The 56,895-nt window shown below is 66.8% G+C and carries 51 protein-coding genes, 2 tRNA genes and 1 pseudogene (1 of these 54 only partly in view); 29 read left to right on the top strand and 25 right to left on the bottom strand.

What is annotated here, in order from left to right; all coding sequences use genetic code 11:
* The 3 genes from ACV22Z_RS08550 to ACV22Z_RS08540 all read right to left on the bottom strand — a co-directional run.
* Positions 1–364, bottom strand: partial view of an SDR family oxidoreductase gene (locus tag ACV22Z_RS08550; protein ID WP_448075891.1) — the 5' end (the start) only. Its footprint begins 428 nt before the window's first position; 364 of the gene's 792 nt are visible here — the first part of the coding sequence; it begins with the start codon at positions 362–364; its stop codon lies beyond the left edge, outside the window.
* Positions 365–401: 37 nt separating this feature from the next.
* Positions 402–1,595 (bottom strand): sulfotransferase family protein, encoded by a 1,194-nt coding sequence (locus ACV22Z_RS08545; protein ID WP_448075890.1) that lies wholly within the window; start codon positions 1,593–1,595, stop codon positions 402–404.
* 151 nt (positions 1,596–1,746) lie between these two features.
* On the bottom strand, positions 1,747–2,868 hold the full coding sequence (locus tag ACV22Z_RS08540) for a DUF1214 domain-containing protein (RefSeq protein ID WP_448075889.1): 1,122 nt from the start codon (positions 2,866–2,868) through the stop codon (positions 1,747–1,749).
* Positions 2,869–2,998: 130 nt separating this feature from the next.
* Here ACV22Z_RS08540 and cysD point away from each other — a divergent pair, with 130 nt between their 5' ends.
* The 7 genes and pseudogenes from cysD (at position 2,999) to ACV22Z_RS08505 (ending at position 11,723) form a co-directional block, all read left to right on the top strand.
* On the top strand, positions 2,999–3,979 hold the full coding sequence (cysD, locus tag ACV22Z_RS08535) for a sulfate adenylyltransferase subunit CysD (RefSeq protein WP_448075888.1): 981 nt from the start codon (positions 2,999–3,001) through the stop codon (positions 3,977–3,979).
* Positions 3,979–5,895, top strand: a complete 1,917-nt coding sequence (gene cysN, locus ACV22Z_RS08530) for a sulfate adenylyltransferase subunit CysN (protein WP_448075887.1) — start codon at positions 3,979–3,981, stop codon at positions 5,893–5,895. The genes cysD and cysN overlap by 1 nt, the downstream gene beginning before the upstream one ends.
* A 133-nt stretch (positions 5,896–6,028) precedes the next feature.
* Positions 6,029–7,219, top strand: coding sequence for a helix-turn-helix transcriptional regulator (locus tag ACV22Z_RS08525; protein WP_448075886.1), 1,191 nt, complete (start codon positions 6,029–6,031; stop codon positions 7,217–7,219).
* Between the two features lie 232 nt (positions 7,220–7,451).
* Positions 7,452–8,819: an MFS transporter gene (locus ACV22Z_RS08520; RefSeq protein ID WP_448075885.1), complete on the top strand. Its 1,368-nt coding sequence runs from the start codon at positions 7,452–7,454 to the stop codon at positions 8,817–8,819.
* Positions 8,806–9,858, top strand: a complete 1,053-nt coding sequence (locus tag ACV22Z_RS08515) for a lactonase family protein (RefSeq protein ID WP_448075884.1) — start codon at positions 8,806–8,808, stop codon at positions 9,856–9,858. Before ACV22Z_RS08520 ends, ACV22Z_RS08515 begins: the two co-directional genes overlap by 14 nt.
* Before the next feature lie 88 nt (positions 9,859–9,946).
* A pseudogene (locus ACV22Z_RS08510) lies at positions 9,947–10,129 on the top strand (fatty acid desaturase); the annotation flags it as partial.
* Positions 10,130–10,634: 505 nt separating this feature from the next.
* Positions 10,635–11,723 carry an endo alpha-1,4 polygalactosaminidase gene (locus ACV22Z_RS08505; protein WP_448075883.1) on the top strand — a complete coding sequence of 363 codons (1,089 nt, stop codon included), beginning with the start codon at positions 10,635–10,637 and terminating at the stop codon, positions 11,721–11,723.
* Between the two features lie 115 nt (positions 11,724–11,838).
* Here ACV22Z_RS08505 and ACV22Z_RS08500 read toward each other — a convergent pair whose 3' ends face one another.
* The 3 genes from ACV22Z_RS08500 to ACV22Z_RS08490 are packed head-to-tail and all read right to left on the bottom strand — an operon-like array spanning position 11,839 to position 17,453.
* Positions 11,839–12,465 carry a hypothetical protein gene (locus ACV22Z_RS08500; RefSeq protein WP_448075882.1) on the bottom strand — a complete coding sequence of 209 codons (627 nt, stop codon included), beginning with the start codon at positions 12,463–12,465 and terminating at the stop codon, positions 11,839–11,841.
* Positions 12,466–12,487: 22 nt separating this feature from the next.
* A complete protein-coding gene (locus tag ACV22Z_RS08495) occupies positions 12,488–16,399 on the bottom strand; it encodes a tetratricopeptide repeat protein (RefSeq protein WP_448075881.1) in 3,912 nt (1,303 codons plus the stop codon).
* Positions 16,389–17,453: an endo alpha-1,4 polygalactosaminidase gene (locus ACV22Z_RS08490; RefSeq protein WP_448076374.1), complete on the bottom strand. Its 1,065-nt coding sequence runs from the start codon at positions 17,451–17,453 to the stop codon at positions 16,389–16,391. The genes ACV22Z_RS08495 and ACV22Z_RS08490 overlap by 11 nt, the downstream gene beginning before the upstream one ends.
* 633 nt (positions 17,454–18,086) lie before the next feature.
* On the opposite strand from ACV22Z_RS08490, the gene ACV22Z_RS08485 reads away from it, so the two are divergent.
* The 6 genes from ACV22Z_RS08485 to pelG all read left to right on the top strand — a co-directional run bounded on the left by ACV22Z_RS08485 (position 18,087) and on the right by pelG (position 24,305).
* Entirely contained in the window at positions 18,087–18,329 is a 243-nt protein-coding gene (locus tag ACV22Z_RS08485; RefSeq protein WP_448075880.1) for a hypothetical protein, read from the top strand.
* 6 nt (positions 18,330–18,335) lie between these two features.
* On the top strand, positions 18,336–18,728 hold the full coding sequence (locus ACV22Z_RS08480; protein ID WP_448075879.1) for a hypothetical protein: 393 nt from the start codon (positions 18,336–18,338) through the stop codon (positions 18,726–18,728).
* Between the two features lie 84 nt (positions 18,729–18,812).
* Positions 18,813–20,267 carry a PelD GGDEF domain-containing protein gene (locus ACV22Z_RS08475; protein ID WP_448075878.1) on the top strand — a complete coding sequence of 485 codons (1,455 nt, stop codon included), beginning with the start codon at positions 18,813–18,815 and terminating at the stop codon, positions 20,265–20,267.
* A complete protein-coding gene (locus tag ACV22Z_RS08470) occupies positions 20,254–21,165 on the top strand; it encodes a tetratricopeptide repeat protein (protein ID WP_448075877.1) in 912 nt (303 codons plus the stop codon). The genes ACV22Z_RS08475 and ACV22Z_RS08470 overlap by 14 nt, the downstream gene beginning before the upstream one ends.
* Before the next feature lie 18 nt (positions 21,166–21,183).
* Positions 21,184–22,842 carry a GT4 family glycosyltransferase PelF gene (gene pelF / locus ACV22Z_RS08465; protein ID WP_448076373.1) on the top strand — a complete coding sequence of 553 codons (1,659 nt, stop codon included), beginning with the start codon at positions 21,184–21,186 and terminating at the stop codon, positions 22,840–22,842.
* A gap of 92 nt (positions 22,843–22,934) precedes the next feature.
* The gene (gene pelG / locus ACV22Z_RS08460) at positions 22,935–24,305 is read left to right on the top strand and encodes an exopolysaccharide Pel transporter PelG (protein ID WP_448075876.1); all 1,371 of its coding nucleotides are present in this window, start codon (positions 22,935–22,937) and stop codon (positions 24,303–24,305) included.
* Positions 24,306–24,421: 116 nt separating this feature from the next.
* Here pelG and ACV22Z_RS08455 read toward each other — a convergent pair whose 3' ends face one another.
* The 8 genes from ACV22Z_RS08455 to ACV22Z_RS08420 form a co-directional block, all read right to left on the bottom strand.
* Complete coding sequence (locus tag ACV22Z_RS08455) at positions 24,422–25,042, bottom strand: HAD family hydrolase (protein WP_448075875.1); 621 nt, start codon at positions 25,040–25,042, stop codon at positions 24,422–24,424.
* A 66-nt stretch (positions 25,043–25,108) separates the two neighbouring features.
* Positions 25,109–25,966, bottom strand: coding sequence for a hypothetical protein (locus ACV22Z_RS08450; protein WP_448075874.1), 858 nt, complete (start codon positions 25,964–25,966; stop codon positions 25,109–25,111).
* 51 nt (positions 25,967–26,017) lie between these two features.
* Positions 26,018–26,674 carry a TerD family protein gene (locus tag ACV22Z_RS08445; RefSeq protein ID WP_448075873.1) on the bottom strand — a complete coding sequence of 219 codons (657 nt, stop codon included), beginning with the start codon at positions 26,672–26,674 and terminating at the stop codon, positions 26,018–26,020.
* A gap of 123 nt (positions 26,675–26,797) precedes the next feature.
* Positions 26,798–27,814 (bottom strand): DUF475 domain-containing protein, encoded by a 1,017-nt coding sequence (locus ACV22Z_RS08440; protein ID WP_448075872.1) that lies wholly within the window; start codon positions 27,812–27,814, stop codon positions 26,798–26,800.
* A gap of 45 nt (positions 27,815–27,859) precedes the next feature.
* Positions 27,860–28,609: a VWA domain-containing protein gene (locus ACV22Z_RS08435; RefSeq protein ID WP_448075871.1), complete on the bottom strand. Its 750-nt coding sequence runs from the start codon at positions 28,607–28,609 to the stop codon at positions 27,860–27,862.
* 10 nt (positions 28,610–28,619) lie between these two features.
* Entirely contained in the window at positions 28,620–29,702 is a 1,083-nt protein-coding gene (locus tag ACV22Z_RS08430; RefSeq protein ID WP_448075870.1) for a toxic anion resistance protein, read from the bottom strand.
* A gap of 560 nt (positions 29,703–30,262) precedes the next feature.
* Positions 30,263–30,712: a LysE family translocator gene (locus ACV22Z_RS08425; protein ID WP_448075869.1), complete on the bottom strand. Its 450-nt coding sequence runs from the start codon at positions 30,710–30,712 to the stop codon at positions 30,263–30,265.
* A complete protein-coding gene (locus ACV22Z_RS08420; protein WP_448075868.1) occupies positions 30,636–31,271 on the bottom strand; it encodes a hypothetical protein in 636 nt (211 codons plus the stop codon). Before ACV22Z_RS08420 ends, ACV22Z_RS08425 begins: the two co-directional genes overlap by 77 nt.
* A 425-nt stretch (positions 31,272–31,696) precedes the next feature.
* On the opposite strand from ACV22Z_RS08420, the gene ACV22Z_RS08415 reads away from it, so the two are divergent.
* Together ACV22Z_RS08415 and ACV22Z_RS08410 are read left to right on the top strand one after the other, a co-directional pair.
* Positions 31,697–31,915 (top strand): hypothetical protein, encoded by a 219-nt coding sequence (locus ACV22Z_RS08415; RefSeq protein WP_448075867.1) that lies wholly within the window; start codon positions 31,697–31,699, stop codon positions 31,913–31,915.
* A gap of 31 nt (positions 31,916–31,946) precedes the next feature.
* Complete coding sequence (locus ACV22Z_RS08410) at positions 31,947–32,759, top strand: alpha/beta fold hydrolase (RefSeq protein ID WP_448075866.1); 813 nt, start codon at positions 31,947–31,949, stop codon at positions 32,757–32,759.
* A gap of 295 nt (positions 32,760–33,054) precedes the next feature.
* On the opposite strand, the gene ACV22Z_RS08405 is transcribed toward ACV22Z_RS08410, so the two are convergent.
* Positions 33,055–33,402: a DUF4148 domain-containing protein gene (locus tag ACV22Z_RS08405; protein WP_448076372.1), complete on the bottom strand. Its 348-nt coding sequence runs from the start codon at positions 33,400–33,402 to the stop codon at positions 33,055–33,057.
* 472 nt (positions 33,403–33,874) lie between these two features.
* Here ACV22Z_RS08405 and ACV22Z_RS08400 point away from each other — a divergent pair.
* A tRNA-Sec gene (locus tag ACV22Z_RS08400) sits at positions 33,875–33,969 on the top strand.
* Between the two features lie 236 nt (positions 33,970–34,205).
* Positions 34,206–34,367 carry a hypothetical protein gene (locus ACV22Z_RS08395; protein ID WP_448075865.1) on the top strand — a complete coding sequence of 54 codons (162 nt, stop codon included), beginning with the start codon at positions 34,206–34,208 and terminating at the stop codon, positions 34,365–34,367.
* 90 nt (positions 34,368–34,457) lie between these two features.
* Here ACV22Z_RS08395 and ACV22Z_RS08390 read toward each other — a convergent pair.
* The 4 genes from ACV22Z_RS08390 to acs form a co-directional block, all read right to left on the bottom strand.
* Positions 34,458–34,547: transfer RNA gene (locus ACV22Z_RS08390), tRNA-Ser, on the bottom strand.
* 60 nt (positions 34,548–34,607) lie between these two features.
* On the bottom strand, positions 34,608–36,623 hold the full coding sequence (locus ACV22Z_RS08385; protein ID WP_448075864.1) for a sodium:solute symporter family protein: 2,016 nt from the start codon (positions 36,621–36,623) through the stop codon (positions 34,608–34,610).
* 3 nt (positions 36,624–36,626) lie between these two features.
* Positions 36,627–36,965 (bottom strand): DUF4212 domain-containing protein, encoded by a 339-nt coding sequence (locus ACV22Z_RS08380; RefSeq protein WP_448075863.1) that lies wholly within the window; start codon positions 36,963–36,965, stop codon positions 36,627–36,629.
* A 75-nt stretch (positions 36,966–37,040) separates the two neighbouring features.
* The gene (acs, locus tag ACV22Z_RS08375) at positions 37,041–39,023 is read right to left on the bottom strand and encodes an acetate--CoA ligase (RefSeq protein ID WP_448075862.1); all 1,983 of its coding nucleotides are present in this window, start codon (positions 39,021–39,023) and stop codon (positions 37,041–37,043) included.
* 301 nt (positions 39,024–39,324) lie between these two features.
* On the opposite strand from acs, the gene ACV22Z_RS08370 reads away from it, so the two are divergent.
* The 8 genes from ACV22Z_RS08370 to ACV22Z_RS08335 all read left to right on the top strand — a co-directional run bounded on the left by ACV22Z_RS08370 (position 39,325) and on the right by ACV22Z_RS08335 (position 46,093).
* Positions 39,325–40,224, top strand: a complete 900-nt coding sequence (locus ACV22Z_RS08370) for a DMT family transporter (protein WP_448075861.1) — start codon at positions 39,325–39,327, stop codon at positions 40,222–40,224.
* Positions 40,225–40,489: 265 nt separating this feature from the next.
* Positions 40,490–42,013 (top strand): fumarate hydratase, encoded by a 1,524-nt coding sequence (locus ACV22Z_RS08365; RefSeq protein WP_448075860.1) that lies wholly within the window; start codon positions 40,490–40,492, stop codon positions 42,011–42,013.
* A 157-nt stretch (positions 42,014–42,170) separates the two neighbouring features.
* On the top strand, positions 42,171–42,647 hold the full coding sequence (gene bfr / locus ACV22Z_RS08360; protein ID WP_448075859.1) for a bacterioferritin: 477 nt from the start codon (positions 42,171–42,173) through the stop codon (positions 42,645–42,647).
* A 40-nt stretch (positions 42,648–42,687) separates the two neighbouring features.
* Positions 42,688–43,548 carry a glutamate racemase gene (gene murI / locus ACV22Z_RS08355; protein WP_448075858.1) on the top strand — a complete coding sequence of 287 codons (861 nt, stop codon included), beginning with the start codon at positions 42,688–42,690 and terminating at the stop codon, positions 43,546–43,548.
* Between the two features lie 137 nt (positions 43,549–43,685).
* The gene (locus ACV22Z_RS08350; RefSeq protein ID WP_124603783.1) at positions 43,686–43,922 is read left to right on the top strand and encodes a (2Fe-2S)-binding protein; all 237 of its coding nucleotides are present in this window, start codon (positions 43,686–43,688) and stop codon (positions 43,920–43,922) included.
* Between the two features lie 218 nt (positions 43,923–44,140).
* Positions 44,141–44,878 (top strand): energy transducer TonB, encoded by a 738-nt coding sequence (locus ACV22Z_RS08345; protein ID WP_448075857.1) that lies wholly within the window; start codon positions 44,141–44,143, stop codon positions 44,876–44,878.
* Between the two features lie 35 nt (positions 44,879–44,913).
* Complete coding sequence (locus ACV22Z_RS08340; RefSeq protein ID WP_448075856.1) at positions 44,914–45,645, top strand: MotA/TolQ/ExbB proton channel family protein; 732 nt, start codon at positions 44,914–44,916, stop codon at positions 45,643–45,645.
* A gap of 13 nt (positions 45,646–45,658) precedes the next feature.
* Complete coding sequence (locus ACV22Z_RS08335) at positions 45,659–46,093, top strand: ExbD/TolR family protein (protein WP_448075855.1); 435 nt, start codon at positions 45,659–45,661, stop codon at positions 46,091–46,093.
* A 420-nt stretch (positions 46,094–46,513) separates the two neighbouring features.
* Here the strand turns inward: ACV22Z_RS08335 and ACV22Z_RS08330 are convergent, their stop codons facing one another.
* Positions 46,514–47,488 carry a LysR family transcriptional regulator gene (locus ACV22Z_RS08330; protein ID WP_448075854.1) on the bottom strand — a complete coding sequence of 325 codons (975 nt, stop codon included), beginning with the start codon at positions 47,486–47,488 and terminating at the stop codon, positions 46,514–46,516.
* A gap of 122 nt (positions 47,489–47,610) precedes the next feature.
* On the opposite strand from ACV22Z_RS08330, the gene ACV22Z_RS08325 reads away from it, so the two are divergent.
* The 3 genes from ACV22Z_RS08325 to hemP all read left to right on the top strand — a co-directional run bounded on the left by ACV22Z_RS08325 (position 47,611) and on the right by hemP (position 49,465).
* A complete protein-coding gene (locus tag ACV22Z_RS08325; protein ID WP_448075853.1) occupies positions 47,611–48,483 on the top strand; it encodes a pirin family protein in 873 nt (290 codons plus the stop codon).
* 101 nt (positions 48,484–48,584) lie between these two features.
* Complete coding sequence (locus tag ACV22Z_RS08320) at positions 48,585–49,067, top strand: SRPBCC family protein (RefSeq protein WP_448075852.1); 483 nt, start codon at positions 48,585–48,587, stop codon at positions 49,065–49,067.
* Between the two features lie 149 nt (positions 49,068–49,216).
* A complete protein-coding gene (hemP, locus tag ACV22Z_RS08315; RefSeq protein ID WP_448075851.1) occupies positions 49,217–49,465 on the top strand; it encodes a hemin uptake protein HemP in 249 nt (82 codons plus the stop codon).
* Between the two features lie 234 nt (positions 49,466–49,699).
* Here hemP and ACV22Z_RS08310 read toward each other — a convergent pair whose 3' ends face one another.
* From ACV22Z_RS08310 to uvrB, 5 genes are all read right to left on the bottom strand, one after another.
* Positions 49,700–51,115: a 4Fe-4S binding protein gene (locus ACV22Z_RS08310; protein ID WP_448075850.1), complete on the bottom strand. Its 1,416-nt coding sequence runs from the start codon at positions 51,113–51,115 to the stop codon at positions 49,700–49,702.
* A complete protein-coding gene (locus ACV22Z_RS08305; protein ID WP_448075849.1) occupies positions 51,112–51,954 on the bottom strand; it encodes an FTR1 family iron permease in 843 nt (280 codons plus the stop codon). Before ACV22Z_RS08305 ends, ACV22Z_RS08310 begins: the two co-directional genes overlap by 4 nt.
* Positions 51,955–52,009: 55 nt before the next feature.
* Entirely contained in the window at positions 52,010–52,342 is a 333-nt protein-coding gene (locus ACV22Z_RS08300) for a cupredoxin domain-containing protein (protein WP_448075848.1), read from the bottom strand.
* A 54-nt stretch (positions 52,343–52,396) separates the two neighbouring features.
* The gene (locus ACV22Z_RS08295; protein WP_448075847.1) at positions 52,397–52,948 is read right to left on the bottom strand and encodes an iron transporter; all 552 of its coding nucleotides are present in this window, start codon (positions 52,946–52,948) and stop codon (positions 52,397–52,399) included.
* 219 nt (positions 52,949–53,167) lie between these two features.
* Positions 53,168–55,258, bottom strand: a complete 2,091-nt coding sequence (gene uvrB / locus ACV22Z_RS08290; protein WP_448075846.1) for an excinuclease ABC subunit UvrB — start codon at positions 55,256–55,258, stop codon at positions 53,168–53,170.
* Between the two features lie 249 nt (positions 55,259–55,507).
* Between uvrB and ACV22Z_RS08285 the strand changes: the two genes are divergently transcribed.
* Positions 55,508–56,707 carry an amino acid aminotransferase gene (locus ACV22Z_RS08285; RefSeq protein WP_448075845.1) on the top strand — a complete coding sequence of 400 codons (1,200 nt, stop codon included), beginning with the start codon at positions 55,508–55,510 and terminating at the stop codon, positions 56,705–56,707.
* Positions 56,708–56,895: the final 188 nt, after the last annotated feature.

Raw genomic sequence — 56,895 nt, 5'->3', positions numbered from 1 at the left:
TGCCGAACACGTTGGTGTCGAACACCGCGCGCCAGCCATCGAGGTCCGCGGCATCGACCGGCTCCGGAAACGCGCCGTGCACGAACGCGCTGTTCACGAGCGCGTCGATCCGGCCGAACTGCGCGACGGCCGCGTCCGCGAGCTGCCGGCACTGCGTGCGATCGGTGATGTCGGTCACCTGCTTCAGCACGTCGCAATCGACGCCGAGTTCGCGAATGCGTTGCTCCGCGTCATCGAGCTTCGCGGCGGTGCGTGCTGCAACGACGACGCCCCGCGCGCCCTCGCGCGCAGCCTCGACCGCGAGCTTCACGCCGAGTCCGGGCCCGATGCCGGAAATCACGACGATCTTGTCCTTCAGCAACATGGCTTGTCTCCTGGTGGGTATGGCAAGCGCGGCGCGATCAGCCGCCCGCCTGCAGGTGGCGCGCGCGATACGCGGCGAAATCGTGCGCGAGCTGCGCATCGGTAAAGCCGAAGCGCGCGATCGAATAGTCGTGCGCGGCACGCTTGTCGCGGCCGTTGCGCGCGAGCCAGTCCTGCATCGTCGCGCGCGTGTCCGCGCCGAACGGCATCCCCGCGAAGCGGTAGACGGCCTCGGCGACGCCGAGCGGGTTCGCGACGGTGTCCTCGAAGCGCACGTCGAGAAACCGTTGCGCGGGCAGCGCGTCGCGCGCGGCCATCGCGGCGGTGATCGCGCGCGCCATGCCGGCACACCATTGCGCACCGACGACACGCGGGTCCGGATCGTCCGCGTACATCTGCCACAGCGTATGCGTCATGCTCGCGATCGACGGAATCGTCTGCGCCGGATCGCGATGCGTGAGCACGACCTGCGCGCGCGGGAACACGCGGCACAGCACGTCGAGCGCGTGCAGGTGCTGCGGCGTCTTCAGCAGCCAGCGCGCGGCCGGCGCGACGCCGCGCTGCGCCTTCTGCCACTGCAGGAACTGCAGCATCCGTTTCAGGTACGTATAGACCGGCGTGAGATCCTGCTGCGCGAGCCACGCCGTATAGCGCGGCACGTTCGCGTACGAATCCATCGCGCAGACGAACGCGTGCTCCATCAGCATGAACTCCTCGTCCGCGAGCATCGCATCGAGCGGATGGATCGACAGGATCTGCGGAATGCAGTCGATCATCTGCGCGACCTCGGCCTGCGCGCGCGCGATGCGCACGGTCGGCGCGTCGAGCGTCTCGCCGGCGAGCGGCGCCGGGTAGCGGGTTTCCCACCACGCGGCCGAATGAAAGCGCGGGTCGACCGCCAGCATCCGCTGCAGCAGCGTGGTGCCCGTGCGCGGCAGGCCGACGATCACGAGCGGATCGTCGATCGCGATGCCCTCGATCTCCGGATGGCGCCGGCAGTATTCCTCGACGATGAGCCGGTTGACGAGCTGGCCGACGAGCTTCTCGCGCATCATGGCCGCGCCGCGCACGGACAGGTTCGCTTCATCGATCAGCGACGCGCACATCACGTCGAGCGCTTCGCGATACGGTCCGTCGCCGAACGCGGTCAGGCCGCCCGCGCGCGACACAGCCTCCGCGATCAGGCCGTCGACCGCGAGTTGCACGTGCACGGGGTCGAGCAGCGCACTCATGCTGCCTCCCGCCGGGCCGCCCCAAGGGGCGTAGCAGGGAATTCGCGGAGCACCGCTCCGCGCCTGCGCAGCCGGCCGGCTTTGCAAAGCCGGCCGTGGACGGCAGCCGCCCCCTTGGGGGGCAGCGAACGAATGTGAGCGTGGGGGCTGTTCATACCGCCTCCTTCAACGTCGCGAGCTTGACTACGCGGGTGCGCGGATGCACGGGTTCGGCCGCGCCGACCCAGCGCCAGCAGATCGTGCCGGTGCGATGCCCGGCCGTGTCGAGCCAGTTCGCGCCGCCCGGCTCCGCTGCGGCGACGACCACCGTCACGCCGCCGTCGGCGTTCAGCCTCGCGCTGTGCTTGTTCACGCACACGTCGAAATGGCGGTAGTCGAGCGATTCCATCCAGTAGTTGTTGAGCTGCACGTTCCAGAAGTCGCAGTCGGGCACGCGCTCGACGTCGATCACGAGCGCTTCGTCGTCCGCGAGCGACCAGCACGAGTGGTAGTAGTAGATGTTCGGATCGCCGCCGACCGACTGGCACAGCGCCTGGTCCGCGGGCGGCAGCGCGTTCGCGTGCGGCCGGTAGCTCGCGGCCCAGTCGGCGAACAGCCGCGCCGTCTGCTCGACGAACTGCGCGGCGCGCGTGAGGCCGCCGTGCAGCGCGACGGGATCGAGCGGCGCGGGACGGTCCTGCGCGTCGATGCGTTCGATCTTCAGATGCGCAGGCGTCTCGCTGCGCCGGTCGAGAAAGGTCTGCCGCACGAGCAGCGCGTTCGTGCCGGGCTCCGTGCGCAGCCAGTTGCCCGCGCGCGGCGTCTGGCTCAGCACGATCTCGAAGCTGCCGTCCGGTGCGGTCGCGAGCTGCTTCGCGTCGAGAAAGCCGGTCTGCAGCATCTTGCCGTCGGTCTCGTAGCCGCCCTTCTGCGTGCCGAAGCTCAGGTACGCGACCGTGCCGCGCCGCCCCGTCACGCGATAGTCGAAGCGGCCGTCGAGGCGCGCGTATTGGTACAGGTTGTCGGGGTTGTCCGCGCCGATCTTCGCGGTCTCGTGCGACGGCGAGAAGAAGCCCGGCCACGCGCCGTCCGCGAACTCGACGTGCATCTCGAGCGCGATGCGCATCAGCCGGCTCAGGTACCGGAACCCTTCCGCGCGCGTGAGCGGATCGTCCGGCGCTTCGGCGCGCAGGATCTGCTGGCCGCTGCGTTTCAGGGTGTCGCAGAAATCGGCCCAGGTCTGGCCCGAAAGCAGTTGCGTGGCCAGTTGCGTGGCACGTGTGTCGTCCGTCATGTGTCGTCTCCGCCGATGGTCGAGCGTCCACGTTAAACGTCCGCACGGCGCGCCACTTCGTCCGGGTGGACTAAGGAAAGATCCGCTGCACCGCCGCGCCGAGTTTTAGTCCACCCGGACGAAGTGCGACATGCCCTGCGCTCGCTACCTTTGGCGTCATGCACGATTCGCCGCACACGTCGCGCGGCGCCGGCATGAATCAAGGAGACGAACGATGTTGACCCACTTGGAGCGGCTGGAGGCCGAAAGCATCCACATCATGCGCGAGGTGGTGGCGGAGAGCGACAACCCGGTGATGCTGTATTCGATCGGCAAGGACAGCTCGGTCCTGCTGCATCTCGCGATGAAGGCGTTCTACCCCGCGAAGCCGCCCTTCCCGCTGCTGCACGTCGATACCACCTGGAAATTCCGCGAGATGATCGCGTTTCGCGACGAGACGGCCGAGCGCCTCGGCCTCGACTTGCGCGTGCACATCAACCCCGAAGGCATCGCGCAAGACATCAACCCGTTCACGCACGGCTCGGCGCTGCACACCGACGTCTGGAAGACCCAGGGGCTGAAGCAAGCGCTCGATCAGTACGGCTTCGACGCGGCGTTCGGCGGCGCACGCCGCGACGAGGAAAAATCGCGCGCGAAGGAACGCATCGTGTCGCTGCGCTCCGAACAGCACCGCTGGGACCCGAAGCGGCAGCGCCCGGAACTCTGGTCGCTGTACAACGCGCGCAAGCGCAAAGGCGAAAGCCTGCGCGTGTTCCCGATCTCGAACTGGACCGAGCTCGACATCTGGCAGTACATCCAGCTTCATGACATCCCGATCGTGCCGCTCTACTTCGCGAAGGAGCGGCCAGTCGTCGAACGCGACGGCACGCTGATCATGGTCGACGACGCGCGCCTGCCGCTCGCCGAAGGCGAAGTGCCGCAGATGCGCAAGGTGCGGTTCCGCACGCTCGGCTGCTATCCGTTGACGGGCGCGATTGAAAGCGATGCGACGTCGCTCGACGACATCCTTCAGGAGATGCGGGAAACGCGCACGTCCGAACGCCAGGGACGCCTGATCGACAGCGATTCGGCCGGTTCGATGGAGAAGAAGAAACAGGAGGGCTATTTCTGATGGCACACGTTCTCACCACGCGCGGCGGGCCCGCGCACCCTGCTCGAAATGCGCACGTCGAGGACGACGCGCAAACGAAGGACCTGCTGCGCTTCATCACGTGCGGCAGCGTCGACGACGGCAAGAGTACGCTGATCGGCCGCCTGCTCTATGAATCCAACATGCTGTTCGACGATCAGCTGAGCCAGCTCGAAGCCGATTCGAAGAAGCACGGCACGCAGGGCGGCGACCTCGACTTCGCACTGCTCGTCGACGGCCTGTCGGCGGAACGCGAGCAAGGCATCACGATCGACGTCGCGTACCGCTTCTTCGCGACCGCGCGGCGCAAGTTCATCGTCGCCGACACGCCCGGCCACGAGCAGTACACGCGCAACATGATCACCGGCGCGTCGACCGCCGATCTCGCGGTGATCCTGGTCGACGCGCGCAAGGGCCTGCTCACGCAGACGCGCCGCCACAGCCATCTCGCTGCGCTGATCGGCATCCGGCGCGTCGTGCTCGCGATCAACAAGATGGATCTCGTCGATTACGACTGCGCGGTGTTCGAGCGCATCGACGCAGACTACCGTGCGTTCGCCGCGGCGCTCGGCCTGCGGGAAATCGTCAGCATTCCTCTGTCTGCGCTGCGCGGCGACAACGTGATCGTCCCGAGCATGCAGATGCCGTGGTACGGCGGCCCGACACTGATGCAGCACCTCGAGACGGCGCCGCTCGACACGCGCGTCACGCAGGACGAGCCGTTCCGGCTGCCCGTCCAGTGGGTCAACCGTCCGCACCTGAATTTCCGCGGCTACGCGGGCAGCGTCGCGTCGGGCGAGATCCGCGTCGGCGAGCGCGTGCGCGTGCTGCCGTCCGGCAGGGAGAGCCGCATCGCGTCCGTCATCACGCCGGCGGGCGTAGCTGACGTCGCGCGCGCCGGCGAAGCAGTCACGCTCACGCTCGCGGACGACATCGACATCAGCCGCGGCGACATGATCGCGCACGCCGACGCGCCGCCCGAGGTCGCCGACCAGTTCGAGGCGACGCTCGTGTGGATGCACGACGAGCCGCTGCTGCCAGGTCGGCCGTATCTCGTGAAGATCGGCACGCAGACGGTCGGCGCGACGTGCGCGACGCCAAAGCACAAGATCGACGTGAACACGCGCGAGCCGCTCGCCGCGCGCACGCTCGCGCTGAACGAGATCGGCGTGTGCAACCTGAGCTTCGACCGGCCGGTCGCGTTCGATCCGTACACGCAGAACCGCCATACGGGCGGCTTCATCGTGATCGACCGCTACACGAACGACACGGTCGGTGCGGGAATGCTGCACTTCGCGCTGCGCCGCGCGCACAACGTGCACTGGCAGGCGATCGACGTCGACCGGCACGCGCGCGCCGCGCAGAATCGCCAGACGCCGCGCATCGTGTGGCTGACGGGGCTGTCCGGCGCCGGCAAGTCGACGATCGCGAACCTCGTCGAGAAGCAGCTCCACGCGCTCGGCAAGCACACGTACCTGCTCGACGGCGACAACGTGCGGCACGGGCTGAACCGCGATCTCGGCTTTACCGAAGCCGATCGCGTCGAGAACATCCGGCGCGTCGCCGAGGTCGCGCGGCTGATGGTCGACGCTGGCCTGATCGCGCTCGTGTCGTTCATCTCGCCGTTCCGCGCCGAACGCGACATGGCGCGCGCGCTCGTCGGGCCCGGCGAGTTCGTCGAGGTGTTCGTCGACACGCCGCTCGCGGTCGCGGAAGAACGCGATCCGAAGGGGCTGTACAAGAAGGCCCGGCGCGGCGAGCTGAAGCACTTCACCGGCATCGATTCGCCATACGAAGCGCCGGCGCATCCGGAGCTGCGCGTCGACACGGTGGCCGAATCGCCGGAGGACGCCGCCGCGCGCATCGTCGCGTACCTGCTGCATGAGCGTACGACCTGAGCGCACGGTGTGAACGGGGCCTGAACCGGCCTGAGCGCTGCCCGCGCCGTCTACTCCGTTCGGATGACGCGGGCCGCCGCCGGATCCGTATGCTCGAACGGCCCCCCTGATTCCGTTCAAGGAGATTGCGAGCATGCGGATCGCTGTTCCGTCCTGCGGCGGCGACGCCACCCACGACTGCTTCGACGATGCCGCGTGGACCGCGCGCGACCTGGATGCATGGCTCGCGCTCGTCTATCGCGGCGCGACCGAGGCGACGCCGTGGGCCGGCTTTCTCGAAGCGATCCGTGCGCAGCTCGACGCGAGCTTCACGACGCTCGTGCTGCGCAGCCCGGGCGGCACGCGGCGCGGCCTCATCATCAACGCGTCGGCGCACGGCCCGCTGCTGCCCGGCGAGCCGTCGTACAGCGAGCAGTTCTATGCGCTGTGCCCGTTTCTCGACGAGCCCGCCGGCCACGTGTTCACCGCCGACGCGCTGTTCGGCGAAGCGGCGTGGTGCGCGCACGACTTCTACCGGCAATACCTGCAGCCGCTCGACCTGCGCTACATCCTCGGCGCGAACCTGCGCGGCGAGCGCGGCGTCGAATGCGCGTTCTTCGTGAGCCGCGCGCACGGCTGCCGCGATTTCGACGCGGCCGAGCGCGCGCGGGTCGCGGTGCTGCTGCCGCACCTGCAGCGCGCGGTCGAGCTGCACGCGACGCTCGACGTGGTCGACGCCGAGCGCGCGCTGTACGCGGGCACGATCGACCGCCTCGACGTCGGCACCGCGATCCTCGACGACGAAGGCCGCGTGATGAAGCGCAACCGCATCGCGGAGCGCCTGCTCGACCGGCAGGACGGCCTGTGCGTGCGCCAGGACCGCCTGCACGCGTCGTGCCCGCTCGACGAGCGCCGGCTGCAGAAGGCGATCCAGGCGGCGCTCGACCACTTCCGCGCCGGCGCGCTCGGCCGCATCGAGGCGACCACGCTGTCGCGCCCCGGCGGCGCAATGCCGCTCAACGTGCTGCTGCGGCCGCTCGCGCCCTATCGCGGCGCGGAGGACCGGCGGCACCGGCCGGCGATTGCCGTGTTCGTCCGCGATCCGGCGTCGTCGCCGCAGACGTCGCGCGACATGCTGCACAAGCTGTTCCGCCTGACGCCGATGGAGACCGAGATCGCGCTGCTGCTCGTCGACGGCCTCACGCTCGACGAGGCCGCCGCTGCCGCCGGGATCACGAAGAACACCGCGCGCGCGCACCTGCGCGGAATCTTCGCGAAGACCGGCGCGACGCGACAGGCCGTGCTCGTGAAGACGCTGCTCAACAGCGTGGTGTCGATGGCGTGACGCGGGCGGCGGGCGACGTGCTCCGCCAGCCAGCCAACATCATCCGTCATCAGACATCAAAACATTGAATTTCCACAGCCACTCTCACCCCACCCTCCGGTAAACCGCCGATTTCGGGTAAACCCGTGGCGTCATGTGCGTCAGCAAAGCGTAACATGTTGTACGACGACATACTACTTAGCCTAACCACACCGGCACCGAACCGCCTGCCGCACCCCGCCCGGAGACACCCTTGACCACGCCCTCGCCCGCCCTGGCCGGCCGCGACCCGCTCGCGTCCGCCGTCTCGAAAGTGAAATGGCACGTGCTGCCGCTCGTGCTGATCATGTTCATCGCCAACTACATCGACCGCGTGAACGTCGGCTTCGTCGACCGCCATCTCGAGGCGTCGATCGGGATCGGTGCAGCCGCCTACGGGCTCGGCGCCGGGCTGTTCTTCGTCGGCTACGCGCTGTTCGAGGTGCCGTCGAACCTGCTGATGCAGCGCTACGGCGCGCGCGTCTGGCTCGCGCGGATCATGGCGACGTGGGGCATCGTCGCGGCCGCGATGGCGTTCGTGTGGAACGACACGTCGTTCTATGTGCTGCGCTTCCTGCTCGGCGCGGCCGAGGCCGGCTTCTTCCCCGGCGTCGTGCTGTACCTGACGCAATGGCTGCCGCCGCAGGAACGCGGCAAGGCCATGGCGATCTTCCTCGGCGGTTCGGCGTTCGCGTCGGTACTGTCCGGGCCCGTCACGGGCGCGCTGCTGTCGATCCACGGGCTCGGGCTGCAGGGCTGGCAGTGGATGTTCGTGATCGAAGGCATGTTCTCGGTCGTGCTGTGCGGCGCGAGCTGGCTGCTGCTGAAATCGCACATCCGCGACGCGACCTGGCTCACGCCGGACGAGCGCACCGCGCTCGAAACCGCGCTCGACGAAGAGCGGACGAAACGCGACGTACGATCGCACGTGCACGTGCCGAGCATCGCGCTGCTGAAGGATCCGCAGATCGTGCTGTTCTGCTTCCTGTACTTCTCGATCCAGCTGACGATCTATGCGGCGACCTTCTGGCTGCCGACGATCATCCGCAAGATGGGCGGCCTCACCGACTTCCAGGTCGGGCTCTACAACACGATTCCGTGGATGATCGCGATCGGCGCGATGTACGGCTTCGCGGTGCTGTCCGCGAAATGGAAGCACCCGCAGCGCTGGCTCGCGTTCGCGCTCGTGCTCGCCGCCTGCGGGCTGTTCGCGTCGACGTCGCACGACCCGGTGTGGTCGTTCGCATCGATCTGCTTCGCGGCGCTCGGCTTCAAGGCCGCGTCGTCGCTGTTCTGGCCGATCCCGCAGGGCTATCTCGACACGCGCGTCGCCGCGGCCGTGATCGCGCTGATCAACTCGATCGGCAACCTCGGCGGCTTCGTCGCGCCGACGGCATTCGGCTATCTGAAGCAACATACGGGTTCGATCACGGGCGGCCTGTATGCGCTCGCGGTCGCGTCCCTCGTCGCCGCGGTCGCCGCGCTGTTCGCCCGCACGCACCGGCGCGGTGATCCGCCGCGCGGCCTGCCGGCCGACGAGTCCTTCACGCGTGCCCCGATGCTCCGCCATGCCGAACACTGATCGCCTCACCGTCATCGTCTCGAATGCGACCGACGGCCATCTCGCGACCTTCTCCGTCAATGCCGGCAGCGGCACGCTGGCGCCGCTCGGCTTCCATCCGGCAGGCGACGTCGTGATGCCGCTCGCGCGCTCCGCCGACCGCACGCGGCTCTTTGCGGCCACGCGCGGTGAGCGGCCCGCGATCGTCGCGTTCGACGTCGAACCGGGCACCGGCGCGCTCGCGCGCGTCGCCTCCGCCGCGATCGACGCGAGCCTCGCGTACCTGACGCTCGACGGCAGCGGCCGGTGGCTGCTCGGCGCGTCGTACGGCGGGCATTCGCTGAGCCTCTACGACGCCGCACGCGTGCGCGCCGGCGACGGCGTGCCGCTGCAGGTGATCGGCGGCATCCCCAATGCGCACGCGGTGATCGTGTCGCCGGACGACCGATTCGCGTACGTGAGCTCGCTCGGCTCGGACCGGATTTTCTGCTTCGAACTCGTCAACGACATGCGCGGCATCCGCGTGATCGAGCACGGCGAGGCGCGCGTCGCACGCGGCTTCGGGCCGCGCCACCTGCGGCTGACACGCGACGGCCGCACGCTCGTCGCCGTCAGCGAGTTCGAAGCCACGCTCGCCGTATTCGCGCGCGACCCGGACAGCGGCCGGCTCGGCGACGCGCGCATCTCGGCGCGCCCCGCCACGCTCGCGCAACTCGCGTCCGGCCATGCGCGGCCGCCGGCGCCGGCCGAACCGGCGGTCTGGGCCGCCGACCTGCACCTGAGCCCGGACGAACGCTTCGCGTATGTGTCCGAGCGCACGACGAGCCAGCTCATCTGCTTTCTCCGCAACGCGGACGGCACGTTCGCCCCCGTGCACGCGACGGCGACCGAAACGCAGCCGCGCGGCTTCGCGATCGATCCGTCGGGGCGGTATCTCGTCGCGTGCGGCGAACAGTCGGAACACGTGTCGGTCTATGCGATCGCACCCGACAACGGCACGCTGTCGCTCGTTGCGCGCGCGAACGGCGGGCGCGGCGCGAACTGGGTCGAGTTCGTGTGACGCAGGGCGGCTGGCGGGTCTGCGCGATTGCGCTTGCCATCTCCCGTCACCGCCGTTCGCTTGACGTGACGCCAACCCGACGCCCCAAAGCACGCATGAGATCCATCACTTCGTGGTGCGCGACCCCTTCTATATCCGCCAGCTCACCGCGAAGACCGCGCATGCGGCGCTGCGCGAAGTCGGTGTGCGCTTCAACGACGTCGGCACCTTCGCGCGCGCGAATCGCTGGGGGTCGTATCGTTCCATGCAAGGCCGCCAGGCCGACTTGTAACAGAAACCGTAACCAGCGGTAATCGCTTCGCGTTCACGCGATACCTGAAGCTCGCCGCGCGGGACACCGGCACCGCGTGGCGTCACGCATTTGCATGCCGATTCGTCTGTCCTTACGCGTTGTTACGCGACACACATCTCGTTACCTTTGCAAAAACCCTGCTCGGTTAAAGTCGGTTTCCAATTAATTTAAATCATCAGATTTAAAGGTCAATTGGTCTAATCAATAACAACCTCGATCTCTCCATCAAGCCGGCGCGCGCGAAACGTACGCGATACGCATGCGGCGGCGGAGAGTTGGCGGCGTCCAAAACCGCCCCACGTTCGGCCTCGCCGGTGCCACGGCAGACCGGCCGGACGTCGTTTGCAGATCCCCTCGATTACGGTTCCGGACACACATGCGGGCGCTGCCTCTGCGCGCCCCGGTGCGTCGCGGCGTGGCGTGGGGGGTGTCCCGGGTTGCCATGCAACCGCCCAATCGAACTGAACTGAACAGGAATAATCCGATGCGAAGAATTGCCCCGTTGGTCCTATCCCTCATCGTCCCCGTGATGCTCGCCGCCTGCGGCGGCGACGACGGCGGCACCCAATCCGCGAGCGCCCTGAGCTGGAACGGCGGCTGGGGCAGCCGTAGCGGCTCGACCTCCACGTCGTCGACGGGCTCGGGCACGTCGACGAGTTCGTCGAGCACGACCTCCAGCACCGGCACGACCAATACGACCACGACGACGACCGCGTCGAGCGGCCCCGGCTTCGCGGTCCAGTCGCCGTGGATGTCATACTACGGCGACGACACGACCATCGACCTGAACCGCTCGGCCAGCACGTTCCGGATCATGGACGTCGACCTCGATCCGGGCGTCGGCAACTTCGTGCCGAGCGACATCGTGACGCTGAAGAACAACGGCCAGAACAAGGTGCTGAGCTACCTGAACCTCGGCTCGTGCGAGCACTGGCGTGACTACTGGAACAGCGTGCCGAGCGGCTTCGTGTCGTGCGGCGCGAACAAGGCCGCGCAGCTCGGTTCGTACCAGGGCTACTCCGACGAGACGTGGATGAACGTCGGCAACGCGGACTACCAGAACCTGATCCTGAACTTCGTCGCGCCGCGCCTCGTCGCGCAGGGCGCCGACGGCTTCTACCTCGACAACCTCGAGATCGTCGAGCACGGCACGTCGACCACCAACGGCCCGTGCGACGCCGCGTGCAGCCAGGGCGGCCTCGACCTCGTGCGCAAGCTGCGCCAGAAGTATCCGAAGCTGCTGATCGTGATGCAGAACGCGACCAGCGACGTCACGCGTCTCGGCACCACCGGCGGCGTGAAGTTCGCGAGCCTGCTCGACGGCATCGCGCACGAGGAAGTCTACAAGCCGACCTTCGACAGCCAGGCGCAGCAGGAACTGCTGAACTGGAAGGGCATGAACCTGACTCCGGGCGGCCACCCGTTCTGGATCGCGACGCTCGACTACGTCGGTTCGTGCACGGATACGACCGATGCGTCGAGTGCGTACACGTCGAGCCGCTCGCATGGCTTCACGCCGTATGTGTCGGATGCGAGCTCCGGCCAGAACGAGGTCTGCTACTGGGGCCTGTAATACCCCCGCTGTCCGCCCGACGTCGCGCGCCTGTTGCGCGTGACGGCCGGAGGCCGGGCGCATCGCCCGCCTCCGGTTCCACTCTGTGCGGCGCCCCGCAGGCGCCGCGTACGCGCTACGAACTCGCGTGCCGGTTGCCGGATCCGACGACGGGTGCCAGCAGCTGACGCACCAGCCCCTGCGCGACACTCGTTGCCGCATCGCGGCTCCAGCCCGTGCGGCTCGCGGTGCCGCTCCACACCACCGCGCCGGTCTGCAGGTCGATGATCTGCAGCGCGATGCCGATCGCCGGCTCGCCGTCAACCCCGACCTTGTAACGCCACTCGTTCACCGCGCCCGTCAGCCCGTAGCGCAGGTGATTGTCGGTCGCCCACTTCTTCGCCTTGCCGAGGTCGGTGCCGGTCCAGTCCGTGAACATGCCGTCATCGCCCGGCGCGCGGTACTCGCGCACGTCGGCATAGCCCTGCGCGCGCAGGAAGCCGGCGACGATCGACGCGGCCCGCTGCCCGGCGTTCGCGGTCTCGGTGTTGTTCTCGATCGGCAGGATCGCCCAGCCGGTGTTCGCCATCCGCAAGTCGCTGTTGCCGCCGGTCGCCTCGAACGGCGACACGGGGCCGCTGTCCACCTGCGCACAGCCGGCGAGCAGCGCGCCCGCCGCCGCCAGCGCCATGCACCAGCGGCGGGCCGTCCATCCATGCCGTGCCGGCTTGTCCGCCGCATGCGGCGTTGCGCTCTCGTTCATTTCGCTCTCCTTGGTTTCCGGGTCAATACATCCAGCGATAGCGGATCCCGACTTCGGTGAAGGGCGTCGAATGGTTCGCCGACGCGCTGGCATGGGTGATATAGAGGCCGGCCTGATCGTTGCCGATCACGCTGCCGACGACGCCCGCCGTCACGCGCTCGCCCCACTTCGCGTGCGAGTCGTACAACGGGCCGACCTCGAGAAAGGGCCGCCAGCGGCGTGAATAGCCGTCGATCAGCCCGTTGCCGAAGCCGGCGAGCAACGCGACCTGCGTGAACGTGCTCGACACGAACTGCGACGCCGTCAACGGCTCGCCATTCGGCACCAGCTGCTGCAGCAGCGCACCAGGGGAACCATTGGCGGTGTACTCGCCGTGCGTGACGGCGACGCGCACCGTGAAGTCCGGATAGGCGATGCGCAGCTTGTAGCCGCCGTCCGCGGTGATCAGCGTGCCGTGCCCGAGATACGAGCGGTCCTGACCAAGGAAACGCGCGTATTCGACGCGCGCCCGCGTGAAGATGTGCGGGTCCGGCTGGAACGCGACCGCGGCGGCGACGTTGTCCTTCACGCCGCCGACCTGCAGCTGCGCGGATTCCGTCGCCTCCTGGTTGCGACCGATCGAATAGGTGAAGCTCAGCGGCCGGCCGTCGAACAGCGAGCCTTCGATGCGCACCGTCGTGAAGTCGCGCAGCGCATCGCGGCGGCCGATCACGAGCGCTTCGCGGTCGATCGTGCCGTAGCGGCGCAGCACGCCCTCGAAGTTCCGGTCCTTGCCGGGCACGCCGGGCAGCGAGGTGTCGCCGTGCTGCGCGCGGTCGACGTAGCGGAACGCGAACGCGAGCGTCGGCGTGATGCGCACACCCGCGCCGATGCTGGTCTCGTAGAACAGCAGCGGCCCCGTATGCAGATACCGGAAGCCCGGCGCGATCGCCTGCGCGGTCGGCAGCACCGAGTCGACGTACGTCGCGTGCATCGCGTCGTTGTCCGGCAGCAGGTTCTGCGCCTGCGCGGCGTCCTGCTGCGCGGCTTCGACGCGGCCCGCGCCTTGCTCGGCAGCGATCTTTTCCGACGTCGGCAGCGGGTCGGCAGGGTCGTCGAGCATCTGCGACAGCTTCGCGGTGTTGTCGTCCGCGAGCGCAAGGGCCGCGTTCGCATAGTACGGCTGCGACAGGCGCTCGGTGTAGTGCCACGCGAGCCAGTCGCGCTCGAAGTCGTACGCGTCGTGCGACTGGCTCCACGCGAGCATCGCCTCGCGCGCGGCCGCCGAATAGTGCGCGTTGCGGCGGGCCAGCGACGCCGCGGTCGCGGGCGGCAGCATCGACAGGTCGCCGAGGTCCGTCTCGACCTTCGACGCCGGTGCGGCATTCGCCTGCTCGTCCTTGCGCAGCAGCTCGATCAACAGCCGCTTCGATGCGTCGCCGCCGGCGAAGCGGTCGGTCAGCGCGATGAAGCGCACGCGCGCCATGTCGTATTCGTCGGGCGTCATTCGTGACGGCCGGCGCACGTCGATCCGTTCGCGGTGCAGCATCTTCCACGCGGTGCGCCGGATCTGCCACGCCTCGTCGGTCTGCCCGGACAGCTCGAGTGCGTCCGCCACCGTCAGCCGCCACAGCACGTCGTCGCGATGCGACGGCAGGTTCTGGCGCAGGAAATGCAACGCCGCGCGCGCGTCGCCGAGCCGCAGGTACGCGGCCGCATACGCCGCGGTCAGCGGCGTGTCGCCCGTCGCGTGCGACCGGTAGGTGCGCAGCGCAGCGCGCAGCTCGGTATCGCTGCCCGAGTCGTTCAGCAGCCAGATCAGTGCGACCTGCGCGTTCGCGTTGTCCGGCTGGATCCGCAGCACCGCGCGCACGTCGTCGAGCGCGCGTGCCGGTTCGCCGACGAGCCGCCAGTACTGCGAGCGCGCCATCAGGTAGTCGGGATCGCGCTCCGCCACCGCGGCCTGCGCGGGCGTCAGCGAGTCGAGCAGCGTCCTGATCCGCTCGTACGCCCGCGCGCGGGTGTAGTAGTACACCGCGCGCCGCAGGTCGCGCAGCTCGCCCGTGCGGCGGTACGCGTATTCGGCGACGCGGCCCGCGTCGAGCGGCTGCGTGTCGAGCGCGTCGATCATCTGCTCGAGATCGGTCGGTGTTTCGCGGCCGCTCTTCAGCAGGTGCCGCGACCCTTCGACGACGACGTCCGGCTTGCCCGCAAGCTTGCCCAACGTCGCATAGAGCCGCCAGTACTGGACGGTGTCCGCGCCGCCCTCCGTCGCTGGCTTCGCCTTCTCGAGCGCAGCCAGCGCGTCCGCATAGCGATGCTGGCCATAGAGCGCCACCGCGATCTTCGTCGCATACGCGGAATTCGGCCCGTAATCGTGTTCGAGCGTCTGCCACGTGCGCAATGCGAGCGCGTCGTCGCCGGTGCGCTCCGCGAGCGCCGCCGTGCGTTCCAGCACCGGCTGCCGCAGCGCGCCGTGCGCCTGCATCGCGAGGAAGCGGATCGCAGCGCCCGGATCGGCGCGCCCCTCTTCGATCGCGACGTACGCGTCGATCCATTCGAGCTGCTTGCGGCGGTCGACCTTCCCGCCGCTCCGGTCGAGTTCGTGCTGCATCGCGGCCAGCAGTGCGCGATCGTCGCGCAGCGCAGGCGCGAGCCGCAGCACCTGCTGCCACGACGCCTCGTCGTTGCGCGTCTTCGCGAGCCACAGGTATGCGTCGAGCGCGACGCGCGGCCGGTTGTTCCAGGTCGCGACCTGCGCGAGCCGCTCATGCCACGGCACCGAGCCCGGATCGCGCGCGAGCGCGTTGCGCGCCACCTCCTCCGCTTCGCGCAGCTTGCTGTTCTGCAGGTACACCTTGTACGCAAGTTCGTCGTCCGACGGCGCGGCCTCGTCGCCGGCCTTCCCGGCCGCATTCCCCGCTGCCTTGCCCGGTGCCGGCGCAGCTGTGTCGTCCTCCTCGTCGGACGGTTGCACCGATTGCACGTTGGCTGCCTGCGCGACGCGCACGATGCGCGCCCGGTCGCTCCCGCGCCACACCGCGAACATGATGTGCGGTGCGTCGGCTGCGTGATGCTCGGCCGATGGCGCCGCCTCCGCATGTTTCGACGCGCCATGCAGCTTCACGAGCTGGTTCGTGTAGTCGGAGGCGAGATCGGGACGGCCCGCCGCAAGCGACAGCGAGATCAGGAACCGCAGCGTGCGCGCGTCGTTCGCGAGTTCGCCGATGTGCTCGCGCGCGGCCAGCATCGCATCGCCGAGCAGGTTGCCGCCCTGCAGCGCGCGCAGGCCCGCGAAGAAGAACGCGCGCTGTTCGCCTTTCGACGCTGCGCGCGCGCTCGCGGCGAACGACGCGTCCGCCGCCTCGCGGTAGTGCCCGCTCGCGAGCTGCGCGGCCGACTCCTTGCCGAGCCAGTATGTCGCCCGCATGGGCTCGCGCGACGCGAGCCGGTGGTAATAGCGCGCGGCGAGCCCGCCGTCGTTCAGCGCGAGCGCCTTGACCGCCAGCAGCTGAAGCTGCAGCGCTGGCCACGGCACGTCGACCGCGCCGCTCAGCAGCGCGTCGAGCTTCGCGATGCGGCCGATGCGCTCGGGCGCGCCTTCGGGCAGCGAATACAGGCGCCGCTCGGCAATGCCGATGTCGGCCAGGATCGCGCGCTGCTTCACGTCGGCGTCGGACGACGCCCGCAGTTGCGCGACGAGCCGCTCCGCATCGTCGTAGCGTCCTTCGTCGATGTATTCGCGCGCGAGATGCTCGACCGCGCCCGCGTTGTTCGGATCGGCGCGCAGCCACGCGCGCAGGTAGGCGACAGTCAAGGTATCGGCCTCGCGGCTTTCGAGCAGCGCGCGTTCGAGCGTGCCGCGCGGGAACACGGCGGCGAGCGACAGCGTGACCGCTGCGCCGAAGCCAGCGATCCCGAGCGGCGATACGAGTCTTTTTCGGTCAGCTTGCACGGTCGGCTTCCATGTGGACGTGTTGCACAGGACCGGCCGCATGCGCGCCCGACCACCCCACCGCCTCGCGCACCACGGGTGCGGCGTCGCGCCACCCGAACGCCGGCGCGCGCAGGCGCCTTGCGAATGCGCCGATGCCGACGACGTCGAGCGCCGGCCCCGTCACGTACGGAATCACGCCGGCCGCACGGATGCGCGCCGCGGTATCGTGCGCGCAGGCGGCATCGGCAGGCGGACAGTAGTCGATCGACACGACCGGCAAGCCGTACGCCTTCGCCGTCTCCACCTGCTGCATCAGCCACGCGCGATCGGCCGGCGACACTTCCGTGTAGCGCTGCCGTGCCTGGCTCCAGCCGCGATACAGCGACTCGAATGCGACCGCGTACACGAGCGCGTTCACGCGCGACAGCAGCTCGAAGCCGCGGTTCAGCATCAGGCGCGCCGACGGATAGCGCGCCTTGATCGCCTCGATCACCGCCACGACGCCGGCCTGCTGGCGCGCGCGCTCGTCATCGGTCTTCGCGACGATCTGGTAGGAGTCCAGCGTATCGAGGAAGAAGCCGCGAAAGCCGCGCTCCCACAGTGGCGCGATCACGTGATCGACATAGAACGCCGGCCATTGCGGAGCCGCCTGGTCGACGACCAGCGAGCCCCATGCGCGGTTCTCGCCGTTCAGCCAGGCCTTCGGAATCTCGTTGAAGTACGCGCGCGTCGTGCTCACCTCGCCGACGCTCACGTACGCAAGCCACGCAGTGTGCGGCGTATCGGCCGCATGCGGATCGAAATCGCTGTCGGGTTCGACGACCACGCTGCCGAACGACGACAGCGCGGCAACGGGCACGTGCGCGCCGTAGAAGAACGCGAAGGTTGGCAGCGGCGCGTTCGCTGCGGCGGCCACGACGGTGGTGTCGCCCGTGCGCGCTTGCGCCGCGTCGGCCGCGACAAGCGGCGCCGCGAACGCGGTGGCGGATTCGGCTGGAAGCGGCGCCGTGTCGGGAGTCGCTGCATGCGCAGACGCCGACAGCGGCGCGAGGCACGCGACGAGCGCGCGCACGCCGGCCAAATGACGTCTGATCCTCCCCAACATGACCATGCCCCCCGGGCCTGGCGATAGGCTCTGCACGGCAAACCCCTGAGTTGTCTTTTGCGTCGCGACGCCTCATCCCTGTTCCGGCGATCGACTGCCACTTCCACACGGAACGCGTCGCGCGATCGAATCGGTCGCGCATCAAAGCGCAACGCCTTGGATGAAGAAATAGACCAAGAATTTTCGAAGTTCAAGGCGACAAACCGTGCAGGATCGCGAAACATCGGGGCGTACTTTCCCGTAGTGCGCATGCACGCATCCTGCCCTGTTGCACAACTGTTACGTGCCGCCGCGATCAGGTCGCGCGTGCGTCTTCGGCTCCGATTTCCGGCATTCGCGCGAAGCCGTTGCACGTGCATGCGGTGGATGCCGCCCCACATGCAGGCCGAACTGCACGCCGGCGCGCAGCGGGCAGAGACCGGTTCCGGCGTATCAACCATGAAACAAAACCCGTGCGATTCGTTGCGCGCATCGCTGCCGCGCGCCGTCCGGCGCGCGTTGCGCAAGGAGGCCCGATCACTGGTACGTTACTTGCGTCGACGCGAGGGGTAGCATCGACGGCGCACGTCCCCGGCGCCGCCTCTACGCGGAGCATCGATCATGATTTCGGGAACCTCTTGCAAGCCCGGTCGAAAAACCGTTGCTGCGTGCGGCATCGTGCTTGCGCTCGCCGCCGGCCTGGCCAGTCCGCTCGCACAGTCCACCCCGCAGTCCACCCAGACCCCGTCCGGCAGCACGTCGTCGCTGCTCGCCGTCAAGATCAAGCACCAGGTCGAGCGCGGGCCGGTCCAGCCGCCGGCGTATCCGACGCAGCCGCAGCAGGCCGTCCGCAAGCTGTGGTAACGACACATGCTGAAGTACGACATCGACCCGATCATGTTCCACCAGACGAACATGGCGCAGTACGCGCTGCTCAGCACGTCGACGCTGCTCGGCGACCTGATCACGGCGACGCTCGCCAAGTACAACGCGCTGTTCGCGTTGCCGGTCGTGAGTGTCGCCGAACACGGCATCGGTGTCGCGATGGCAGCGCGCATGGCGTACAACGCGTCCGGCGCCGCCGGCACGCTGCTGCTCGGCGCGTCCGGCAACAGCATCCGGCTCGCGACGACGAAAGCCGCCACCGTGCCCGTGACGGGCATCAGCGACGGCACGAGCATCGAGACGTACGGCGGCCAGCCGATTTCCAGCATCGCACTGCCGGCAGGCGGCACGGTCACCGTGCCCGGCCCGGCCTGGTGAGACGCCGCATGGCAGCAGGGGCGCGGTCGCCGCCCGCGTGGCGACCGCGCAGATCGACATAACAACGACAGCGCGAGGTTATCGATGGCCATTGACACCAAAACGACGCGATTCGACGCGGAGATCGACGCGCGTCCTCGCGTGCAGCCGGCGAGCCGGCGCTCGCGCTTCCCGCGTCTCACTTCGGTGGCGCGCTTCGCGTCGCTGCTGCCCCGCGAGCATTCGGCGTCGTACGTCGCGCTCGAGACGCTCGTGCTGTCCGTTGCCGTGTTCGCGCTGTGCCGCGTGCTGTCGCCCGCCGATCCGCTGCTGATCGGCAAGGCGTTTCCGTGGCTGTGGCTGCTGCCGCTGTTCGTCGCGCTGCGCTACGGCACCGTCGGCGGCCTCGGCGGCGGCGCGCTGCTGTTCGCCGCGTGGGTCGTGTTCTATGCGCGACTGCCGCTCGCCGATGTGTTCCCGCGCGATTTCTTCGTCGGCGGCTTCATCACGATGCTCGTCGCCGGCCAGTTCAGCGACACGTGGGCGACGCGGCTGTCGCAGGCCCGCGTGTCGAACACATACCTCAGCGAGCGGCTGTCCGTGCTGACCAACAACCAGTTCCTGCTGCGGCTGTCGCACGACCAGCTCGAACAGGATCTGCTCGTCAGGCCGGCGACGCTGCGCGACGCACTGGCGCGCCTGCGCGACATCACGCTGCGCGGCACGTCCTGGAGCGGCACGACCGGCAGCGACACGACCGCGCCGCTGCCCGGCGCGCAGGCGTTCCTTGAAGCCGTCACGCAGGCATGCCAGATCGAAGCCGCGCAGATCCACGCGTGGCACGACGGCACGCTGGCCGCCACGCCGATCGCGGGCATCGGCCGCGCGTTCGAGTTGGACGCCGGCGACCCGCTCGTCACCACCGCGCTCGACGAACTCGCGCTCGCACACCTGCAGTCGATCGACGTACGCGACCGCGCCCGCACCCGCTATGTCGCGTGCGCGCCGCTGATCGGCGCGGACGACGCGGTCGTCGGGGCGCTCGTCGTGTCCGAACTGCCGTTCCTCGCGCTGACCGCGGACAATCTGCAACTGATGTTCGTGATGTGCAGCTACTACGCGAACGGCGTGCGGCACGCGGCCATCACCCGCGACGTGCTGCAGGCGTATCCCGACTGCCCGTACGACTTCGCGCTCGAATACGCGCGCCTCGCCGATCTGCAGCGCACAAGCGGCGTCGCGTCGTCGGTCGTGATGCTGCTGTTCGACGCGAGCAGGCAGGCCCAGGCGATGTTCGACTACGTCGAGCGCACGAATCTCGACTTTCATGTGCAGTGGATCGTGAACATCGGCGGCAAGCAAGGGCTGATCTTCATCATGCCGCTCAGCTGCGACGCCGCCGTGGAAGCGCAGCTGCAGCGGATCGAAACCGATGTCCGCAACCAGTTCGGCATCGGCTTCACGGAGGCGCGCGTCGTCACGCGCCGGGTTTCCCTCGCCGGCACGCCGTCCGACGGCGCGCTGCGCCAACTGCTGGCCGACTGCGATGATCCCGCCTAAATCCGCCCGCGCGTCGCGCGATGCGCATGCGCACCTGAACCACGCCGCGTCGTCGGCGGCGCCGGCACCGTCCCGACGGCAGGCGTCATGGCCCGGCCTGCGCACGCTGCGCGCGACACGCGATGCCGGCCGCTCGGCCGCCGACGCGATCGCGCGCCTCGCGACGCGCGTGCGCGAATTCGCGTTCCCGCGCCTCGACGAAGGCGCGCTGATCGAGCTCGTGCGCGAGCCGCAGTTCGCGCCGCACCTGCTCGCGACGCTGTCGTATGCGCACGAGCACGAGGTCAGGGAAGGCCTGATGAATCGCCGGATCGCCGTGCGTCATCGCGTGACGGCGCTCGTCGCGATGCAGACGATGCCGGTGCGCGCGGCGAGCCCGATCCTGCACGCGCTGCTGAACGATCCTGCGGACGACGTGCGCCTGCTCGCATACGGGATGCTCGACAAGAGCGAGAAGCGCGTGACGCAGCAGATCGGCATCGAACGCGCGAAGCTCGCGCGCCGCCTGTCCGACGACGAACGCTGCCGTGTCGACAAGACGCTCGCCGAGCTTTACAGCGAGCTCGTCTACGCGCGTCTCGTCGACGGCGACGTCTACCGCAACGCGCTCGAGCAGGCCGATGCGCACGCGGCGCGCGCGCTGCATCACCAGCCGGGCGACGGCGCGCTCTGGCGGCTGCGCGGCCGCCTCGCGTTCCAGACCGACCGCCTCGACGACGCCGAGGCGATGCTGACGAAGGCGATTGCCTGCGGCTTTCCGCGCATGCGCGTGCTGCCGTATCTCGCCGAGATCGCGTACCGGCGGCACGATTACGCGGCCGTGCGACGCCATCTCGACAACATGCCGCCGGTGCCGCCGCACCTGCTCGCGCCGATCGCCGACTACTGGAACACGTGACGAGGAACGTCCATCATGATGCGCGAAACTGGTCTTGATACGCGCGCCGGCAAGCAGCGCCCGGACACCGTCACCGACGCGCTCGGCAACGTGCTGCCGCGCGCCGCGTTCGCGGATATCGGGCTGCTGCTCGAAGGCACGTATCCGTATGTGAGCGGCGGCGTGTCGTCGTGGGTGCATGACATCATCCGCGCGTTTCCGGAATACACGTTCGGCCTGTGCTTTCTCGGCAGCAAGCCGGACGACTATCCGAAGATGGCGTATTCGCTGCCCGCCAATGTCGTCCACCTCGAGAACCATTACCTGTACGAGGGCGCGCCGCCGCCCGAACATGCGCGCGCGACGCACATCGACCGCGAAGCATTCGAACGGGTCGCGCTGCTGCACGAACAGCTGCGCCGGCCCAACGACATGCAGCTCGACAACAAGCTCGTGCGGCGCGTCGTCGACGACCTGACCGACGAGCACCGGCTCGACGAGGCGCAATTCCTGTACAGCCAGGAAGCGTGGACATTCCTGACCGAGCAGTATCGCGTGCACTGCAGCGATCCGTCGTTCTCCGACTACTTCTGGTCGGTGCGCCTGATGCACCGGCCGCTGTGGCAGCTCGCGCGTATCGCCGAGCAGTTGATCCCGATGCGCCTGTATCACGCGGTGTCGACCGGCTACGCGGGGTTTCTCGGCGCGCTGCTGCGGCACCGGCAGGGACGGCCGCTGCTGATCTCCGAGCACGGGATCTACACGAAGGAACGCAAGATCGAGCTGTTCCAGAGCCAGTGGATCCACGACAACCGCAACCTGATCGAATACGACGCATCGCACATCGGCTACTTCCACGAGATGTGGGCGCGCTTCTTCGAATCGATCGGCCGGATGACCTACGCGGCCGCCGACGACATCGTCGCGCTGTACGAAGGCAACCGGCGCCGCCAGCTGCTCGACGGTGCGCCTGCGCCGAAGACCCGCACGATCCCGAACGGCGTCGATCTGCGCCAGCTTGCGCCGCTGCGCGCGCAACGGCCTGCGGACGTGCCGAAGGTGCTGTGCCTGATCGGCCGCGTCGTGCCGATCAAGGATGTGAAGACCTTCATCCGCGCGATGCTGACCGTCGTGCGGGAAATGCCGGACGCCGAAGCATGGATCGCCGGGCCCGAAAGCGAGGATCCGTCATACGTGGCCGAGTGCCGGGACCTGATCGAGCGCCTCGGTCTCGCGCGCAAGGTGACGCTGCTCGGGATGCAACGGATCGACGATCTGCTGCCGAAGATCGGCGTGCTCGTGCTGAGCTCGATCTCGGAGGCACTGCCGCTCGCGGTGCTCGAGGCATTCGCCGCCGGCGTGCCGGTCGTCACGACCGATGTCGGCGCCTGCCGCGAGCTGATACACGGCGCGGATGCCGACGATGCCGCGCTCGGCTCGGCCGGCCGGGTCGTGCCGATCGCGGACCCGGTCGCGCTCGCGCGCGAGGCGCTCGGCCTGCTCGCCGACGCGAACGCGTGGCACGCCGCGCAGCGCGCCGGCATCGCGCGCGTCGAGCGGTATTACTCGCAGGAACGGATGGTCGGCGCTTATCGTGCGCTCTACTCGACGCTCGCCGGCTCGCCGGATCGGCTTCTGCCCGACGTCGGCCACGTGCACGGCGGCGCCGCGACGTGCCCGTACGCGTCGCGCGGCTAGCGCATGTTCGGGCCAGTAACGGGCTTGCGCTGGCCGCCAGTAAGAATTTTTCAGTTACGGGAACAGGCCCGACCCTGACCAAGGAGCGAACGATGGCCGCCATCGGAATCAAGCTGCGCCGGCTTGCGCGGCACAACTCGCTGCTCGGCATCATGCGCGCGTACGCGTATGCGGGGCTCGTCGGCGCCGGGCCGTGGATCTGGTCGATCGTCGGCATGCTGCTCGTCGGGCTGCTCGGCGCATCGCCGTTGTTGCCGAACGCGATCGTGTCGGATTTCCAGGTCTCCGCGACCTACCTGATCGCCGCGAGCCTGATCGTCACCGGGCCGATGCAGCTCGCGCTCACCCGCTTCACGAGCGACCGCCTGTTCGACAAGCAGCTCGACGCGATCCTGCCGAACTTCTCCGGCGCGCTGGTCGTCATGACGGCAGGCGCGGCCGCACTCGGCGCGCTTGTGACGGCGTTCGCGTTCGACGCGCAAAGCAGCCTGTATCGCGCGCTGATGACCACCGGCTTCGTGCTGTTGTGCGACATCTGGATCGCGAGCGTCTTCCTCGCGGGGCTCAAGCAGTACAGCGGCATCCTGCGCGGGTTCTTCGTCGGCTACGGGGTGACGACGCTCGCGGCGGTCGGCCTGAAGCGCTTCGGCCTCGAGGGGCTGCTCTACGGTTTCGTGGTCGGCCAGACGCTGCTGCTGCTGATACTGCTGAGCCGCATCTATGGCGGCTTCAGCGCGACGCGCGTGATCTCGTTCGACCTGTTCCGGCGCGCGCACCGCTATCCGGCGCTGATGGCGATCGGGCTGCTGTACAACGTCGGCATCTGGATCGACAAGCTGATGTTCTGGTATTCGCCGAGTTCCGGGCAGGCGGTGCTCGGGCCGCTGCATGCATCGGTCATCTACGACATCCCGATTTTTCTCGCGTATCTGGCGATCACGCCGGGGATGGCGGTGTTCCTGCTGCGTGTCGAGACCGAGTTCGCACGGCACTACCGCGCGTTCAACACCGCGATCCGCGAAGGCGGCTCGCTGCAGCAGATCGAGCATGCGCACGACGCGATGGCGCAGGCGCTGCGCAGCGCGCTGTTCGACATCGTGAAGGTGCAGACGCTGACCGTGCTCGTCGTGCTCGCGACGGGGCCACTGCTGCTCGACGCGATCGGCATCTCGCGGCTCTACATGCCGCTGCTGTCGGTGCAGGTGATCGCGACGAGCCTGCAGATGGTGTTCCTCGCGATCATGAACAGCTTCATCTATCTCGACCGGCGACAGCCGGCCCTCGTGCTGATCGGGGCGTTCTGCTTGCTGAACGGAATCCTGACGGCCGCGACACTGATCGCGGGGCCGCTGTTCTACGGCTACGGGTTCGCGGTCGCACTGCTCGTCGTCGTGCTCGCGGGGATGGCGTGGCTCGACCGGAAGCTCGACACGCTCGAGTACGAAATCTTCATGCTGCAGTGAGCGGCGCACGCGCAGCGCGCCGCAGGTTCGCGCGCGGGCATGCTCCGCCCCGCCCGCGCGTCGGAAGACCCGCGTCGGGTGAGCAACGTCAGATGGCCGACGTCAGATGGCCAACGTCAGCCGCCGATCGGCGGCAGCGCGCCCTGCCCGCGAATCCATGCGCGGTTCGCGAGTTCCGCCATTTCCTTGTCGCCGCGGCTGTCGCCATACGCGTACAGCGTCGTCGGCGGCCGGTCGCCCCACCACGCGCGCAGCCGCACGACTTTCTGCGGCCCCCAGCAGTTTTCGCCGTCGAGCCGGCCCGCGAACGTGCCGCGCTCGAATGCGAGCCGCGTCGCGAGCACCGCATCGAAGCCGGCCGACTTCGCCCACTTGTCGAGGTACAGCGACGGCGACGCGCTCACCAGCACCACTTCGTGACCGCGCGCGCGATGTTCGCGAACCCGCTCGAGCATCTCGGGACGCACGAGGCGCGGCAGGTAGCCGTCGACGAAACGACGTGCGGCGTCGTCGAGCGCGTCTGCGCGCATCGGCCCGAGCGCGAACCAGGCGAACTTCGCCTTCGCGTCGCCGCGCGACAGTCGCCCCGCCTTCATCGCAACGATCCACGGCAGTGCGCGCAGCCCCGCCCATGCGAAGCGCGGCGTGCCGATCGCATACCGGACGAAATGGCGAAAGCTGTCTGACGTGGTGATGGTGCCGTCGAAATCGAAGGCGGCGACGATGCGGTCGGTCATGGTGAATCGATCGTAAAACGCAGGAATGCCCGGGAAGATAGCAGACTCGCGGCAAGCCGCGCGAAACTAGCCCCTCGGCCGCGCCGCGACCACGGCAGGCAGCACGACATTCATCAGGTGATCGGCGCGCGACAGCAGGTCGGTCACGCGCTCGTCGAGCCCGCGCAGTTGCGCCGGCTGCATGCGAATCTGCTGCACGGCCTGCCCGACGATCTGGCGGCGGTCGAACAGCGTGCGTTCGAGCCCTGTGTCGTCGGGCACGCGCACGACGTCGGCGATCGCGCTCAGTGCCGCGAGCACGATCACGAGGCGTTCCTCCGCGTGACGGACGCTCGCCGCGAGTTCCTCGGTCCGGCGCGGGAAGAAGCCGAGCGACTGCTTGAGTGCGCCGAGCGCGGCGCGATAGTCGACGTGGCCCGGCGACGGCCGGAACCAGCGTTCGAGCACGCCGGCCTTGCGCGTGACCTGCGCGAGCATGCCCGCCATCAGGTCCGCCGCGCCGAGTTCGTTGAACTCGCGCGTCGCCGCCGCGACCGCTTCGACGAGATTGCCGGCGGTTTCGAGCGCGCCGTCGCCGATCGTCGCCACCGTCGCCAGCTTGAGCGGCACGAGCTGCCGGATGTGCCGCTCGATACGCGGCGCGTAATCCGGATAGAGGTTCGGAAAGCCGGCCTGCGCGGCGCGGAAGCACTGCTCGAGCAACGGATGGTTCGATTCGCCGAACAGCGCGCGGCCGAGCGCGTCGGCGGGGGCCGCGCGCGTGTCCTTCACGGGTGCGGGGCCAAGATCGAGCGCTTTCGGCACTGGCCGCTCGACAGGCTGCGCTGCGCCCGCCGGCGGCACGTCGAACGCAAGACGGCCCGGCGTGCGCGCGGGTGCGCCGTCGAAGTCGAGCGCCTTCGGCTCGTCAGGCGTGCGGGTCATCGGTGCATCCTGCCGGTTGCGCCGGTTGCCCGCGCGCCGGTCCGCCGCCAGTCAGACGACGCCGCCATAGGCCCGGACGAAATCGCCGAGGCCGCGGTTGTAGCCCGCGCCGACCGCCTTGAACATGAAGTGGCCGTCGCGCCGGTAGAAGCTGCCGACCTGCACCGACGTCTCCATCGAGAAATCCTCTTCGAGCGCGTACTTCGCGATCACCGCGCCCGACACCTCGTCGGCGATCTGGATGTAGCTGTGGCGGACCTGCCCGAAATTCTGGCGGCGTGCTTCCGCCTGGTCGATCGTGACGACCACCGAGATCTCCTCGACGTCCGTCGCGAGCTTCGTGACGTCGATGAAGATCACCTCGTCGTCGCCGTCGCCGCTGCCCGTGCGGTTGTCGCCGCTATGGACGACGCCGAGGCATTTCGACGCCGGCATGCCGCGCTTCGGGAAATCGTCGCCGGGCTGGATGAAGGTGTCCTTGCGGTCCATCGTTCGCACTTCGCTGTTGTAGAACACGAAGTGCTGGTCCGAGATCAGCTTCGGATTGCTCTGCGCATCGTACTTGCACAGGAACACCGACACGTCGAGATCGAAATCCGCGCCCGTGTCCGTCGCGTTCGCATCCCAGCCGAGACCGATACGGAATTTCTGCGTGCCGGGCGCCTCTTTCGACAGGTTGACGCGACCGCCCTTCGACAAATTGATCATCTGAACCTCGCTTGCAGGAAGCCGCCGGCCAACCGGCGGCAAAGCGGACCGCCGGCGGCAGCCCGTCATGATGAAACCGGCACGGCGGCGTTGTTCGCCTGCTGCCTGCGTGCCGCTTGCCTGTTACTTGCCTGCCGCTGCGACACGTTCTTCCCTGCGCTGCGCGACGATCGACGACCAGACGGCCGCGCCGATCATCGCCGCGCCGATCAGGCCCGTCACCACCTCGGGCACCTCGAGCTTCACGCCGACGAACATGATCGCCGCGAGCGCACCGATCGCCCAGAACGCGCCGTGCTCGAGATAGCGGTACTGCGCGAGCGTGCCCTTCTTCAGCAGCACGAGCGTCATCTCCCGGATGTAGGCCGCGCCGACGCCGAGGCCGAGCGCGATCAGGAAAATGTTGTTCGACAGCGCGAACGCGCCGATCACGCCGTCGAAGCTGAACGACGAATCGAGCACTTCGAGATACATGAAGCCCGCGACGCCTTCGCGCACGACACGCGAGCCCGTGTCGTCGCCGCCGATCAGGTCGCCGATCCCGTGCGCGATCACGAAGCTGATCACGCCGAACGCGCCCGCGAGCAGGAAGCCGACCTGCTCGTCCGACGGCACGTACAGCGACGCGATGATGATGATCGCGAGCGTCAGCGCGACTTCGAGCGCGGTGATCCGGCCGAGATGCCGCATCGGGCCTTCGAGGAAGCCGATCCAGTGCTCGTCCTTCTCGGTGTCGAGCATGAACTTGAAGAACACCATCAGCAGGAACGCGCCGCCGAATGCCGACACCTGGTGATGCGCGGAGGTCAGGATCGCCGCGTACTTGTCCGGCGACTCGATCGCGAGCGTCAGCGCATCCCACATGCCGATGTGGCCGATCACCGCGACGATCAGCAGCGGAAACACGAGACGCATGCCGAACACCGCGACCGGCAGGCCGAACACCATGAAGCGGTTGCGCCACTTCTCCGACCAGTTCTTGAGCACGGACGCGTTGACGACCGCGTTGTCGAGCGACAGCGAAATCTCGAGCACGCACAGGACGGCAACGATCAGCATGTCCTTCACGCCGCCGAGCAGATACGCGGCGAGCAGCGCCAGCACCGTGAGCGATAACGGAATCTTGAAGTCTTTCAACATGATGGGGTGACTATGGGTTCGAATGAATGCAGTGCGGGCCCGCGCTTACTTCGCGCGCACCCAGTCGCAGAATTCCTGCGTGATCAGCCGGTCGTAGATCTGCTCGTCGCTCATGTCGAGCGACTCGAGATGCAGGAAGCCGACGTTCGGCATCTCGTCGGCGACTTCCGACAGGAAGTCGAATTCGCTCGGATCGCCGACGCCGACGAGCGACCAGTACAGCGGGTAGTGCTGCGATTCGGTCAGCAGCTGGCGCACGCGCTTGCGGTCGTTCTTCGGGTTCTGACCGTCGGTCACGAACAGCACCCAGGCCGGCAGGTATCCGTTGGCCGAAACGGGCGCCGGCGCCGGTGCGGGCGAATCGTCGGTGCCGCCGAACAGCCGGCTCAGGAAGCCGCGCCTCGCTTCGCGCCTGGGCTCCGGCTCCGGCGCACGGAAGAAGAAGTCGACGATGTCGTTCATCACCGGCGCGTATTGCGTGCCGCCCCATTTGCCGATGTCGCCGTTCAGCACGTAGTCGGTGATGTACGCGCCGTAGTTCTCGGGCGTCGCGGTCGGCAGGCGGTCGAAGCCTTCGGTGAAGGTCCACGTGTCCACTTCGCCGTTGTCGTCGAACTTCAGTGCGATGCCGAGAATACGGTCATGCGTGTCCTGGATCACGCCCGACTGGTAGAGCGGCTTCGCGGAGCCGGAGATGTCGAGCGCCGCGCCGACGCGCACGACCGGCGGCTTCAGGATCTGGCGTTTTTCGAGGACGATCGCGACCTTCGCCGCGCGTTTCTCAAGCGTAATCATGCGGAGTACCTCAGTTGTGCTTCGGAGCGAAACGGGTGATCAGGTCCTGTTCGAGCTGGCGCAGCCGCGGCGCGTCCTGCTCGCGCTGGCGCTTGCCATCGGCAATGATCTGCGTGACGTCGTCGAACGCGCCGAACAGTTGCTGCTGTGCGTATTCGAACGTGTCCGTCGAGATCACCGGGCGCTGGCCGAGCTTCGCGACCTCCTGCGCGTTCGCGCGGTTGAGGTCCGCCTGTGCGCGGATCGCCTCGTCGGCCGCGTCGTATGTCGCGTTTGCGAGCGCCGCCGCGCGCCTGGTGCTGAGCTGCTCGAGGTAGAGCGCGAACGCGTTGGTCCACGCGGGGATCAGCACGGTCTTGATCGTCATGAACTTCGAGGTCAGCGTGCGCTTCTGGTCCTGCTCCATCCGGATCTGCGGCGCGAGCTGCTTCGACATCAGCATCGCGCGGTCGAGATCGTCGAGCTTGCTCTCGAGCGCGTCGACCTTGCGCTTCACGTCGAGCAGCCGCTGCGCGCCGAACGCGTCGTCGGCGTGCTGCTGGCCGGCCGCAAGACTCGCGCGCAGCGCCGCGAGCGCGGCTTCGCCGTGTACCTTCGCCTGCGCGAGCTCCTGGTGCAGCGCGTAGTTGTCGCTGTACATCCGCTCGAGCTCGTCGATGCCGGCCTTCTGCCGCTGCGCGTGGCTCTCGAGTTCGACGACGAGCGTGTCCATCCGCTTGCTGACCGTTTCGTATTGCGCGAGCAGCTTCTCCTTCGTCGAGCGGAACAGGCGAGTCACCTGCGTGAGGAAGCCGCCTTTGTCCGCGCCGCGTGGGTCGAGCCCCTTCGCGGTCGCGATCAGTTCGTTGAGCTTGTCGCCGAACCGGTCGGCATCCGACGCGCGGACGCTCGCGAGAATCTGCTGCGAGAAAGCGGCGATCCGGCTGCCCTGCGCCGCGCCGAGCTGGTCGATCTCGTCGACCGTGATCAGGCGCGCGGTGTCCGCCGCCGCCCGCTTGACGGCTGCCGGAGACGCGACGACGGGGGATGAAGACGAGGTGGAAGGACGACTGCTGACCGCATCGGATTGCTTGTCATCGAATAGCGGCTTCATGTGGCTACCACGTTTCCTTTTATGCTTCTGCTACGTGTTGTCTTGCGCAAATGACGGACATTCGCGTTTTCCGGCCATGCTCTCTCACGGTCGCGGCAGACGGACGATAAATGCGCCGGGCCGGTGGCGTCAAGGAAATGCTTTCATATTGCATTCATTTCCAAACGGAAATGTCAACAATGGTGAGGGAGCGGAAAATTCTTCCGATGTGATGGATGGCTGGCGGGCTTGTGACGCGGGCGTGACGGCGTGAGGCAGCCCGAAACACAGAAAGATATATGAAAGCAACGGACCGGCACACGCTGAACGCGTCTTACGAATTTATTAACACAGTGGCGAATGGATTGCCGTCTCGATCAACTCGCTTCCGAAGTCACGACGGAACGTTGCTTGCCATTACTGACGCCATGCGTCGCGGCGCGGCGCGACGTAGGACATGTGCAACCTCGGCAGGATGAAAGGCATTGACCCGTCGCGTATCGTGAAGTCCCAGCGCCCTTCGGCATCGATGAACGTCGCCGTGAAGTTCCGTGTCAGCACCGAAGCGCGTGGCGACCGGCTCAGGCCGTGCCTTTCCGATAGAGCGCGATGTACCCCGCCAGCATCAGCAACAGCGTGCCGCTGACGCGGTTCAGCCACTTCTCCCCGGCCGCTTTCCAGACCCGCACCGAATGCATGCCGAGCAACGCATAGCCGACCATCACGACCGTGTCGATCACGGCGATCGTCGCCGCGAGGATCGCGTATTGCGGCGCGACGGGGAGCGACTGATCGACGAACTGCGGCAGCAGCGCGGTCATCAGCAGGTAGTACTTCGGGTTGCTCATCGCGACGAAGAAACTCTTCTGAAAATCAGCGCCGATGACTGAGGTGACAGCAACCGACGTCAAGCCAGCCGACGAGCACGCGTCACGGCATCGTCCAAGCGCGCGATCAGGGCGCCGCGCCCAACTGCGCGCATGCGCCCGCGGCCAGATCAGGGCCCTGAACCGCAAGGATTTGCCACACACCCATGCTCACACGCGCACGCGCCGACGCCGACGTATCGGCCAGCAGCGCCTCGACGCGCGGCGCCTCGTCCGGAGCCTGTGCCGCCACTGCCGCGTGATGCCGCTTGCGGGCAGCGGGCTCCGGCTCGTACACGTCGCACAAGCGAACCATGCCGGCAACGCCGGCGATGTCGTCGTCCCTGAAGTCGGCGCTCGTCGGCGCCGATGCCAGCGGCGGTCGTTCGCCGGCTGGCAGCTTGTCGCGCGCCGCCGCCTCGATGGCGGATGCGGCCTTCGGCGGCAGACCGGACATCGTCGCGACCACGCGGCTGCCTGCCGCGATCATGTCGCCCTGGCATGCCGCGCGCGCGGACGCCGCGACGTTCGAGCAAAACGACACGGATGTCTGCAACACGTTGTCGCTCAGGCGGGACACGTCGTCTGTTGCCGCGTATGCGCCGCCGGCCAGCAGCGTGATCAGGGCAATGGGCGTCAGCGTATGGATGAACGATTTATTTTTCATGACTGTTCCAGAATATGTTTCAGCGATTTCTGTTGCCGAAATCTGCCGACTACACATATTCCCACACTACCGGCCGGATTCGGGGTGAATCACCGTTGTCCACCTCGAATATCGCCGCGTTGACCCATCGGTTTTCTATGCTCAACCCGCTTTCGACCGTAATCGACTGATTTAAAAGCGCCGAAACGCACGTTCGCTGGCCGATAAGTGAATCGTTGACGTCTCGATCATTCCTTTGACAGATGCATCGCTTGCAGGCGCATCCGGCATGGAACGGCGGCGTCGCGGTGCTATGCTCTCACGGCCCGCATGGCAGGATCAGCCAATGGATTTCGAAAGCAGAACCAAACAGGAGATGTCCAGGGGAATCATCAAGGCCATCCTTGAAGATGCGCAATGCCGCGTCATCGACTCGGGTATCGAATAGGTCGTGCGCGAGCTTTCCCATATGGTTCCGGCCGAATATGGTTCCGGACGATTATGTGAAGCTGGATAATCCGGAAGCGATGCGGCGCATGCCGGATTTCACGGTGAGGAATCCAGACCAGATGGAGAAATTCCTCGTCGAGGTCAAGTATCGGGCGCAGTGGAACCGGTCGCTCTTCGAAGCGATCGTCGAGCAGGTCAAAATCTTCGGCGAACGGGTATCGGCGTCGCCGGTCCGGTCAATGCGACTTCACCGGGACCGGATCGCAGCCTGATCATGCACGTCGCCGCATGGAGGGAAGGACGGTGACTGAGGAGTTTGAACACGACGATCTCGGCGCGTTCGCTGCAGATGGAGCCGCGCCCCTGCCGAAGGCCGACCTCGAAGGATGGCTGGACCACGACGGCGCCCGCATCTGGCATGCCGCTTACGGCGACGGTCCGCCGGTGGTCATGCTGCACGGCGGCCTCGGCCATGCGGGCAATTGGGGCTATCAGGTGCCGGCCGTCGTTTCGGCCGGCTATCGTGCAATCCTGATCGACAGCCGCGGCCACGGCCGCAGCACCCGCGACGGCCGGCCCTATTCCTACGAGCTGATGGCATCGGACGTGCTCGCGGTGCTGGATACGCTCGGCGTCGACCGCGCCCGCTTCGTCGGCTGGAGCGACGGCGCCTGCATCGCGCTCGTGCTGGCGGCCCGAGCCCCGGCCCGTGCGGCGGGCGTATTTTTCCTTGCGTGCAACATGGATCCGGGCGGCACGAAGGTGATGGAGCCGAGCGTGGTGATCGACCGCTGCTTCGCACGGCACCGGGAGGATTACGCGCAGCTCTCGGCCACGCCGGAGGGCTTCGAGCCGTTCGTGGCGGCCGTCAGCGAGATGATGCGGACGCAGCCCGATTACTCCGAGCGCGATCTCGGTGCGATCGAGGTGCCCGTCGCGATCGTGCTGGGCGAGCATGACGAGTTCATTCGTCAGGAGCACGCGGCATATCTCGCCCGGTCCATTCCGGGCGCAACGTTGACGATCCTGCCGGGTGTGAGCCATTTCGCGCCGCTGCAGCGCCCTGCCCGATTCAATGCGGCGATGCTGGCGTTTCTCGGCGGAGTGCCGGATTAGCGACGAACGGTTTATCCGTACCTTCCCTTGAGCGCTTGTCCTGTCGAACCGGCGTAAAGGAAAAGGATCGCAAGGCTACCCAGCCATGTGTTCGTTTCCGCGGGTCTCAGCCAGTCGTCAGCGCAGAAAAAGCGCCCGACCCACGCGGGTCGAGCGAAGTCGCCCGTTGCCCGACGACGGAGGTATTCGGTAGTAACTGGCGCGCTGCCGGAGGTCATCACGGTAGCGGGCCGGTTTTCACGCGGAAGCGGCCGGCCCGACGTTGCGCCGGAATGCCGGGCCGATCAGGTGCGGCTTAATGCCCGCGATACAGCGACTTCATTTCGTCGTTCGCGCGCGGCGCCACGACCTTCGCGGCCTTGCCTGCTGCTGACGCGCCTTGCGCCGCGCTGCCGACACCGCTGTTGTCGACACCTTGCGCCTGTGCCAGTGCATGTTGCTGGGCAACGCGGGCCTCGGCAGCCTGAAGGTCTTGCGGGTAGTTCGGATCTTCGCCGCGTGCCGGGTTATAGCCGGCCTTCTCCAGTTCGACCAGCTCGGCGCGCACTTGCGCGCGGGTCAGCGGCGCGTTGTTCTGCGCGAAAACAGCAACCGGGGCAGCAAGGGCAGCGGCAACGACGACGGCTTGAATCAGGTTTTTCATGGTGCTTACCTCCAACTTTGGTTGTCCGGCTTCGAACACCTTGTTCGTAACCGATGACCGTAGTCTAGGTAAGCGACGACTTAAGAGTTATAGGGCAGCGGGGAAGACAATGTTCCTGGCTTTTCGCTGAATCATGGGACGGGCGTCGGCTATCTGATAACTGCCTGGCTCGCCGGGGCCGCACCGAAAGCCTTATGCAGCGGGCGTCTCGCGGCTTCTGCGTGCATCCGGCGCGGTCGGCACGGCGCTGCGCTCAGGCTCATGCGGGAATTTCCGCATTTGAACCTGCTTGCATGGGCTCAGCCAGTCTTGCCGGTCCGAGTCCGGCCTCAGGCACAAGCGCCCCGCTCACTGAACATGACGGGTGCATGGTAGGTTGTGCAAAGTTATCGGACCGAAAGCCTTAACGTTTCGGTAACGCCCGAGTAACGATGCGCCCGCTAGTCCCGAGTTGGGACACCTGTCCCGATTCGGGACGCCTCGTCACGTGGCGTCATACCGGACTTCAAATCCGGTTGGGGGTGTCAGACACTCCCGGGTAGGCTCGACTGCTGCTGCCTTCCGCCAGTTGCGGTTTCACGCAATGCATGCACGACAACGCAATGCAACGAGGATGCTTGGAGGAATGCTTGTGGGATGCTACAAGCAAAGTTTCAACACCATGCGAGCCTAGTGCCAGCACGATGCAAGCGTCCGCTAGCCAACGCTCACCGATGCCGGCACCGCAGCCCGCATCCAGGATGGGCATTGGTGTGAGCCGCCACCTAAAATGTAAGTGCGGCCACGACATCATGGAGGCTGCCATGAAAGAATCGTTGATGGCGTACTTGATGGGGCCGGTCGTGATGGTGATCGTCGGCGCTGCGCTATGGATCGCCGCGCATTACCGCGGCAAAGGCAGCAAAGGACAAAAAGCCCGCTGGCTCGATACCCATTATGGCGACCTGATGCACCACCGACATTGACAGCCCGGCCATAGACGCTTTTGCGTTTGGCGGGTTCTTTGGCGGGTAGAAATGAAAAACGGGCCGAGAGGCCCGTTTTTACTAGTGTCCTGGCGGAGAGAGGGGGATTCGAACCCCCGATAGGCTTTCACCTATACACGCTTTCCAGGCGTGCGACTTAAACCACTCATCCATCTCTCCGGGAAGAGCGAGAGTATAGCAAACTCTGGCGACCCTGCGCCACTCCCCCCGAACGCGACGTCACGGATGGCGGATATAGTCGACGAGCGCGCGCGTGTAATCGTCCGGCCGGCGGTCGAGCAGGCTGACGACGATCGCAACCGCGAACCCTGCCGGCACGCCGAACACGCCCGAGCTGATCGGCTCGATCCCGAACCACGTCCGCCCGGCGAAGCCGGTGAGCTGCGAGAAATACGGATACGTCGACAAGATGTAGTACACGCAGACCGCGAGCCCCGTCACCATCCCCGCGATCGCGCCGCGCGTCGTCGTGCGCTTCCAGAACACGCCGAGCACGAGCACCGGGAAGAAACTCGACGCCGCGAGCGAAAACGCCGCGCCGACGAGGAACAGGATCTTTCCGGTATTGAGCGACGCGACGTACGACGCAAACAGCGCGACGCCGAGCAGCAGCACCTTCGAGATCGTCACCCGCCGCTGGCTCGTCGCGTCGGGCGCGACCATGTGGTAGTAGACGTCGTGCGACAGCGCGTTCGCGATCGTCAGCAGCAGCCCGTCCGCGGTCGACAGCGCCGCCGCGAGCGCGCCGGCCGCGATCAGCCCCGACATCACGTACGGCAGCCCGGCGATCTCCGGTGCGGCCAGCACGACCATGTCCGGCTGCATCTGGATCTCGGACCAGTGGATGATGCCGTCGCGGATCTCGTCGACGACGCTGATCAGGTCCGGCTCGAAGTGATGCCACTGCGTGACCCACGCGGGCAGCTCCGCGAACGGCCGCCCGACCAGGTTCGCGAGGATCTCGTACTTGATCATCACCGCGAGCACCGGCACGCTCAGGTAGAACAGCGCGATGAAGAACAGCGTCCAGCCGACCGAGCGACGCGCGGACGCAACCGACGTCGTCGTGTTGTAGCGCGTCAGGATGTGCGGCAGGCTCGCGGTGCCGAGCGACAGGCACAGCAGCAGCGCGAGGAAATTGCGTTCGCGCGGCCGCCGTTCGTCGTCGCTCGCCGCCGGAAACGGCTCGTGCATCGGCACCGGCGGCTCGGCGCGTGCAAGCAGGTCGTCGCGCATCTGCGACCACACGACACGCGCCGCCGCCGGGTCGCGCGGAAACTCCGCCAGCTCGCGCTCACGCTGGCTGATCTCGCGCAGCGGCCCGTTGTGGCGCCGCAGGTCGGCGAGCTGGTCGACGAGCCGCAGCCGCTCTTCCCCGAACGACACCGGCAGCCGGTCGAGCTGCGTCTGGATCCGTGCGGCCTGGTGCCGGTACGCGTCGCGCACCTGCTGCTCGTCATGCGCGTCGCGCACCTGCGCCTCGCGCGCGGCGACCCGCTCCATCAGCTTCCCGTAACTGAATTGCGGCACTGGCCCGAGGCCGTTCTTCAGCGCGATCAGCGATACCGGAATCAGGATCGCGCTGATCAGGATGATGTACTGTGCAACCTGCGTCCACGTGACCGCGCGCATCCCGCCGAGGAACGAACAGACGAGGATGCCCGCGAGCCCGCAGAAGATGCCGATCGCGAAATCGACGCCGATGAAGCGCGTCGCAATCAGCCCGATCCCCTGGATCTGCGCGACCAGGTAGACGAACGAGCACAGGATCGCGGCGCCGGCCGCGAGCGCACGCACCGCGGTGCTCGAAAACCGCGTGCCGAGAAAGTCGGGAATCGTGTAGCGCGCGAGCTTGCGCACGTACGGCGCGAGCAGGAACGCGACGAGGCAGAAGCCGCCCGTCCAGCCCATCAGGTAGGCCAGCGCGTCGTAGCCGGTCGCGTACAGCGATCCGGCAAGGCCGATGAACGACGCGGCCGACAGCCAGTCCGCCGCGGTCGCCATCCCGTTGAACGCGGACGGCACGCGCCGCCCGGCGACGTAGTACTCGACGAGATCGGACGTTCGCGACAGCAGCCCGATCACCGCATAGACGGCGATCGGCACGAACAGGAACACGTAGCCGATCCACACGCCGGAGCCGGCCGCACGCTCGATGCGCCACAACAGCAGCACGAACGCGAGAAAGCCGAGCGTGTAGAGCGCGTACGCGCGAATCAGGCGACGTGTCAGCATGAATCAGCGCCCGCCGCGCGACTCGTTCGCCGCATGGTCGTCATACGCGCGCCGCAGGATGCCGTCGGCACGCTGCATGAGTCCGATGTAGACGGCGATCAGCACGAGATAGACGAGGATCGCGCCTTGCGCGCCGACATAGAACGGCAGGCTGAATCCGGCGAAGTGCACGCCGGCAAGCGCGGGCGCGAAGAACGGCACGACGAACGACACCGAAAAGCCGATCGCCATCAGCACGACGATCAGCACGACGTTGAAGCGCCAGTAACGCGCGTGCGCACGCGCAAGCGGCGCGGGCACGGGCGGTGGCGCGGCAGGCGCCGGACGGGACGGAGCGGTCATGCCCTTGTTTAGCAAAAAGCCCCTGCGCGGGCAATCGGGATTGCCGCGCAGGGGCGCATGCCGCGACGCGCGAACTCAGCGCACTTCGGTGAGCTGATCGAGGATCGCGGGGTTCTCGAGCGTGGACGTGTCCTGCGTGATCGCCTCGCCCTTCGCGAGCGAGCGCAGCAGACGGCGCATGATCTTGCCCGAGCGCGTCTTCGGCAGGTTGTCGCCGAAGCGGATGTCCTTCGGCTTCGCGATCGGCCCGATCTGCTTGCCCACCCAGTCGCGCAGCTCCTTCGCGAGCCTGGCCGCCTCCTCGCCTTCCGGACGCGTGCGCTTGAGCACGACGAACGCAACGACCGCTTCGCCGGTCGTCTCGTCCGGCCGCCCGACCACGGCCGCTTCGGCAACGAGCTCATGCGCGACCAGCGCCGACTCGATCTCCATCGTGCCAAGCCGGTGGCCCGACACGTTCAGCACGTCGTCGATCCGGCCCATGATCGTGAAGTAGCCCGTGTCCTTGTCGCGCACGGTGCCGTCGCCGGCGAGGTACAGGTTGCCGCCGAGTTCTTCCGGGTAGTAGCTCTTCCTGAAGCGCTCCGGGTCGCCCCAGATCGTGCGGATCATCGCCGGCCACGGACGCTTGACGACGAGAATCCCGCCTTGCCCGTTCGGCACGTCCTGGCCCGTCTCGTCGACCACCGCCGCCATGATGCCCGGCAGCGGCAGCGTGCACGAACCGGGCACGGTCGGCGTCGCGCCCGGCAGCGGCGTGATCATGTGGCCGCCCGTCTCGGTCTGCCACCACGTGTCGACGATCGGGCAGCGTTCCTGGCCGACATGCTTGTGGTACCACATCCACGCTTCCGGGTTGATCGGCTCGCCGACGGTGCCGATGATGCGCAGGCTCGACAGGTCGTAGCTCTTCGGGTGGACCTTGTCGTCGGCGTCGGCCGCCTTGATCAGCGAGCGGATCGCGGTCGGCGCGGTGTAGAACACGCTGACCTTGTGATCGCCGATCATCTTCCAGAAGCGGCCGGCGTCCGGGTAGGTCGGCACGCCTTCGAACACGACCTGCGTGCCGCCGCACGCGAGCGGGCCGTAGGTGATGTACGTGTGGCCCGTGACCCAGCCGATGTCGGCCGTGCACCAGAACACGTCGGTCGGCTTCCAGTCGAAGGTCCACTTCATCGTCTGCGCGGCCCACAGCAGGTAGCCGCCGGTGCTGTGCTGCACGCCCTTCGGCTTGCCGGTGGAGCCCGACGTATACAGGATGAACAGCGGATGCTCGGCGCCGACCCACTCGGGCTCGCATTGATCGGACTCGCCGGCGGTCAGCTCGTGCATCCACAGGTCGCGGTCCGCGTGCCAGTCGATCTTGCCGCCGGTGCGGCGGAACACGATCACGCTCTTGACGGCTTCGCAGCCGCCCATCGCGAGCGCTTCGTCCGCGATGCTCTTGAGCGGCAGCGTCTTGCCGCCGCGCAGCTGCTCGTCGGCGGCGATCAGCGCGACGGCGCCGACGTCGACGAGGCGCTCGTTCAGCGACTTGGCCGAGAAGCCGCCGAACACGACCGAGTGCGTTGCGCCGATGCGCGCGCACGCCTGCATCGCGACGATCCCTTCGATCGACATCGGCACGTAGATGACGACGCGGTCGCCACGGCCGATACCGCGCTTCTTGAGCGCGTTCGCGAAGCGCGACACGCGCGCGAGCAGGTCGGCGTAGGTGACGCGGGTGACGGTGCCGTCGTCGGCCTCGAAGATCACCGCGACGCGCTCGCCGTTGCCGGCTTCGACATGGCGGTCGAGGCAGTTGTACGACGCGTTCAGCTCGCCGTCGTCGAACCACTTGCAGAACGGCGCGTTCGACTCGTCGAGCACCTTCGTGAAGGGCTTGTGCCACGCGAGCGCTTCGCGCGCGTGACGCGCCCAGAATCCTTCGTAATCGCTTTCGGCCTCGGCGGCGAGCGCGCGATAGGCTTGCATGCCGGAAATGGCCGCCGCCTTCACGAGCGCTTCGGGCGGCGCAAACTGGCGGCTTTCGTGAAGAACCGATTCAATCGTGGACATCGACTACCCCTTGGTGAACATGAATCCTCTGATTGCGGCGCGATCGTGCGCGCCGCGTCTTGATCGGCGCTACCGCGCCGCTGTCTCCCACTCACCCGCGCACGGCCCTGGGGCTGCACGCGATGCTGCGCCGCACCACGGCGTGCGACGGCAACCGCCCGGTCCGGGCATGTTCCAAGATAAGCGCTTGAACTTACCCGTCACTTACGCGGCACCCCCGGCGGCACACCGGCGCGCGCGCTTTACGCTGTTACGACCGCGACCCTACAATCCTAACTGAACTCGCCTTCCGGATTCCAGCTTGAATCGCTACGCCCTCTTCCTGATTGTGTCGATGCTGCTCGTCGGCAGCAATGTCGGCATCGGCAAATCGATCGTCGCCTTCGTTCCCGTCGTCATCCTCGCCACGCTGCGCTTCGTGATCGCGATCGCCGTGCTGTGGCCGCTGTTCCATCCGGTGAAGATGCGCACGGTCAAGCGCGCGGAGTGGCTGAACCTGTTCCTGCAGGCGTTCTTCGGCACGTTCATGTTTACGCTGCTGATGCTGAACGGCGTGCAGCGCACGAGCGCGGTCGCGGCCGGCGTCATCACGAGCACGATCCCCGCCGTTGTCGCGCTGTTCGCGTGGCTGATCCTCCGCGAGAAACCGAACGGCCGTGCGCTCATATCGATTGCGCTCGCAATCGTCGGCGTCGTGACGATCAACCTCGCGAACGGCAGCGCGTCCGCCACGGGTCCGTCGGCCGGCTCGCTGACCGGCAACCTGCTGATGCTCGGCGCGGTGTGCTGCGAATCGATCTATGTGATCCTGTCGCGGCGGCTCACGCAGACGCTCGCGCCGATCGACATCTGCGCGTATACCCACCTGTTCGGCCTGTTGCTGATGCTGCCGCTCGGCGCGGGCGCGCTGTGGCATTTCGATTACGCGAGCGTGCCGGGCAGCATCTGGGCGCTCGTCGTGTGGTACGGGCTGTCGGCCAGCATCTTCTCGTTCTGGATGTGGATGAAGGGCATCCGCCATGTGCCGGGCAGCCTCGCCGGCGTGTTCAGCGCGGTGCTGCCGGTCGCCGCGGCCGTCTACGGGATCGTGTTCCTCGGCGAGCGCCCGACGCTCGCGCATGGCTTCGCGCTCGCGTGCGTCGTCACGGGCATCGTGCTCGCGAGCCTGCGCGTGAAACGCACGCCGCCCGTTGCACCCTGATGCACCCTGATCCGTCCCCGGCGGCCCGCCCGGCCGCGGGGCGCGTCGCTGCAGCCGCGTCGGCCGACGCGTTACAATAGCGCGCTTTCCAGGATAACCCCCGATACCTGCGCGCCGCGCCCGTTCGACCCACCATGTCCGCCTCGCCGCCCCACTCGCATCCTGGCCATTTCCACGAGACGCACGCCCCCGCCGCTGCGTCCCGCAAACCGGCGGCCCATGCCGCCAGCAACGCATTCCCCACAGTCCTCACAAAGTCTCAGCCATGACCGTCATCAAACAGGAAGACCTGATCCAGAGCATTGCGGATTCGCTGCAGTACATCAGCTACTACCATCCGCTCGACTACATCCAGGCGCTCGGCCGCGCGTACGAACTCGAGGAGAGCCCGGCCGCGAAGGATGCGATCGCGCAGATCCTCACGAACAGCCGCATGTGCGCGGAAGGCAAGCGCCCGATCTGCCAGGACACGGGGATCGTCACGGTATTCGTGAAGGTCGGCATGGACGTGCGCTGGGACGGCGCGACGATGGGCGTCACCGACATGATCAACGAAGGCGTGCGCCGCGGCTACACGCACCCGGACAACGTGTTGCGCGCGTCGATCGTGAACCCGCCCGAAGGCGGCCGCAAGAACACGAAGGACAACACGCCGGCCGTGATCCACTACGAGATCGTGCCGGGCGACAAGGTCGACGTGCAGGTCGCGGCCAAGGGTGGCGGCTCGGAGAACAAGTCGAAGTTCGTGATGCTGAACCCGTCCGACTCGATCGTCGACTGGGTGCTGAAGACGGTGCCGACGATGGGCGCGGGCTGGTGCCCGCCCGGCATGCTCGGCATCGGCATCGGCGGCACGGCCGAAAAGGCGATGGTGATGGCGAAGGAATCGCTGATGGATCCGATCGACATCCAGGAAATCATCGCGCGCGGCCCGCAGGACTGGATCGAGGAGCTGCGTGTCGAGCTGCACGAGAAGGTCAACGCGCTCGGCATCGGCGCGCAGGGCCTGGGCGGCCTGTCGACCGTGCTCGACGTGAAGATCATGGCCACGGCGACGCACGCGGCATCGAAGCCGGTCGCGCTGATCCCGAACTGCGCGGCCACGCGCCACGCGCACTTCGTGCTCGACGGCTCGGGCCCGGCGAAGCTCGAAGCGCCGTCGCTCGACGCATGGCCGAAGGTCCAGTGGGAACCGAACACCGAAACCAGCAAGCGCGTCGACCTGAACACGCTGACGCCGGAAGAAGTCGCGAGCTGGACGCCGGGCCAGACGCTGCTGCTGTCCGGCAAGATGCTGACGGGCCGCGACGCCGCGCACAAGCGCATCGCCGACATGCTCGCGAAGGGCGAGAAGCTGCCGGTCGATTTCACGAACCGCGTGATCTACTACGTCGGCCCGGTCGATCCGGTGCGTGACGAAGTGGTCGGCCCGGCCGGCCCGACGACGGCTACCCGGATGGACAAGTTCACCGAGACGATGCTCGCGCAGACGGGTCTCATCTCGATGATCGGCAAGGCCGAGCGCGGCCCGGTCGCGATCGAGGCGATCAAGAAGCACAAGGCCGCGTACCTGATGGCGGTGGGCGGTGCGGCGTACCTCGTGTCGAAGGCGATCCGCGACGCGAAGGTCATCGCGTTCGAAGATCTCGGCATGGAAGCGATCTACGAGTTCGACGTGCAGGACATGCCGGTAACGGTTGCTGTCGATTCGTCGGGCACGTCGGTTCACCAGACGGGTCCGAAGGAGTGGCAGGCGAAGATCGGCAAGATCCCTGTCGCTGCCGCGTAAGCGATCGACCTGAAGGCCGGACTGGATGTCCGGCCTTTTGCTTGTCATTCTCATCCCGCGCAGCTGGCCAACAGGACGAGAGCAGGAAACTTGGCATTTCGCTTTCGAGCGATTATCGTTCGGTTTCTGAAGCCCCACCATCAAGAAGGAACAAGCCATGCAAGGCGACAAGAAAGTCATCGAATATCTGAACGCGCAGCTGAAGAACGAGCTGACCGCGATCAACCAGTACTTCCTGCATGCCCGCATGTACAAGCACTGGGGCCTCGAAAAGCTCGGCAAGCACGAATACGACGAGTCGATCGGCGAAATGAAGCATGCGGACTGGCTCATCGAGCGCGTGTTCATGCTCGACGGCCTGCCGAACCTGCAGGACCTGCACAAGCTGCTCGTCGGCGAGGAAACCGAAGAGATCCTGCAGTGCGACCTGAAGCTCGAGCAGATCTCGCAGGCGACGTGCAAGGAAGCGATCGCCTACTGCGAATCGGTTCGTGACTACGTGTCGCGCGAAATCTTCGAAAAGATCCTCGACGACACCGAAGAGCACATCGACTGGCTGGAAACGCAGATCGACCTGATCGGCAAGGTCGGCATCCAGAACTACCAGCAGACGATGATGGGTTCGCCCGAGTAAGCACGTTCCTCCCTTCCCCGCCATTCCAGCCCGCCCGATCATGTCGACGCCTTCCGCTATTGCCACGACGGCCTCCACGGTCGCGCCCGTCGGCATCTTCGATTCCGGGCTGGGGGGGCTGTCGGTGCTGCGCGCCGTGCGTGCGCAACTGCCCGACGAATCGTTCGTCTACGTCGCCGATTCGCGCAACGCGCCATATGGTCCGCGCGACGAGGCGTTCATCACCGAGCGCACGCTGGCAATCGGCGAGTGGCTCGCATGCCGGGGCGCGAAAGCGCTCGTCGTCGCGTGCAACACCGCGACGGCGCAGTCGATCGCGGCGATCCGCGAACGCCTCGCGATCCCGCTCGTCGGCGTCGAGCCGGGCATCAAGCCGGCCGCCGCGGTGTCCGAGAGCGGCATCGCAGGTGTCCTCGCAACCCAGTCGACGCTGAGCAGTGCGCGCTTCCAGGCGCTGCTCGATCGCTATGGCGCAGGCTGCCGCTTCATGTGCCAGCCCGGCCACGGGCTCGTCGAGGCGGTCGAGCGCGGCGATACGAACTCGCCCGCATTACGCACGCTGCTCGACGGTTATCTGCAGCCGATGCTACATGCCGGCGCCGATACGCTCGTGCTCGGCTGCACGCACTACCCGTTCTTCACGGAAACGATTCGTGACCTTGTCGGCGACCGCCTTGCAATCGTCGACACGAGCGACGCGATCGCGCGCCAGCTCGCGCGCGTCCTCGACGAACGCGGCCTGCGCGCGCCGGCCGGCACGGTAGCCGCGCCGCCGCGCTTCTGCTCGACGAGCGACGGCCGGCAGCTGCGTGCACTCGCGTCGACCCTGCTCGGCCTCGACGCGCCCGTCGAATCCGTCACCATTTCCTCTCCGCACGCGCAAGCCTGCGCGACCGCCTGAACCCGCCGTCGGCGCCCCCGTCCTGCAGTAACCCCTCTAAGGGTCTGGTTTTGTTACAAAAAAACCGGAATCGGGCTTGTCATCGCGGCCAAATTTAATGATAATAATTTGCATTACCGTTAGCTATCGCACTCATCATGATCGTCTGCGTGTGCAAGTCTGTTTCCGATCGCAAGATTCGCGCGTCCCTCGCTGAAGGCGTGAACACTTTCGATGAACTCCAGTTCGAACTCGGTGTGGCCACCTGCTGCGGCAAGTGCGAAGAGTCCGTGCGCGACCTCATGGCCGAGCAAGGCGTCTGTGCCAGCCGGTGCGGTGTCGAGCATCACGCTCATCCGATTCCCGTGTCGTTCTACGAGCGCAAGGCTGCCTGACCCGCGCCGAGTGTGCCCGTGCGGCCAACGCCGCCTTCTTTCGTCTCACCGTCAGCAAGCCAGCATCAGCGCAAGCCAACGGCCTACCTGCCAGGGAGCCCGTCATGGAATTGCTGATCGGATTTGTTACCACCGTGTGCATCTCGTTGCTGATCTTCCGCAAATGATGCCGCGTCACCCGCTGCACCGTCCGTGCGGCGCCGTTCTTTCAAGCTAACATGCAGGCTTCGCATTCCGCCACAGCCGGCGTCTGGCCGGCTGCTTCCCGTATGAATCCCCGCGTCATCGCCGCTGCGGTCGGTGTGCTCGCCGTGCACGCGGTCATGCTGACGGCAGCCTGGCTCCATCGCAACGCGCCGCCGCCCAAATCCGTCGAAGTCCAGACGATCACCGCACAGCTGCTCACGCCGGCGCCGATCGCACAGAACGTTGCGGCCGAATCGATCCCGCAGCCTGCGCCTCCGAAACCGGCGCCGCGCGTAAAGCCCAAGGTCGAGCAGAAGCCGGTGCCGACAGTCTCGAAGCCGACGCCGCAACCGGTTGCACCGTCACCCGCGCCTTCCCCGACGCCCGCCGCAGCGGCCGATCCGGCGCCGGCACCCGCCGCTGCCGCACCGGCCGCCGCGGCGCCGTCGGCGGCGCCCGGCCCCGCCCGCGACACGATGGATGTCCGCGCACCGAAAAACGTGCCGACGTTGCAATGCGCGTTCGTGGAACCCGACTATCCGATGATGTCGCGCCGCCGCGGCGAATCGGGCACGGCTTACGTGCATTTCGTCGTCGGCGTGACGGGCAAGATCGAGAATATCGAGCTGCAGAAGAGCAGCGGCTATTCGCGCCTCGACGAGGCCGCGCTCGCCGCGATGCGCGCGACGACGTGCCGCCCGTACATCGAGAACGGCCAGGCGATTCGCGCCGCCCGCACCCAGCCCTACAAGTTCGGGCTCGACGACTGACCCTGTTTCATCCGGAAGATTCAAGAGGAACAAAAATGCAAAGCTACGGTATCGCGCACGTCTGGGCGCAAGGTGATTTCGTCACGCGCGCGATCGCGATCGCGCTCCTCGTGATGTCCGTCCTGTCGTGGATGGTGATCGTCATCAAGGGCTGGAACGTGATCCGCCTGAACCGCCTGACAAAGAACGCCGAACAGGCGTTCTGGCATTCGGATGACTTCGACGATGGCATCAGGAAGCTCGGCCTGGCAGCATCGACGCCGAGCGACAATCCGTTTCTCGCGCTCGCATTGTCGGGCAAGGAAGCGGCCGATCACCATCATCAGACGCAACCGCACCTGCATGACCGGATGGACGTGTCCGACTGGATCACGCGTTGCCTGAAGGACACGATGGACGAAGGGATCGCGCGCATGCAGGGCGGCCTCGCGATCCTCGCGTCGATCGGCAGCACGGCGCCGTTCGTCGGCCTGTTCGGCACGGTCTGGGGGATTTATCACGCGCTGCTCGTGATCGGCGCAACCGGCCAGACGTCGATCGATCAGGTCGCGGGCCCGGTCGGCGAATCGCTGATCATGACGGCCTTCGGCCTGTTCGTCGCGATTCCCGCGGTGCTCGGCTACAACGCACTCACGCGCGCGAACAAGGGCGTCGTCAGCAAGCTGCGCCGCTTCGCACATGGCCTGCATGCGTATTTCGTGACGGGCGCGCGCCTCGCATCGTCGTCGCCCCGCGACGGCCTGCGTCTCGCGGCTCGCGCCAGCTGAAGCGGGGTGCACGATGGCCATGAACACCGGTTTCAGCGACGATGACGACGATGGCGTGATGAGCGAGATCAACATGACGCCGCTCGTCGACGTCATGCTCGTACTCCTGATCATTTTTCTGGTGACGATCCCGGCAATGCAGCACGCGGTGAAGATCGACCTGCCGCGTGCGAGCAGCCAGCCCGTCGAGGAAAAGCCGCAGACCGTGGATGTCGCGATCGAAGGCGACGGGACGATCCTGTGGGACGATCACACGGTGACACGCGAGCAGCTTCAGGCACGCATCGCCGAGGCCGCGCAACGCACGCCGCAGCCCGAGTTGCACCTGCGCGCGGATCGCAAGGTGGCGTATGAGCGCGTCGCCGAGGTGATGTCGGATGCGCAGGCAGGCGGCCTGACGAAGCTCGGCTTCGTGACGGAGCCGAAGGCGAAGGTGAAGGTGAAGTAGCGCACGCAGCAGCCCCGGGCGCTCGCGCCTCAGCGGCAGCGCCTAGCCGGCCGCACCTAGCCGGCAGCGCCTAGCCGGCAGCGCCTAGCCGGCAGCGCCCAAAGTAAAAGGCCCTCATCGCCAGATGAAGGCCTTTTTTCATGCGCACGCGGGCGCCTTCGGGCGGCGGGCTCTTCGGCGGTATCGGTTGCGCCTCGAGCAACGCAAATGCGGCTACCGTGGTCTGCACGGACTGCGCTTTCTGCCCTATCTGGCTCGCAACATATGCGGCCACCTTACTCCGCTCAGAACTTCCTTCGCGAATTGGGATTTCAATATAGGCCCGCCCGCGTATGCATTCAAGGCCTCGGCGATTGAAACTTGCGATTGCAGACGACGCTTCAATGACAAAACAAATTTGCAGTGCTTGAAGGTCCGTGATCAGGTTGCCGATGCGCCTTCGGCCGCCTCCCTCTTCGCCCGCTCCGGGCAGCCCGGCTGCTGGTATTCGCCGTGATCGAGCTTCTCGACCAGATAGTCGACGAACGCCCGCACCGCGGGCGGCATCCCCTGCCTCGACACGAATACCGCATAGAGCTGCGGCACCGGCAGCGTCCAGCCGGGCATCACAGGCGACAACTGGCCGGCACGCAGCGCGTTGCCGTACATCATCTCCGGCAGCGCGGCGATCCCGAGACCGTCGAGCACGGCCTCGCGGATCGTCATCAGATCGGCCGTCACGAGGCGCGGATCGTGTTCGTGCACGTGCCGGGTCCCGTCCGGCGCAATCAGGTTGAACACGTGCCGGCCGTCGACGCTCGGCGTGTCGAGCGTCTCGAAACGGGCGAGATCGTCGGGCACGAGCGGCGGCGCATTCTGGCTCAGCAGGCTCGGCGCGCCGACCAGCATCTGCTCGGTGCGCCACAGCGGCCGCACGACGATGTTCGCGCTCTGCGGCGGCTCCGAGCGCACGCGCAGCGCGACATCGATCGAATCCTCGAACAGGTCGATCACGCGATTCGTCACACGAATATGAACCTTCACCTCCGGATAGCGGTGCAGGAATTCCGGCAGGATGCGCGACAGCATCGTCTGCGACAGCGTGACCGGCACGCTGACGCGCACCGAGCCGCGCGGCGACGCGCGCAGCTGCTGCACGGCATTCATCGCGGCCTGCGCTTCGCCGAGCATCGCCTGGCAGTGCTGGTAGAACAGCTCTCCCGCTTCCGTCAGCGCGAGCTTGCGGGTCGAGCGTTGCAGCAGCCGCACGCCCAGCGTCGCCTCGAGCTCGGTCAGGCGGCGCGACAGGCGCGACTTCGAGATCCCCAGCACGCGTTCGGCCGCCGAAAAGCCGCCGTGCTCGACGACCTGCGAGAAGTACATCAGGTCGTTCAGGTTATGTGCATCGATACTCATGTCATCGTTCCAATTCCAGAACAATCCATTGCGAACTGCAGTGAATCAATGGGGAAAGCGGTCAATATAATAGCCGTATGTTTCAAAAATAGCGCTATTCCATATTTCTGAGGGCCCATTGCATGACGACTGCTCGCTCGCTTGACCGCACGTACCCCGCGCTTCGCACGACCGAAGGCGGCGGCTTCGTGGTCCATCGCCCGTTTCCGACCCGGCTGCTGATGGACTTCGATCCGTTCCTGCTGCTCGACGAAATGGGCCCGGTCGACTATGGCCCGGGCGAGGCCAAAGGCGCGCCCGACCATCCGCATCGCGGCTTCGAAACCGTGACCTACGCACTCGAAGGACGGTTTCAGCACCGCGATTCCGCCGGCCACGCAGGCACGCTCGGCCCGGGCGACGTGCAATGGATGACGGCCGGCGCCGGCGTCGTGCACAGCGAGATGCCGGATCCGGCCTTCGCGCGGACAGGCGGCCGCTCGCACGGTTTCCAGCTGTGGGTCAACCTGCCGCGACGCGACAAGCTGATCGCACCGCGCTACCAGGAAATCACCGCGGACCGCATCCCGACCGCGACATCACCGGACGGCCGCGCGCGCGTCAAAGTGATCGCCGGCGAAGCATTCGGCGTTCATGCGGCCATCGAGACGCGCACGCCGATCCTCTACCAGCATTTCACGCTTGAACCGGGCGCCACGGTCACGCAGCCGGTCCCGGCCGGCTATCGCGTGTTCGCCTATCCGATCGCCGGCACAGGCTTCTATGGGCCCGACAGCCAGGCCATCGACGCGCGCCACATGGTCGTCTACGGCGACGACGGCGATGCGGTCACGTTTTCCGCCGGCGACGCGCCGCTCGACCTGCTGCTGATCGGCGGCGTGCCGCTCAACGAACCGATCGTGCGCTACGGCCCGTTCGTGATGAATACCGAGGAAGAGATCCGGCAGGCAGTCGCCGACTACCAGAGCGGCCGCATGGGCCGCATTGCATCCTGACCGTGTCGATTCGGGGACGCAGGTGCCGCGATCGCGCCGGATTTGCGTCACAATAGATTCTTGAACCACGTGGCGTCCACCACCACAAGGAATCCGTCCCCTTGAATTTCGAACACCTCATCCAAATCAACGCCGACGATCCGTCCGCGCCCGCCCTGACCCGCGACCAGCTCTGGGAAGGTCTCGTGCTGCGCGCCGAACAGCCGCAGCTGTTCGTGATCGGCCTCGACAGCTGCGTCGTCCGCGAACGGACCGCAACCACGCTCGAACGCGAGTTGCACTATGGCCACGCGACCGTACGCGACCGTGTGACGTTCACGCCGAACGAGCAGGTCCGGTACGACATCCACGCGGCAGACGGCGAGATCGGCGGCTCGCTGACGATGACGATCGAGGAGCGCGGCGATCACGAGTTGTTCCTGCGTTTCGAATACCGCACGACGCTCGCCGTCAGCGACGACACCGAGGACGCGCGCCAGACCCACGGGATCGTCAAGGAAGCGTATCGCACGTCGGACATCGACACCGTGCGGCTGATCCGCGAGTATGCACAGGGCCGCAAGGACCCCGATCCGCTGCACTGATCGCATCGGCGGCCGCGCGCGGCCGCCTCCTCGAACCGCTTTGATTTACGCTATCGGATTCGCGATTTCGGTTGATAAAGAGTTTTTGTAAATGGGAATGGTTATCATTTAGAATTCATTCCATCGCATCACATCAACCGACGAACCGAATGACCGACACCATGCGCTCGACCACGCTGACCTTGCGTCGCGACACCGGCGCCCAACGGGGCAGCCGCCAGAAGACGGTGGCGGTCACGACGCCGGCGAAGCCCGCCGGTGCGGGCCGCGATGCCGGCACGCGGGTCGTCAGCAGCGATTCGCTGCTGCAAGGCCGTAGCCACGTCAGCATCGCGCACAACGGAGAAACCTATCAGTTGCGCGCCACGCGGCTCGGCAAGCTGATTCTGACGAAGTAAGTACCGGGTATTGTGGGGACCACCTCCCTGAGAGGTGTTGGGCATTAGCCAGCGTAACGGCTTGCACGCGAGATCTAGACCCCTTCGTGCAAACACACTCAAGCAGCCGTTGCAGCAAGCCAAGCCACTTTTTTGGTTCTCGCAGAAGGAAAAAAGCGACACGCCCAACGGCGTGTCGCTTTTTCATTTGGCGCAAGACGTGTACCGCGCACGGAAATGCACGATACCGGCGCGTCAGAACCGCGCGAAACCCCAGAACATCAGCCACCAGGCGCTGTCGATCACGGCCAGCGCGGCCGCGAACCATGCAAATGCCATCAGCCGTCGCGGCCATCCCGCATAGCGTCCCGTCACCTGCCACGCGAGCCACGCGCTCCATGCGTTCGCACCGATCAGGATCGCAACGCGCACGTCCGACGCCCAGCCGAGCGGCACGTGTTCGGCGCGCAGCAGCGACAGAGTCGTCGCCGACAGGCCGAGAAACACGCCAGCCCCCGCGAGCGGGATCAGCGCCTGCGCGAGATGGTGAAGCCGCACGCGGTCGAAGCGGCCGAACATCCGCGTCGCGCCGGCCAGCAACACGAGCAGCGCGGTGCCGTAGACGAGCCCCGTGCCGACGATGTAGCTGACGATGAGCCCGCCGTCGAGCCACGAGAACACGTCGTTGCGGTCCGGATAATGCGTGAGCAGGAACCACGGCGCGTTGGTCTCGAGCGGCCACGTGATGTCGCGATCGATCAGCCAGCCGGCCAGCCCCTGCTTGATCTGCACGAACCACGGGCTGACGGTCCAGTGGAACGCACCGATCGCGACGCCGAGCAGCCCGTACAGGATCAGCGCGGTATCCCACTTGTTCGCCTGCTCCGCGCCGAGCGTCACGACCTCCTCGGACGGCGAACGCCACGACAGCGAGATCGCGTCGCGATGCCCGCTGCAGCGGCCGCACATGTGGCACGCGGCCGCGCCCTTCATGTTGCGCAGCGGCACGAGCGGCGCGCAATTGATCGGGATCACGCGGCGCCCGTGTTCGCCGTTCTTGTACGAACGGCGCCACGCGTTCTCGTCGACCTTGTAGCGCATCGGCGCGAGCCGCGCGAGCAGCCCGAACACGCCGTTGACCGGGCACAGGTACTTGCACCACACGCGCTTTTCGCGGCCGTACAGCAGGCCGATCACCATCGCCCCGACCGTCGAGCCGCCGAGCACGAACAGCACGGCGAGCGGATACTGGTAGACGCTGACCATCTGTCCGTAAATCGTCGTCAGCCCGAACGCGACGAACGGCCAGCCGCCCCACCGCATCCAGCGCGGAATCGCGAGGCCGCGGCCGAACTTGCTCGCGTATTCGGTGAGCGCCCCTTCCGGGCACAGCACGCCGCACCAGACCCGGCCGAGCATCACCATCGACAGCAGCACGAACGGCCACCAGATGCCCCAGAACACGAATTGCGCGGCGAGCGTCAGATTGCTCCACAGGTGCGCGGAATCATCCGGCAGCGGGATGATCGCCGGCACGATGATCAGGAACGCATACACGGCCACGACAACCCACTGGATGCCGCGGATCAGTGCGCCATGGCGCTGCATCCATTGACCGGCCTGTGCGACCAGGCCCGCCAGGCCCCGTTTCGCGCCGACGACCGCGCTCATGCCACGCGCCCCGCTGCGGCAGCCGGAGCCCGGCTCGCGCGCTTCATCAGCAGCCAGACGACTGCCCAGTACACCGCGTATGCGACGAGGTTCGTAAGCGCCGGATGTGCGCGATAGCCGGTCAGCGTCGCGACGAGCGAGCCGAACGTGCCGGAATCGTCGAGGATCGCCGACGTATCCCACACCTGCGAGATGCCGAGCGGCAGGATTTCCTTGTCGATCAGCTTGTCGACGCCGGTCTGGAACAGGCCTGCGCCGAGGAACAGCAGCATCACTTCGGTCACGCGGAAGAAGTGCCGCCACGAGAAGTACTTGCCGCCGAGCTGCAGCAGGTAGAACGTCAGGAACGCGAGACCGAGGCCGACGATGACGGCGAGCATCTGGCTGCCGTCGACATGGCCCGACTGCCCGAACCCGAGACCGTACAGGAAAATCACCGTCTCGCTGCCCTCGCGCGCGATCGCGAGCGCGACCAGCACCGCGACACCCCACCAGTTCGAATCGCGCGTACTTTGTTGCAGCGACTGCTCCATGTCGCGTTTCAACGTGCGGCCGTGCCGGCGCATCCACAGCACCATCTGCACGATCAGCACGCACGCGATCATCACCATCGCCGTCTGGAAATAGTCCTGCGCGTCGCCGGACAGCACTTCGGTGAAGCCGACGAGTGCGGCGCCGAGCCCGACGGCCATCAACAGCCCCGCGGCGACGCCGGCCCACAGATACGGCACGCCGCGGAGCGCGTCGTCGTCGCCGTTCTTCAGCCACGCATAGAGAATGCCGACGACGAGCAGCGCCTCGACGCTCTCCCGCCAGACGATGAACAAGATCTGACCCATCGATACCTCCCTGACGTGCGGAACACCCAGGTGTCCGCACGCAGACAAAACTGCGTTACTTCGCGACGATCACGCCCTGCGCCTGCTGGTGGAAATCGTCGAAAAACTTGTATTCGCCCGGCGACAGCGGCGCCACGACCACGAACGAATCGGCACCCGGCGCGAGCACCTTCTCCTTGCGCAACTGCACGCTCTCGAACTCCGCAGCGCCCTTGCCGGTGTTCCTGATTTCGATCTTGAAGCGCTGGCCGGCCGGCACTTCGATGCGGGCGGGATTCAGCTTGCCGTCCGCCATCTCGAGCTTGAACGTCGGAAGATCGGCGGCCTGCGCGGCGCCGGCGAGCAACAGCGCGGCGGCCGCGGCAGCGAATTTCTGGGGGAATTTCATCGTTGGTTCTCTACGACGACGGCGCGCTCGAGGCGCGCCGTCCGTTATGCGAGATCAGTAACCGCCCTTCTTGCCGATGCCGGCGAACGGGAAGTCGTATTCGAGCGTGATCGGCTTGAACCACGCGCCCACGCCGGTTTCCTTGTCGACGTGGCGGCCGAACGCCATGTGGCCCGTCTGCATCGGCGGCTTGACGATCATCGTCAGGTGATACTTGCCCGGGCCGTTCAGCTTCACGTTGTCGCCGTAGTGCGGGCCGTCGCTCGCGACCATGCCCATCAGGTCGCCTTCCGCCTTCCACTTCGTGTCGCCCTGCTTCGTCAGCTTGTAGGTGACCTGCAGGTACGGCATCCAGTCGCCTTCGGCGAAGCCCGTCGGATTGCTCTTGACCGAATGGATGTCGGCCTCGAGGTGGATGTCCGAATCCGATGCCTTGCGCATCATCCCTTCCGGTTCCATCGTGATCGGCTGCAGATACACCGCGCCGATTTCCATTCCGCCCTGGATCTGCTGCTTGCCGATCGGATATTCGGCGGCGGATGCCGACATGGCGGCCAGCGCCGCCGCTACCGCAACCGAAGTGCGGATGAACGAAGAACCCAACATGGACACTCCTTGTTTTTCTCTGACAGAAGCGCGGCCGCCCAGCTGGACGGCCTGCTGACAAACACTAACGCGACCAAGAACGCTAATGCGAACAATTCTCAATACTTGCGGAGTTTAGCACCGAACGCGCGCGGGGACAAACCGGCAACCATGTAAAACCCTGATCCGACAAGGCTTACAGGCGGTTTACCGGCCGTCTTTGGTGACAGTTGGAGAGATTTACTGGATGCCGCTCAGGTGATCGCCGACGTTCGCGCCGAACACCCGCTCGCGCAGCACCGCGAGCTGGTCGCGCGTCGCGGCCGCCTTTTCGAACTCGAGGTTCTTCGCGTAATCGGCCATCTGCTTCTCGAGGCGCTTGATTTCCTTCGCGAGCTGCTTTTCGGACATGTCCTCGAACTTCGCGCGCTGCTGCGCTTCCTTCAGCTCCGCGCGCGCCTCGTCGGCGTTGTAGACGCCGTCGATGATGTCCTTGATGCGTTTCACGACACCGCGCGGCGTGATGCCCATCTTCTCGTTGTACGCGATCTGCTTCGCGCGGCGGCGCTCGGTTTCGCCGATCGCGCGCGTCATCGAGTCGGTCATCTTGTCCGCATAGAGGATCGCCTTGCCGTTCACGTTGCGCGCCGCGCGGCCGATCGTCTGGATCAGCGAACGCTCGGCCCGCAGGAAGCCTTCCTTGTCCGCGTCGAGGATCGCGACGAGCGACACCTCGGGGATGTCCAGCCCTTCCCGCAGCAGGTTGATCCCGACCAGAACGTCGAACGTGCCGAGCCGCAGGTCGCGGATGATCTCGACCCGCTCGACCGTGTCGATGTCGCTGTGCAGGTAGCGCACCTTCACGCCATGATCGGCAAGGAATTCGGTGAGCTGCTCGGCCATCCGCTTCGTCAGCACGGTGATCAGCACGCGCTCGCCGGCCTTCACGCGCGCGTTGATCTCGGTGAGTACGTCGTCGACCTGCGAACTCGCCGGCCGCACTTCGATTTCCGGATCGACGAGCCCGGTCGGCCGCACGACCTGCTCGGCGATCTGCCCCGTCACGCGCTGCTCGTAGTCGGCCGGCGTCGCCGACACGAAGACGACCTGGCGCATCTTGCGCTCGAACTCGTGGAACTTGAGCGGCCGGTTGTCGAGCGCCGACGGCAGCCGGAAGCCGTAGTTGACGAGGTTCTCCTTGCGCGCGCGGTCGCCGTTGTACATCCCGTTCAGCTGGCCGATCAGCACGTGCGATTCGTCGAGCAGCATCAGCGCGTCCGGCGGCAGGTAATCGACGAGCGTCGGCGGCGGCTCGCCCGGCGCAGCGCCGGAGAAATGCCGCGAATAGTTCTCGATGCCCTTGCAGAAGCCCAGTTCCTGCAGCATCTCGAGATCGAAACGGGTGCGCTGCTCGAGACGCTGCGCCTCGACGAGCTTGCTGTCGGTGTGGAAGAACTCGAGGCGCTCGCGCAGTTCGTCCTTGATCGTCTCGACCGCGCGCATCACGGTATCGCGCGGCGTCACGTAGTGCGACGACGGATACACGGTGAAGCGTGCGATCTTCTGCCGCACGCGCCCCGTCAGCGGGTCGAACAGCTGCAGCGAGTCGACCTCGTCGTCGAACAGCTCGACGCGCACGGCCATCTCGGCATGCTCGGCCGGGAAGATGTCGATCGTGTCCCCGCGCACGCGGAACGTGCCGCGCTGGAAGTCCTGCTCGTTGCGCGTGTACTGCATTGCGATCAGCCGCGCGATCACGTCGCGCTGGCCGAGCTTGTCGCCGTTGCGCAGCGTCAGGATCATCTGGTGGTATTCGGACGGGTTGCCGATACCGTAGATCGCCGACACCGTCGCGACGATCACCACGTCGCGGCGCTCCATCAGGCTCTTCGTCGCCGACAGCCGCATCTGCTCGATGTGCTCGTTGATCGACGAGTCCTTCTCGATGAACAGGTCGCGCTGCGGCACGTACGCTTCAGGCTGGTAGTAGTCGTAGTACGACACGAAGTACTCGACCGCGTTGCGCGGGAAAAACTCGCGGAATTCAGCGTAGAGCTGCGCGGCGAGCGTCTTGTTCGGCGCGAACACGATTGCCGGGCGGCCTAGCCGCGCGATCGTGTTCGCCATCGTGAAGGTCTTGCCCGAGCCGGTCACGCCGAGCAGCGTCTGGAATGCGAGACCGTCCTCGATGCCCTCGACCAGCGTCGCGATTGCGGTCGGCTGGTCGCCGGCGGGCGGATACGGTTGATACAGCTGGAACGGCGACCCGTCGAAGGTCACGAATTTCGATTCGTCGAGCGCGTCGCCGAGTTCGGCGTGATGTTCGGACATGGAATGCAGCCGGAGCGAAAACAAAGGATCATTCTAGCGCTTCGCGGCCAGGCGGACTCCTGTCCGCTGCTGACGCGCGGCAGCCGCCGGAAATCGCGAATCGGCGCATCACGATGCGAACAACCGCCGCGAATTCGCTACAATGTCCGACTGCTGCGCTTTCCGGCGTCGTGCCCGTCCGCGCGCGGCCTGCCGCGCCCGCCCCGCCTGATGAAAGCCTGACCCTCTTTTTACTACTGCCGAATCATCATGTCGCTCTTCTCCGCTGTCCAGCTTGCTCCCCGCGACCCGATCCTGGGCCTGAACGAAGCCTTCAACGCCGATACCCGCTCGACCAAGGTCAATCTCGGCGTCGGCGTGTACACGAACGAGGAAGGCAAGATTCCGCTGCTGCGCGCGGTCCGTGAAGCGGAAAAGGCGCGCGTCGACGCAGGCCTGCCGCGCGGCTACCTGCCGATCGACGGCATCGCCGCGTACGACGCCGCCGTGCAGAAGCTGCTGCTCGGCAACGATTCGCCGCTGATCGCCGCGGGCCGCGTGGTCACGGCCCAGGCGCTGGGCGGCACGGGCGCGCTGAAGATCGGCGCGGATTTCCTGCGCACGGTGAACCCGAACGTGAAGGTTGCAATCAGCGACCCGAGCTGGGAAAACCACCGCGCGCTGTTCGAAGCCGCAGGCTTCGAAGTGGTCGCGTACCCGTACTACGATGCGGCAACGAACGGCGTGAACTTCGAAGGCATGCTGTCGGCACTGAACGGCTATGACGCGGGCACGATCGTCGTGCTGCACGCGTGCTGCCACAACCCGACGGGCGTGGATCTCACCGATGCGCAATGGCAGCAGATCGTCGACGTCGTCAAGGCGCGCAATCTCGTGCCGTTCCTCGACATCGCGTACCAGGGCTTCGGCGAAAACATCGAGGCGGATGCCGCAGCCGTGCGACTGTTCGCCGCGGCGGACCTGAACGCATTCGTGTCGTCGTCGTTCTCGAAGTCGTTCTCGCTGTACGGCGAGCGCGTCGGCGCACTGTCGATCATCACGTCGAGCAAGGACGAAGCCACGCGCGTGCTGTCGCAGCTCAAGCGCGTGATCCGCACGAACTATTCGAACCCGCCGACGCACGGCGGCGCCGTGGTCGCCGCGGTGCTCGCGTCGCCGGAACTGCATGCGTCGTGGGTGCAGGAACTCGGCGAAATGCGTGACCGCATCCGCGCGATGCGCAACGGCCTCGTCGAGCGCCTGAAGGCGAGCGGCGTCGATCGCGATTTCAGCTTCATCAACGAGCAACGCGGGATGTTCTCGTACTCGGGCCTGACGTCGGCGCAAGTCGACCGCCTGCGCGACGAGTTCGGCATCTACGCGGTCGCGACGGGCCGGATCTGCGTCGCCGCGCTGAACACGCGCAACCTCGACGTGGTCGCCAGCGCAGTCGCGGCTGTCCTGAAGTAATACGTCGGCATCGGTGGCGGCATCGCCCGATGCCGCCGTGCCGACATGAAAAACGCGCTCCATGGAGCGCGTTTTTTTGTGCCCGAACCGAGCCGCCTGCAGCCGCACGCCGTCGGCGCACGGTTCGGCAATCGACGCCACCTTACTGCATGTACCAGCCGTGGCTGACGACGACGGATTGCCCGGTC

Source organism: Burkholderia sp. PU8-34, assembly GCF_053427725.1.
Note: the sequence above shows the minus strand (reverse complement) of the source record. Positions and strands in the feature narration are given on the sequence as shown.

Coding starts and splice junctions, on each gene's coding strand:
- ACV22Z_RS08480 (WP_448075879.1), top strand. CDS start 18,336: ATGCTGAAGTACGACATCGACCCGATCATGTTCCACCAGACGAACATG.
- ACV22Z_RS08330 (WP_448075854.1), bottom strand. CDS start 47,488: ATGAGTATCGATGCACATAACCTGAACGACCTGATGTACTTCTCGCAG.
- ACV22Z_RS08395 (WP_448075865.1), top strand. CDS start 34,206: ATGAAAGAATCGTTGATGGCGTACTTGATGGGGCCGGTCGTGATGGTG.
- cysN (WP_448075887.1), top strand. CDS start 3,979: ATGGCACACGTTCTCACCACGCGCGGCGGGCCCGCGCACCCTGCTCGA.
- ACV22Z_RS08305 (WP_448075849.1), bottom strand. CDS start 51,954: ATGGGTCAGATCTTGTTCATCGTCTGGCGGGAGAGCGTCGAGGCGCTG.
- ACV22Z_RS08405 (WP_448076372.1), bottom strand. CDS start 33,402: ATGAAAAACCTGATTCAAGCCGTCGTCGTTGCCGCTGCCCTTGCTGCC.
- ACV22Z_RS08335 (WP_448075855.1), top strand. CDS start 45,659: ATGGCCATGAACACCGGTTTCAGCGACGATGACGACGATGGCGTGATG.
- ACV22Z_RS08485 (WP_448075880.1), top strand. CDS start 18,087: ATGATTTCGGGAACCTCTTGCAAGCCCGGTCGAAAAACCGTTGCTGCG.
- ACV22Z_RS08515 (WP_448075884.1), top strand. CDS start 8,806: ATGCCGAACACTGATCGCCTCACCGTCATCGTCTCGAATGCGACCGAC.
- ACV22Z_RS08350 (WP_124603783.1), top strand. CDS start 43,686: ATGATCGTCTGCGTGTGCAAGTCTGTTTCCGATCGCAAGATTCGCGCG.
- ACV22Z_RS08450 (WP_448075874.1), bottom strand. CDS start 25,966: ATGACCCGCACGCCTGACGAGCCGAAGGCGCTCGACTTCGACGGCGCA.
- ACV22Z_RS08430 (WP_448075870.1), bottom strand. CDS start 29,702: ATGAAGCCGCTATTCGATGACAAGCAATCCGATGCGGTCAGCAGTCGT.
- ACV22Z_RS08345 (WP_448075857.1), top strand. CDS start 44,141: ATGCAGGCTTCGCATTCCGCCACAGCCGGCGTCTGGCCGGCTGCTTCC.
- ACV22Z_RS08310 (WP_448075850.1), bottom strand. CDS start 51,115: ATGAGCGCGGTCGTCGGCGCGAAACGGGGCCTGGCGGGCCTGGTCGCA.
- cysD (WP_448075888.1), top strand. CDS start 2,999: ATGCCCTGCGCTCGCTACCTTTGGCGTCATGCACGATTCGCCGCACAC.
- ACV22Z_RS08540 (WP_448075889.1), bottom strand. CDS start 2,868: ATGACGGACGACACACGTGCCACGCAACTGGCCACGCAACTGCTTTCG.
- pelF (WP_448076373.1), top strand. CDS start 21,184: ATGCGCGAAACTGGTCTTGATACGCGCGCCGGCAAGCAGCGCCCGGAC.
- ACV22Z_RS08380 (WP_448075863.1), bottom strand. CDS start 36,965: ATGACCGCTCCGTCCCGTCCGGCGCCTGCCGCGCCACCGCCCGTGCCC.
- ACV22Z_RS08300 (WP_448075848.1), bottom strand. CDS start 52,342: ATGAAATTCCCCCAGAAATTCGCTGCCGCGGCCGCCGCGCTGTTGCTC.
- ACV22Z_RS08455 (WP_448075875.1), bottom strand. CDS start 25,042: ATGACCGACCGCATCGTCGCCGCCTTCGATTTCGACGGCACCATCACC.
- hemP (WP_448075851.1), top strand. CDS start 49,217: ATGACCGACACCATGCGCTCGACCACGCTGACCTTGCGTCGCGACACC.
- acs (WP_448075862.1), bottom strand. CDS start 39,023: ATGTCCACGATTGAATCGGTTCTTCACGAAAGCCGCCAGTTTGCGCCG.
- bfr (WP_448075859.1), top strand. CDS start 42,171: ATGCAAGGCGACAAGAAAGTCATCGAATATCTGAACGCGCAGCTGAAG.
- ACV22Z_RS08470 (WP_448075877.1), top strand. CDS start 20,254: ATGATCCCGCCTAAATCCGCCCGCGCGTCGCGCGATGCGCATGCGCAC.
- ACV22Z_RS08435 (WP_448075871.1), bottom strand. CDS start 28,609: ATGATTACGCTTGAGAAACGCGCGGCGAAGGTCGCGATCGTCCTCGAA.
- ACV22Z_RS08420 (WP_448075868.1), bottom strand. CDS start 31,271: ATGTGTAGTCGGCAGATTTCGGCAACAGAAATCGCTGAAACATATTCT.
- ACV22Z_RS08385 (WP_448075864.1), bottom strand. CDS start 36,623: ATGCTGACACGTCGCCTGATTCGCGCGTACGCGCTCTACACGCTCGGC.
- ACV22Z_RS08545 (WP_448075890.1), bottom strand. CDS start 1,595: ATGAGTGCGCTGCTCGACCCCGTGCACGTGCAACTCGCGGTCGACGGC.
- ACV22Z_RS08505 (WP_448075883.1), top strand. CDS start 10,635: ATGCGAAGAATTGCCCCGTTGGTCCTATCCCTCATCGTCCCCGTGATG.
- ACV22Z_RS08475 (WP_448075878.1), top strand. CDS start 18,813: ATGGCCATTGACACCAAAACGACGCGATTCGACGCGGAGATCGACGCG.
- pelG (WP_448075876.1), top strand. CDS start 22,935: ATGGCCGCCATCGGAATCAAGCTGCGCCGGCTTGCGCGGCACAACTCG.
- ACV22Z_RS08365 (WP_448075860.1), top strand. CDS start 40,490: ATGACCGTCATCAAACAGGAAGACCTGATCCAGAGCATTGCGGATTCG.
- ACV22Z_RS08340 (WP_448075856.1), top strand. CDS start 44,914: ATGCAAAGCTACGGTATCGCGCACGTCTGGGCGCAAGGTGATTTCGTC.
- ACV22Z_RS08445 (WP_448075873.1), bottom strand. CDS start 26,674: ATGATCAATTTGTCGAAGGGCGGTCGCGTCAACCTGTCGAAAGAGGCG.
- ACV22Z_RS08325 (WP_448075853.1), top strand. CDS start 47,611: ATGACGACTGCTCGCTCGCTTGACCGCACGTACCCCGCGCTTCGCACG.
- uvrB (WP_448075846.1), bottom strand. CDS start 55,258: ATGTCCGAACATCACGCCGAACTCGGCGACGCGCTCGACGAATCGAAA.
- ACV22Z_RS08500 (WP_448075882.1), bottom strand. CDS start 12,465: ATGAACGAGAGCGCAACGCCGCATGCGGCGGACAAGCCGGCACGGCAT.
- murI (WP_448075858.1), top strand. CDS start 42,688: ATGTCGACGCCTTCCGCTATTGCCACGACGGCCTCCACGGTCGCGCCC.
- ACV22Z_RS08285 (WP_448075845.1), top strand. CDS start 55,508: ATGTCGCTCTTCTCCGCTGTCCAGCTTGCTCCCCGCGACCCGATCCTG.
- ACV22Z_RS08525 (WP_448075886.1), top strand. CDS start 6,029: ATGCGGATCGCTGTTCCGTCCTGCGGCGGCGACGCCACCCACGACTGC.
- ACV22Z_RS08295 (WP_448075847.1), bottom strand. CDS start 52,948: ATGTTGGGTTCTTCGTTCATCCGCACTTCGGTTGCGGTAGCGGCGGCG.
- ACV22Z_RS08440 (WP_448075872.1), bottom strand. CDS start 27,814: ATGTTGAAAGACTTCAAGATTCCGTTATCGCTCACGGTGCTGGCGCTG.